The organism is Arthrobacter sp. K4-10C (assembly GCF_059090085.1).
In genome coordinates, this window is record NZ_JBNHFI010000001.1 from 512,970 (window position 1) to 570,640 (window position 57,671).

49 protein-coding genes and 3 pseudogenes (2 of these 52 cut by a window edge) are annotated in these 57,671 nt (G+C 60.1%); 29 read left to right on the forward strand and 23 right to left on the reverse strand.

The annotated features are described in order from the left end of the window. Positions 1–236, forward strand: the 3' portion of a protein-coding gene (locus tag AC5RUU_RS02390) for a hypothetical protein (RefSeq protein WP_493973600.1). It extends 49 nt beyond the left edge of the window; only the last 236 of its 285 coding nucleotides appear in the window; its start codon lies beyond the left edge, outside the window; the stop codon is at positions 234–236. Positions 237–305: 69 nt separating this feature from the next. On the opposite strand, the gene AC5RUU_RS02395 is transcribed toward AC5RUU_RS02390, so the two are convergent. From AC5RUU_RS02395 to AC5RUU_RS02405, 3 genes are all read right to left on the reverse strand, one after another. Then, a complete protein-coding gene (locus AC5RUU_RS02395) occupies positions 306–1,121 on the reverse strand; it encodes an MBL fold metallo-hydrolase (RefSeq protein WP_493973601.1) in 816 nt (271 codons plus the stop codon). A 114-nt stretch (positions 1,122–1,235) separates the two neighbouring features. Further along, positions 1,236–2,303 (reverse strand): hypothetical protein, encoded by a 1,068-nt coding sequence (locus tag AC5RUU_RS02400; RefSeq protein ID WP_493973602.1) that lies wholly within the window; start codon positions 2,301–2,303, stop codon positions 1,236–1,238. 77 nt (positions 2,304–2,380) lie between these two features. Continuing rightward, positions 2,381–2,725: a hypothetical protein gene (locus AC5RUU_RS02405; RefSeq protein ID WP_493973603.1), complete on the reverse strand. Its 345-nt coding sequence runs from the start codon at positions 2,723–2,725 to the stop codon at positions 2,381–2,383. 260 nt (positions 2,726–2,985) lie between these two features. Here AC5RUU_RS02405 and AC5RUU_RS02410 point away from each other — a divergent pair, with 260 nt between their 5' ends. The 8 genes from AC5RUU_RS02410 to AC5RUU_RS02445 all read left to right on the forward strand — a co-directional run bounded on the left by AC5RUU_RS02410 (position 2,986) and on the right by AC5RUU_RS02445 (position 10,377). After that, positions 2,986–3,657 carry a LuxR C-terminal-related transcriptional regulator gene (locus AC5RUU_RS02410; protein ID WP_493973604.1) on the forward strand — a complete coding sequence of 224 codons (672 nt, stop codon included), beginning with the start codon at positions 2,986–2,988 and terminating at the stop codon, positions 3,655–3,657. Between the two features lie 54 nt (positions 3,658–3,711). Beyond that, positions 3,712–4,857 carry a sensor histidine kinase gene (locus AC5RUU_RS02415; protein WP_493973605.1) on the forward strand — a complete coding sequence of 382 codons (1,146 nt, stop codon included), beginning with the start codon at positions 3,712–3,714 and terminating at the stop codon, positions 4,855–4,857. Then, positions 4,854–5,861: a DUF8320 family protein gene (locus tag AC5RUU_RS02420; RefSeq protein ID WP_493973606.1), complete on the forward strand. Its 1,008-nt coding sequence runs from the start codon at positions 4,854–4,856 to the stop codon at positions 5,859–5,861. The genes AC5RUU_RS02415 and AC5RUU_RS02420 overlap by 4 nt, the downstream gene beginning before the upstream one ends. A 193-nt stretch (positions 5,862–6,054) precedes the next feature. Continuing rightward, entirely contained in the window at positions 6,055–6,534 is a 480-nt protein-coding gene (locus tag AC5RUU_RS02425) for a hypothetical protein (protein WP_493973607.1), read from the forward strand. Further along, positions 6,531–7,994 carry an esterase/lipase family protein gene (locus AC5RUU_RS02430; protein WP_493973608.1) on the forward strand — a complete coding sequence of 488 codons (1,464 nt, stop codon included), beginning with the start codon at positions 6,531–6,533 and terminating at the stop codon, positions 7,992–7,994. Before AC5RUU_RS02425 ends, AC5RUU_RS02430 begins: the two co-directional genes overlap by 4 nt. A gap of 42 nt (positions 7,995–8,036) precedes the next feature. Beyond that, positions 8,037–8,780, forward strand: a complete 744-nt coding sequence (locus AC5RUU_RS02435) for a hypothetical protein (RefSeq protein WP_493973609.1) — start codon at positions 8,037–8,039, stop codon at positions 8,778–8,780. Positions 8,781–8,819: 39 nt separating this feature from the next. Further along, positions 8,820–9,293 (forward strand): DUF4870 domain-containing protein, encoded by a 474-nt coding sequence (locus AC5RUU_RS02440; RefSeq protein ID WP_493973610.1) that lies wholly within the window; start codon positions 8,820–8,822, stop codon positions 9,291–9,293. A 262-nt stretch (positions 9,294–9,555) separates the two neighbouring features. Then, complete coding sequence (locus AC5RUU_RS02445; protein ID WP_493973611.1) at positions 9,556–10,377, forward strand: SGNH/GDSL hydrolase family protein; 822 nt, start codon at positions 9,556–9,558, stop codon at positions 10,375–10,377. A gap of 51 nt (positions 10,378–10,428) precedes the next feature. On the opposite strand, the gene AC5RUU_RS02450 is transcribed toward AC5RUU_RS02445, so the two are convergent. After that, complete coding sequence (locus AC5RUU_RS02450) at positions 10,429–10,878, reverse strand: MarR family winged helix-turn-helix transcriptional regulator (protein WP_493973612.1); 450 nt, start codon at positions 10,876–10,878, stop codon at positions 10,429–10,431. Between the two features lie 143 nt (positions 10,879–11,021). Between AC5RUU_RS02450 and AC5RUU_RS02455 the strand changes: the two genes are divergently transcribed. Together AC5RUU_RS02455 and AC5RUU_RS02460 are read left to right on the forward strand one after the other, a co-directional pair. Continuing rightward, positions 11,022–11,837 carry an alpha/beta fold hydrolase gene (locus tag AC5RUU_RS02455; RefSeq protein ID WP_493973613.1) on the forward strand — a complete coding sequence of 272 codons (816 nt, stop codon included), beginning with the start codon at positions 11,022–11,024 and terminating at the stop codon, positions 11,835–11,837. 2 nt (positions 11,838–11,839) lie between these two features. Further along, on the forward strand, positions 11,840–12,250 hold the full coding sequence (locus AC5RUU_RS02460; RefSeq protein WP_493973614.1) for a hypothetical protein: 411 nt from the start codon (positions 11,840–11,842) through the stop codon (positions 12,248–12,250). 6 nt (positions 12,251–12,256) lie between these two features. On the opposite strand, the gene AC5RUU_RS02465 is transcribed toward AC5RUU_RS02460, so the two are convergent. The 3 genes from AC5RUU_RS02465 to pdhA are packed head-to-tail and all read right to left on the reverse strand — an operon-like array spanning position 12,257 to position 16,136. Continuing rightward, positions 12,257–13,732 carry a dihydrolipoamide acetyltransferase family protein gene (locus tag AC5RUU_RS02465; RefSeq protein WP_493973615.1) on the reverse strand — a complete coding sequence of 492 codons (1,476 nt, stop codon included), beginning with the start codon at positions 13,730–13,732 and terminating at the stop codon, positions 12,257–12,259. 2 nt (positions 13,733–13,734) lie between these two features. After that, positions 13,735–14,847, reverse strand: a complete 1,113-nt coding sequence (locus tag AC5RUU_RS02470; RefSeq protein WP_493973616.1) for an alpha-ketoacid dehydrogenase subunit beta — start codon at positions 14,845–14,847, stop codon at positions 13,735–13,737. Continuing rightward, on the reverse strand, positions 14,844–16,136 hold the full coding sequence (pdhA, locus tag AC5RUU_RS02475) for a pyruvate dehydrogenase (acetyl-transferring) E1 component subunit alpha (protein ID WP_493973617.1): 1,293 nt from the start codon (positions 16,134–16,136) through the stop codon (positions 14,844–14,846). Before pdhA ends, AC5RUU_RS02470 begins: the two co-directional genes overlap by 4 nt. Positions 16,137–16,606: 470 nt before the next feature. Here pdhA and AC5RUU_RS02480 point away from each other — a divergent pair, with 470 nt between their 5' ends. Beyond that, positions 16,607–16,828 (forward strand): hypothetical protein, encoded by a 222-nt coding sequence (locus tag AC5RUU_RS02480; RefSeq protein ID WP_493973618.1) that lies wholly within the window; start codon positions 16,607–16,609, stop codon positions 16,826–16,828. Positions 16,829–16,955: 127 nt separating this feature from the next. Beyond that, positions 16,956–17,420, forward strand: a complete 465-nt coding sequence (locus AC5RUU_RS02485; RefSeq protein WP_493973684.1) for an Lrp/AsnC family transcriptional regulator — start codon at positions 16,956–16,958, stop codon at positions 17,418–17,420. Between the two features lie 102 nt (positions 17,421–17,522). On the opposite strand, the gene AC5RUU_RS02490 is transcribed toward AC5RUU_RS02485, so the two are convergent. Next, positions 17,523–20,273 carry a DUF7035 domain-containing protein gene (locus tag AC5RUU_RS02490; protein WP_493973619.1) on the reverse strand — a complete coding sequence of 917 codons (2,751 nt, stop codon included), beginning with the start codon at positions 20,271–20,273 and terminating at the stop codon, positions 17,523–17,525. Between the two features lie 77 nt (positions 20,274–20,350). On the opposite strand from AC5RUU_RS02490, the gene AC5RUU_RS02495 reads away from it, so the two are divergent. From AC5RUU_RS02495 to AC5RUU_RS02515, 5 genes are all read left to right on the forward strand, one after another. Further along, positions 20,351–21,082 (forward strand): DUF7793 family protein, encoded by a 732-nt coding sequence (locus tag AC5RUU_RS02495; protein ID WP_493973620.1) that lies wholly within the window; start codon positions 20,351–20,353, stop codon positions 21,080–21,082. A 330-nt stretch (positions 21,083–21,412) separates the two neighbouring features. Then, positions 21,413–21,871, forward strand: coding sequence for a hypothetical protein (locus tag AC5RUU_RS02500; RefSeq protein WP_493973621.1), 459 nt, complete (start codon positions 21,413–21,415; stop codon positions 21,869–21,871). Positions 21,872–21,947: 76 nt separating this feature from the next. Continuing rightward, positions 21,948–23,087: a COG1470 family protein gene (locus AC5RUU_RS02505; RefSeq protein WP_493973622.1), complete on the forward strand. Its 1,140-nt coding sequence runs from the start codon at positions 21,948–21,950 to the stop codon at positions 23,085–23,087. Position 23,088: 1 nt separating this feature from the next. Next, the gene (locus AC5RUU_RS02510; protein WP_493973623.1) at positions 23,089–23,589 is read left to right on the forward strand and encodes a hypothetical protein; all 501 of its coding nucleotides are present in this window, start codon (positions 23,089–23,091) and stop codon (positions 23,587–23,589) included. Then, a complete protein-coding gene (locus AC5RUU_RS02515; protein WP_493973624.1) occupies positions 23,586–25,727 on the forward strand; it encodes a beta strand repeat-containing protein in 2,142 nt (713 codons plus the stop codon). The genes AC5RUU_RS02510 and AC5RUU_RS02515 overlap by 4 nt, the downstream gene beginning before the upstream one ends. Before the next feature lie 310 nt (positions 25,728–26,037). Here AC5RUU_RS02515 and AC5RUU_RS02520 read toward each other — a convergent pair whose 3' ends face one another. Continuing rightward, positions 26,038–26,337, reverse strand: coding sequence for a hypothetical protein (locus AC5RUU_RS02520; protein WP_493973690.1), 300 nt, complete (start codon positions 26,335–26,337; stop codon positions 26,038–26,040). Between AC5RUU_RS02520 and AC5RUU_RS02525 the strand changes: the two are divergent. Then, a pseudogene (locus tag AC5RUU_RS02525) lies at positions 26,246–26,615 on the forward strand (Lrp/AsnC family transcriptional regulator); the annotation flags it as partial. The gene AC5RUU_RS02520 and the pseudogene AC5RUU_RS02525 sit on opposite strands and share 92 nt — an antisense overlap. Positions 26,616–26,701: 86 nt before the next feature. Here the strand turns inward: AC5RUU_RS02525 and AC5RUU_RS02530 are convergent. From AC5RUU_RS02530 to AC5RUU_RS02540, 3 genes are all read right to left on the reverse strand, one after another. Further along, entirely contained in the window at positions 26,702–26,908 is a 207-nt protein-coding gene (locus tag AC5RUU_RS02530; RefSeq protein ID WP_493973625.1) for a hypothetical protein, read from the reverse strand. A gap of 142 nt (positions 26,909–27,050) precedes the next feature. Continuing rightward, positions 27,051–28,262 (reverse strand): MinD/ParA family ATP-binding protein, encoded by a 1,212-nt coding sequence (locus tag AC5RUU_RS02535; RefSeq protein WP_493973626.1) that lies wholly within the window; start codon positions 28,260–28,262, stop codon positions 27,051–27,053. 328 nt (positions 28,263–28,590) lie between these two features. Then, the gene (locus AC5RUU_RS02540; RefSeq protein ID WP_493973627.1) at positions 28,591–28,737 is read right to left on the reverse strand and encodes a hypothetical protein; all 147 of its coding nucleotides are present in this window, start codon (positions 28,735–28,737) and stop codon (positions 28,591–28,593) included. A 1,433-nt stretch (positions 28,738–30,170) separates the two neighbouring features. Here AC5RUU_RS02540 and AC5RUU_RS02545 point away from each other — a divergent pair. Together AC5RUU_RS02545 and AC5RUU_RS02550 are read left to right on the forward strand one after the other, a co-directional pair. Beyond that, a complete protein-coding gene (locus AC5RUU_RS02545) occupies positions 30,171–31,793 on the forward strand; it encodes a hypothetical protein (RefSeq protein ID WP_493973628.1) in 1,623 nt (540 codons plus the stop codon). A 593-nt stretch (positions 31,794–32,386) separates the two neighbouring features. Continuing rightward, positions 32,387–33,901 (forward strand): tyrosine-protein kinase domain-containing protein, encoded by a 1,515-nt coding sequence (locus AC5RUU_RS02550; RefSeq protein WP_493973685.1) that lies wholly within the window; start codon positions 32,387–32,389, stop codon positions 33,899–33,901. A 631-nt stretch (positions 33,902–34,532) separates the two neighbouring features. Here the strand turns inward: AC5RUU_RS02550 and AC5RUU_RS02555 are convergent. Further along, entirely contained in the window at positions 34,533–35,513 is a 981-nt protein-coding gene (locus tag AC5RUU_RS02555) for a nitroreductase family protein (RefSeq protein ID WP_493973629.1), read from the reverse strand. 372 nt (positions 35,514–35,885) lie between these two features. Between AC5RUU_RS02555 and AC5RUU_RS02560 the strand changes: the two genes are divergently transcribed. Together AC5RUU_RS02560 and AC5RUU_RS02565 are read left to right on the forward strand one after the other, a co-directional pair. Next, complete coding sequence (locus AC5RUU_RS02560; RefSeq protein ID WP_493973630.1) at positions 35,886–37,346, forward strand: lipopolysaccharide biosynthesis protein; 1,461 nt, start codon at positions 35,886–35,888, stop codon at positions 37,344–37,346. 86 nt (positions 37,347–37,432) lie between these two features. After that, the gene (locus tag AC5RUU_RS02565) at positions 37,433–38,593 is read left to right on the forward strand and encodes a polysaccharide pyruvyl transferase family protein (protein WP_493973631.1); all 1,161 of its coding nucleotides are present in this window, start codon (positions 37,433–37,435) and stop codon (positions 38,591–38,593) included. A gap of 648 nt (positions 38,594–39,241) precedes the next feature. Here the strand turns inward: AC5RUU_RS02565 and AC5RUU_RS02570 are convergent. Next, positions 39,242–39,823, reverse strand: coding sequence for a dihydrofolate reductase family protein (locus AC5RUU_RS02570; protein WP_493973686.1), 582 nt, complete (start codon positions 39,821–39,823; stop codon positions 39,242–39,244). 143 nt (positions 39,824–39,966) lie between these two features. On the opposite strand from AC5RUU_RS02570, the pseudogene AC5RUU_RS02575 reads away from it, so the two are divergent. Then, positions 39,967–40,425 (forward strand): annotated as a pseudogene (locus AC5RUU_RS02575) (ISL3 family transposase); the annotation flags it as partial. A gap of 512 nt (positions 40,426–40,937) precedes the next feature. Here the strand turns inward: AC5RUU_RS02575 and AC5RUU_RS02580 are convergent. The 5 genes from AC5RUU_RS02580 to AC5RUU_RS02600 form a co-directional block, all read right to left on the reverse strand. Then, positions 40,938–42,065, reverse strand: a complete 1,128-nt coding sequence (locus AC5RUU_RS02580; RefSeq protein WP_493973632.1) for an O-antigen ligase family protein — start codon at positions 42,063–42,065, stop codon at positions 40,938–40,940. A 252-nt stretch (positions 42,066–42,317) separates the two neighbouring features. Next, positions 42,318–42,788 carry a glycosyltransferase family 4 protein gene (locus tag AC5RUU_RS02585; protein ID WP_493973633.1) on the reverse strand — a complete coding sequence of 157 codons (471 nt, stop codon included), beginning with the start codon at positions 42,786–42,788 and terminating at the stop codon, positions 42,318–42,320. A gap of 571 nt (positions 42,789–43,359) precedes the next feature. Continuing rightward, positions 43,360–44,502, reverse strand: coding sequence for a glycosyltransferase family 4 protein (locus AC5RUU_RS02590; protein WP_493973634.1), 1,143 nt, complete (start codon positions 44,500–44,502; stop codon positions 43,360–43,362). After that, on the reverse strand, positions 44,499–45,164 hold the full coding sequence (locus AC5RUU_RS02595) for an acyltransferase (RefSeq protein ID WP_493973635.1): 666 nt from the start codon (positions 45,162–45,164) through the stop codon (positions 44,499–44,501). The genes AC5RUU_RS02590 and AC5RUU_RS02595 overlap by 4 nt, the downstream gene beginning before the upstream one ends. Continuing rightward, entirely contained in the window at positions 45,161–46,282 is a 1,122-nt protein-coding gene (locus tag AC5RUU_RS02600) for a glycosyltransferase (RefSeq protein WP_493973636.1), read from the reverse strand. The genes AC5RUU_RS02595 and AC5RUU_RS02600 overlap by 4 nt, the downstream gene beginning before the upstream one ends. A gap of 345 nt (positions 46,283–46,627) precedes the next feature. On the opposite strand from AC5RUU_RS02600, the gene AC5RUU_RS02605 reads away from it, so the two are divergent. From AC5RUU_RS02605 to AC5RUU_RS02620, 4 genes are all read left to right on the forward strand, one after another. Beyond that, positions 46,628–48,052, forward strand: a complete 1,425-nt coding sequence (locus AC5RUU_RS02605) for a sugar transferase (RefSeq protein ID WP_493973637.1) — start codon at positions 46,628–46,630, stop codon at positions 48,050–48,052. A gap of 729 nt (positions 48,053–48,781) precedes the next feature. Beyond that, positions 48,782–49,966 carry a DUF4012 domain-containing protein gene (locus AC5RUU_RS02610; protein WP_493973638.1) on the forward strand — a complete coding sequence of 395 codons (1,185 nt, stop codon included), beginning with the start codon at positions 48,782–48,784 and terminating at the stop codon, positions 49,964–49,966. 181 nt (positions 49,967–50,147) lie between these two features. Next, positions 50,148–50,753, forward strand: coding sequence for an LPXTG cell wall anchor domain-containing protein (locus AC5RUU_RS02615; protein WP_493973639.1), 606 nt, complete (start codon positions 50,148–50,150; stop codon positions 50,751–50,753). A gap of 285 nt (positions 50,754–51,038) precedes the next feature. Next, positions 51,039–51,488, forward strand: coding sequence for a VanZ family protein (locus AC5RUU_RS02620; RefSeq protein WP_493973640.1), 450 nt, complete (start codon positions 51,039–51,041; stop codon positions 51,486–51,488). An 18-nt stretch (positions 51,489–51,506) separates the two neighbouring features. On the opposite strand, the gene galU is transcribed toward AC5RUU_RS02620, so the two are convergent. The 3 genes and pseudogenes from galU to AC5RUU_RS02635 all read right to left on the reverse strand — a co-directional run. Then, positions 51,507–52,397: a UTP--glucose-1-phosphate uridylyltransferase GalU gene (gene galU, locus AC5RUU_RS02625; RefSeq protein ID WP_493973641.1), complete on the reverse strand. Its 891-nt coding sequence runs from the start codon at positions 52,395–52,397 to the stop codon at positions 51,507–51,509. A gap of 546 nt (positions 52,398–52,943) precedes the next feature. After that, positions 52,944–53,723, reverse strand: a complete 780-nt coding sequence (locus AC5RUU_RS02630; RefSeq protein ID WP_493973642.1) for an enoyl-CoA hydratase/isomerase family protein — start codon at positions 53,721–53,723, stop codon at positions 52,944–52,946. A gap of 28 nt (positions 53,724–53,751) precedes the next feature. Next, positions 53,752–54,488: pseudogene (locus AC5RUU_RS02635) on the reverse strand (2Fe-2S iron-sulfur cluster-binding protein); the annotation flags it as partial. Between the two features lie 798 nt (positions 54,489–55,286). On the opposite strand from AC5RUU_RS02635, the gene AC5RUU_RS02640 reads away from it, so the two are divergent. Then, positions 55,287–57,314 (forward strand): hypothetical protein, encoded by a 2,028-nt coding sequence (locus AC5RUU_RS02640; RefSeq protein ID WP_493973643.1) that lies wholly within the window; start codon positions 55,287–55,289, stop codon positions 57,312–57,314. A gap of 3 nt (positions 57,315–57,317) precedes the next feature. On the opposite strand, the gene AC5RUU_RS02645 is transcribed toward AC5RUU_RS02640, so the two are convergent. After that, positions 57,318–57,671, reverse strand: partial view of an enoyl-CoA hydratase/isomerase family protein gene (locus AC5RUU_RS02645; RefSeq protein ID WP_493973642.1) — the end only. Its footprint extends 426 nt past the window's final position; the window shows 354 of its 780 coding nt (coding positions 427–780); the start codon falls outside the window, past its right edge; the stop codon is at positions 57,318–57,320.

Here is a 57,671-nt window from a genome sequence, read left to right on the forward strand (position 1 = left end):
CGCATTTTGCAGCCCAGGCGGCAGCAATCACCTCAGCGATGCAGGAGGTCCGGGAACTCCACCCGGCGTACAGCTGGGTGTGGACGGACGAGATCCGCTGCCGTGGTTGCAATGCCAGCCTCGACATACCGATCCTTGCCAGCACCAACGCCAACGCGGACAAGGCTTTTGCAGCACATCAGTCCGCCCAACTGGACGCGTTGCTGGCTGCCGACGGCCGGACCGCCGGCGCATAGCGCCAACGTGCGACGGCGGCGCGCGGCCGCCGTCGTACGTTGTTTAAGTCTTTCGAAACCCCGGTGCCCCTAGTGCTCCCGGCGGGTCTCCTGGAGCCGCTTGATGAACCAGCGCGACTGTTCCGGCCCGTAGGGCAGGACCGGGATGGCCTTGGTGGCATCATTCGGGGTGTCGCGGATGGACTGCCGTGCCTGGCGGACCGCGGTGGTCATGGTGTCCGCCATGGTCTTGACGAACTGGTCGCTGCACGGCTTCCCGTGCCCGGGGATCAGGAACTCGTAGCGGTGGCGCAGAGCCGAGATATGCCGGAGCGCATCCGCCCATTCCTCAGGGTAGGAGTCCTCGAAGGAGGGGTGCGCGCCCTGCTCCACGAGGTCGCCCACGAACAGGGTGGTGGTTGTGCCGACCAGCAGGTCACCGTCGGTGTGGCCCCGGCCCAGGTAAAAGAGGGTGGCGGTCAGGCCGCCGAGGTCCACCAGGACGGGCTGGTCCTTCACGATGGCGTTGGGCACCACGAGTTCCACGTTCTCGCCTTCACCGGCGGACATCTCCGGTTCCAGCGTCCCGACGAAGCGGCGCTGGAGGTCCCCGCGCTCATCGATTTCGGTGGCGCAGTTCTGGTGCGCCCAGAATTCGGTGGCACCGGCTTCCGCGAACACCGCGTTGCCGAAGAAGTGGTCGTAATGGGCGTGGGTGTTGACGACGACGAGCGGCAGCTGGGTCTTCTCCCGGACCGCGTCCAGGATCTCCCTGCCCTGCCGGGGCCCGCAGCCGGTGTCGATCACCATGGCCCGTTCGGATCCCACGATCAGTCCTGTGTTCAGCAGCGATCCTTCGGTAACCAGCACATAGTTTTCCGCGCCGACTTCGAGCCATTCCGACATTGTTTCTCCGTACCTCCGGCAAAGCAGTGTTCGTTCGTCCAGCCGTTCGATTCTACCCAGCCCTTCCGGAAGTTGCCGTGAGGCAGTGGCTGACCCAGACGTTGTACCGGAACGTCATTGCTCTTCCAGGTAGCCGATAAAGACCGGGTTCTCTTTGGGATTGAGCGGGTTGTGACGGGTTGGTGCGGCTGAACCGTCGGACGGTACGGTGAAAAAGAACCGTTCAGCCCCTCGCGTTGCCGTGAAAAACACTCTTTCCAGCGTGGGATCAGAGATGTAGCTGCGGATCTCGAAGTCCGATTCGGGCGTGATGGGTAGGAAGTCGGCTCCCCCTTCGTGATTCACGTCATCCGGTAACGGGCTCAGCAGACCGAGGCGATCGTCTACCACCGCCAACGCCCGATGAGAGTCGAACCAGTTATTCACCTGGGTGTCGTTGAAGAGGTTGATGACGAGGTTGGGATCCGCCGTGCTGATCTCCTTCGCGTAGCCCATGCCGGTCATGTTGTAGGTTGATTCCGGTACCCCGTTGAGGCCGATCCACCAGGAAGTGCCATTGCCTTGGACAGCAGCCGTTTGCAACTCTTTTGTTTGCAGATCAATCCAATTGTGCGTTTTTGCCTTGAGATCGTGGAAAAAGAAGCGACCATCAGGCGCGAACAATGCGTTGGCGTGCTGTGGGACTGCAGCAAAATCACCACCATCAGACAGAAGTGACGTTACATCCACCGTCTTGCCCGAGGTGCCGTCGACATAGCCGACGCGCTTGGAGCCGGTAGTAATATCGGTCCAGTTCACGGCTAAAAGTCCGAAGTCTTCCGAGAAGATCTGGCGGTAGCGGGGTCCCGCCAATTGCCCACCGTCATGGGAACCGTTCTCGCAATTGAACGTAGGCTTTCCTTCAGGAACGAAGCTGAGCAGGGTGGAGCTGACAATTGTTTCCGCATTCATCACATTGATGTTGTAGCTTGTCTCGTCACAGAATAAGAGGACAGGCCCAGATTTCGGACCTGCATACGTTTCTGCAGGCCCAGATTCCGCTGATGTTGCGGTTGGCGCAGAAGTCACCGGGTCGCTGGCGGTTTGAGGAACTTTCGACGATGAATCGGGGTCGTGCGAGTTTCCACATGCTGGCAACACGCAAATTGCCGACAAAGCAAGAATTGACAGTTTCTTTTTCACTGCTGCCCCCGTCCGGCACGGTTGGAGTTCCCGCGTCCGCCGATTAGTTCCATCACGCCCTGCTAGCTTTGCCATATCTACAAACGGGAGATTGAGTACAACTTCGTTCCTTTGCTGTCGTAGACAGTGGCGACGTCGTTGCCCTCAAAATCGACTTGATAGGACGCTTCATTGGGCGGCTGAGTCACAACCAGTGAGTAGCGGCCGTTCGTTCCTTCTTTCTCCGAGAGGGAGCAGGACATGCCCCCGCCGATATCCAAGGGTTTACCGCCTGAATAGAACATCCCGCGACATGCACCGGAATCGTTGATGACCTTCGTTCCGCTGCCGTCATCGGCGGACCAGTTGCCAGTCAGGCTTGGAGCGCTAGAGCATGCGGCGAGCGATGCACTGATGCCGAGCAAAACACCGAGAGTTGCCATTGACTTTGCGATTTTCTGTGACCTTGCCACGAGCTGCCTTTCGCTAAATTCCCCGTGTTGGTGGATTGGCTTGACACTAGCGCCCCCTGGACTAGACGAAACCGCTCCGGCGTAGCGAAGCCTTTTGGTGTCACCGAAAGTGGGGACACCGCTGCGCTCTATGTCGCACTCAGGCTGCTGGCCGCGTCACAATTGGAACATTCCGGTTGAAACCCCAAACTGAACTTCTTCAAAGGCTGTCAGGAATACAGGGGGCAACGGTGGAAACGGTACGCGCAGGGATTATCGACGACCACGAAGCTGTCCGGCTCGGGTTTGCCGCCTCGGCTACCCGCGAAGCCGAAAGCAAAACGCCCTATGTCCGGGTGATTGGGGGCGCTCCCACTGTTGATGCCTTCCTTGGCGCCGGGCGGGGCATCTGCGATGTGGTTGCCCTTGACCTTTCCCTTGCTGACGGCTCCCAGCCTGGCGCCAATGTTTCACAGCTGGTGGCAGCCGGCTACAAAATCCTTGTCTTCACGCTTGGGGACAATGTCGGGCAGATTCAGGACGCCATCGCGAACGGGGCTATGGGAGTGTCCCTGAAGTCCGAGCCAATTTCCGAGACGTTTGCCAAAATCCGCCGTATCGCCGTCGGAGAAACGATAGACAGCCAGGAACTGGCTGCAGCCATTGAAACCGACACAGACTTTGTCGAAGCGAACCTGTCGGATCGCGAACGTGAGTGCATCGCCTTGTACGCGGCAGGTCTTGGCCAGTTTCAGGTAGCACGGCGCATGGGTATCGCTGAGAGCACTGTGAAAAAGAACATCGACCGGATCCGCGAAAAGTATGAGGCTGCAGGTCGTCCCGCTACCACGAAGATTGACCTTTACCGGCGTGCCGTCGAAGACGGCATCCTCCCCCCGCTACTTCCCCTGCGGAAGCGCTGACTCGTGTCCGTGCCCTCCCCAACTGGTATTTCGGCCAGAGACACGCACCTCTTAATGGCTCGCGGCATCGCAGCCTTCGCGCTTCTGCTCTTGCTTCAGGCTGCCGGTTCCGTAGTTAGCCAAACGCCCCACGCCGCCACCTGGTGGAATATTGTGTTCCTTTGGCTGTTCCTGGCCCTGGTGCTTCTTTTCGCATTGGCCTCCGTGCGCGGCCGCGGGTTGCCCCACATAGCCGGGACACTGGCAGTACTTGTCCTTGCCGGTTTGGCACTTTGGCCCTTGGCTGTGCCGCCGTCTGTGCCGGAGAGCTTCGGGACGCCGTGGCTGTGGTCCATGATCAACGTAGGTGCAGCATGGGCTGCGTACAGCTTCGGAGCCCGCCAAGGGTGCCTCTATGCACTGCTTATTGGCGGCGTGTTCAGCGGGGTAAGAATAACGCCGCAGGGCGGATCCGGATCGTGGCTCATAGCCCTTGAGGACGCTACATTCGCAACCGTGCTGGGGCTCATTATCTGCGTCACGATCGGAATACTCCGCCGGGCAGCAGAGCGTGCCGATACAGCCGCGGACAAGGCTATCGAACAGTATAAGGAAGCTGCGTCAGCAACTGCCCTCAGCAACGAGCGACTACGTCTTGACGGTCTGCTGCATGACAGTGTGATGACCGCCCTTTTGACGGCGGCCCGCGCCGGCTCCGCGGAAGAACGCCTGGCCAGTGCCAGGCTGGCGCAAAGCGCGTTGGAGAGGCTGGACCGGCAAGCCACAGAAGCTCCAGAATCAGCCCCTGCCACTGTTGCCGAGATTGCTGCCCGAATCCGTTTTACCGTTGGGCCGGGTACACCAGGACCTGTCGTGGGCGTCACCTGCGAATCCCCGGAGCACCTGCTGCTCCCGGCCGACGTGGTCAGGGCTGTCTTCGAGGCGACAACGGAAGCGGTGCAGAATGCAGTACGGCATTCAGGGGCCAAGCATTGCGAAGTCAGCATCACCGCAATCCGTACGGATGGGCGCGCGAAACTGCGGGTATCCATCAAAGACACCGGTTCCGGTTTTGACCCGGGCTCGGTTTCTGACCGACGCCTCGGGATAAAGGTTTCAATCGTCGGGCGAATGGAAGCCGTCGGCGGCTCAGCGGAAATCACCACCGCTCCCCGCTCCGGGACTGAGGTCCGGCTTGGCTGGGAAGGAGTTGAGCCATGATCCGCGCCATCTCCACCAAAGTGATGGCAGCCTTGTGTGCAGCGTTCGTCGCCGTGCACATAGCGCTGGGGTTGCTTTCCTTGGACATGGTGTCTTCGGTGTGGCCCGTGCTGATGGCCATGGCAATCTACCTGACTGCCGTCGTCGTCGTCCTCAGGCCCTCTCCGGGGCGGCTACCACTGCCTGCCACTGTCTTTGTGCTTCTGGCAGTCACCGCACTCACCTTGCTGGTCACCAGTGTCCTGCCCACGGACAGGTGGCCGGGGTATGCTTCCTGGCACCTGGCTGCGACTTACACCTTGCTGGTGGCTACCGTTATCCGTGGGCAAGTGCTGCTGTCATGGGTCGGTGTGCTGCTCTCCGTCATCCTGAACACATTGTGGGCCTCGCAAACCACAATGGGGTTCGTTGGCGGCCTCATGCTGAACATCGCCACGGTCGGGTGGGTAACCGTCAGTACTGGTATTGGGCATCTGCTGCGCACCAATGACCGGAAGGTAGGCCAGTACAGGGCCGATGCCGAAGCCGCCGCCGATTGGTTCGCGGCCGAACAGGCACTGCACGTGGCACGAACAAAATGGCTGCAGCACGTCCGCCAGGTCGCCGGGCCGGCCCTCAGCCAAATCGCAGATCCAAACCACGACATCACGGACACCGACCGGCTGGAGTTCCAACTCTCGGAGGCGCAGTTCCGTGATGAAATCCGCGGCCGCGTCCTGGCTACCGCAGAAGTGGTTGAAGCAGCCCGAAGCGCCCGCCAACGTGGGGTCACGGTTCAACTCCTTGATGACCGGCGCCAGAACCTCACGCCACGGATGCTGGCTTCTGTTTCTGAACACGTGGTCAGGATCCTCAACCAAGCGCGCACCGGCACTGTCACCGCCCGGGCCAGGCCCCAAGGGGGAGACCTCGCCGTCACCATCTACGCCGCTCCCGATAACCCGGACCAGAACCCGGACGAGGCCACTTTCGTGGAGTTCACAGACCGGTCACCGGAACACTAAGCCGGGCTGGCGAGTTTCCCTCCCCCAGTGCCCGGCAAGCGGTGGCGGGTTCGGCTGCCGGCTGCAAACCGATTGCTGATGTCCCCTCTTCAGGGGACATCTGCTGCCAGGGGCAGCCCGCGGCACGCCAGAGATCGCCTCCGCTCACTAGGTTTATGACGACCGCGGACATAGACCAGGACAAGGGGGCCACGTGAGTCGACGCAGATCCGGTTGGGTCATCCTCGCGGCGGGGTTGCTGCTGGTGGCTGGGGTCGCGCTGTGGATGGTCGGATCAACCGCAGGGCGGCTCCCAGCACCGGCAGCGCCTACCCAGGAGCCGGCCGCAGCTACCCAATCCGCGGCCCCGTCATCCTCGGCCACCGCAGGCGACATGGACGAACGGGTGCCTTCGGATAAGGAGCTTGGCGACCTGGAAGCGGCCATGGCCTCTTCAGACCTCCCAGAGTTGGTCCCCTACCTGCCCATCAGCGCAAGCCAAAGCGCTGACCCTGGCTTCGCTTCCCGCCTCGCAACAATGGGCCTCAAGGTAGAGCCCTCCTCCTTGCAGCTCATTGAGCCCGGCCTGTGGTCAGTGGCGGCAGCAGACTCGGCTGGCCAGAAATGGTCCATCGGGTTGGTCCGCACCCACGGACAACTGCGCATGTTTTCCGCTGAGAAGGCAGCGGAATGAAGAAGTTGCTTCATCTGATGCTGGCCATCGCGCTAACCATGACGCTGCCGGTATCCAGCGCCCAGGCGGAAGACGGCGCACCCGGCCAAACTGAATGCCGTCACCCCCAGCCGTCCCCACTTCCGGCACGAATAACAGCCCGCCCCGTCGTCTACGTTCACGGGTGGCTGGGATCGTCGTCAGGCCATGGAGCCGGCCCAACACTACTGAAAGAGGGCCTGGAGCCCGAATATAAGGTGTTGGCCTTCGATTATTCCTTCGCGAACACGGTATGGGGTGCAACTGGAGAGGCGGCGTCCTGCCTTGCCGATTTCATTCGCCAGGTGTCGGCAGCGATGCCGGACGGCGACCGGAAGGTCCTTGTGGTCGGGCACTCCATGGGCGGCATCGTCATCCGTGCAGCCGGTGGCATCTTGGCAAGATCGGGCCAGGGCAGCATTCTGGGAGGGGCGGTAAGCCTGGGGACGCCGTACTCCGGTTCGCCTTGGGGAGGAACCGTCTACGCCGACATGCTCCAGGGGATGCGCAGCGCCGGCCTTGATCCTGTGCTGGCCGGCATGCCGGGGGCAGAAACGTCTGCGGCGGCTTGTCTGGCCATTCCCCTCCCCCGTGACTGTGCGAGCTTTCCTTACCTTCCTGCAAGTACGAAATACGCGATGGTCGGCTCGCAAGTCATCATTGAAAGACGGCTTTTCGGACTCAAATTCATGTCAGCCGATATTCCCCTGTTCGGGGACGTTATTGTTCCAAAACTGTCGGCGACCGGATACATCAATACGTCCTCGGATACCCGGCCATCGGGAAAGTTCTGGGGAGAAACAATCATCGAATGTAAGCATACGGCCGGGTATCTGTCGCATCGTTTGATACGAAGCCGATCCGTTGCAGGGACAGCTGCCGCGTTGATCGGAACTACGGTCGAAGCGTTGGGCGACCAGCGCGCCTTGGACATGATGATGGAAGGCAAGGCCGATGTGTCCCAAATTCCTCTGCTCGTTCCCGGCCTCTTCTCGGATTGCTTCCATAATGCGCTTCCTGACAACCAGAAGGCCATTAATGCCGTTATTGGCTATTTGAAGAAGATGGAGCCTCCTATCTCCGCCACGGACGGTCCAGGTCCTGACGAGGGACAGGACCTGGGTGACCTCGCCGTCCTTACCGGACGGTGGCAGGGGCCGGTCTACGGTGCTCAGAAGGGGTATGACCTGGTCCTTGATCTAAGCCACCGCAACGGAACACTGTCCGGGCTTGTTGACTATCCGCAGCTGACCTGCAGCGGAACCTGGACCCAGACGGATCGAACCGGGACGCGGGCGCGGTTTGAAGAACGTATAGATAAAGACCTAAACAACCGCTGCGTGAAACGAGTGGACGTAACTCTCAGCAGAACCGAGGCCGGGCTGCATGTCCGTCTCAAAGGCTTCGTGGGCTTCATTGAGGCCGACCTGGTCAGGCCTTGAACCCAAGCCCACTACCGACGGGAATACAACATGAAGAGGCAAATGACCGCAGCCATCCTGGGTGCCGCATTGGGACTCACGGGCTGCACAAGCCAGATACCGGAAACCGGGCACACTGCCGGGGCCGCCGCAACCGGGGAAGCTCCTGCCCAGAAGCCGCCAGTTCCACTGCGAAATTACACCGCCGACCAAATACTTCAGGTACTTGAAGGCTTGCGGGATTCGGAAGGTGCTAAACCCGCCCAGCTGCTTAGCCACGAGGCCATGGTGGCACAGTCCGAAGCGAATGCGAACATGACGCGGCCGTCCGCGTTCACACCGGAAATCACACCTGAGGGCTGCAAGCCCTTCGTCAATCTGGCACCCACTCTTGAGGACGGATTAACCACAGGGGTTGCCATGTTTTCGTCCGCTACGGGCAAGACGACCATGATCATGGCTGCCGTGGACCCCATCAACGGCCATGGCAAACGAGCCGAAACGAATGCCTCCGTAGTGAAGGAATGCGGGAACATCACCATGAAAATAGCCGGCCAGGAGGCCAAGCTCACCATGACTGAGGTGGAACTGGAGACCGAAGCGGAAAACTCGTTGGCAGTCCGCGCAGCTGGAACGCTGGTTGGAACGGAGCTGAACATGGTGAGCTTCACTGCCAACACAGGCAGTGTCCTGCTCAGCGGGGCGGCAATCTCAAGCTCAAACTTCGATGAACCGGCCGTGCTTCAGGACCTGTCCGAGATCATTCAGGACGCCCTGGACGGTTTCGCTGAACTCCCGGGCGCTTGACGTCCTTCCCCGAAAAATCACGTAGAACAGGAATACACAATGAGCCAACCCGAGGCCAGCAGCCCCTACCCGCAACAGCCCACCGACCCTCCCGCCGTGAACCACGCGCCACTTGAAAGCTCTTCCCCAGCGGGCAGCCCAACGCTTTATCGGCCGCCGGTGCCTCCATCGGAGTACCAGCTGAACCCCTATGACGACAAACAGTGGGGGACGATAGCGCACTTCGGCGGCCTCACAGGTTTCATCCCCGCCCTCGTCATCTACCTTGTCTTCAAGGATCGAGGACGTTTTGCACGCCAGGAGTCCGGAGAAGCCCTCAACTTCCATGTCAACGTTGTTGCCGCGAATATCGTGTGCCTAGTCTTTTCCCTTATCCCATTTGTCGGCTTGCTGTTTAGCCTCGCGCTTTTTGGGCTATGGATCGCGATCATCGTCTTGTCCATTCTGGCTGGAATGTCCGCCTCTAAGGGCCAGCCCTATCGCTATCCCATTCCACTGCGCATCGTTTCCTGACAAATTCCGGAAGCCGGTGGAGCCGGCAGCGGCATATGGCTCAACAACGCTGGAGTAACGCCGAAGGAGGTGTTCTTAAACCGTCGTTTCACCCAGGCGCCAGATGCCTGCCGCCACGACTGGCACGATTTGAAGACAAGGGAGCATGATGAAACCACCATCTCGGGAACCAGGAACTGCACGTGGTGAATCAGCCCCACGCCCCGCCCGTGTTCGCTATACCCGGCGTTTCGGAGCACTCGCCGTTGTTGTCGCCGGACTGTTGGCTGGCTCGGCAGCCACCCCGGCTGCCGCACATGATTCCGAACCTTTGGATTACGTGGCCCTGGGGGATTCCTACACGTCGGGCATCGGTGCCCCGAACGTCAGAGTCTCCCCGCTGTATTTTGTAAATCCAGCGGACCCAACGGATCCGAGGCAATGCTTCCAGGCATCGCCGGGCTATGCGGATGTGCTGGACAAATGGGGTGTCGTCGAGCTCGATGGCAACGCCGCCTGCTCGGGGTGGACCGCCGCCATGGTGCCCGTCCAGGTCAAAGTGGCAGCGGATGCCGGGCTGCTGAACGAAAAAACGGACTTGGTCACCATTACGGTTGGCGGCAATGACGTCAGTTTCCTGGAGATCCTCGGTAAGTGCATGGCCCCCAGCCCCCTGGACGCCTGCAAAACGGCAGTCAAGTCCGCGGAAGCCTTTGCTAAGTCAGAGCTCCGGACAGCCCTGACCAATGCCTACGCTGCCGTCCGCGCCAAGGCACCCAAGGCCACCATCGTCGCGCTGGGGTATCCGCACCTGTTCTCCCCGGAATTCGGTGACAAGCCCTACATCACGGTCGAAGCGGCCAAGGTGTTCAACGACGGCACGGACACGTTGAACAAGGTCATCAGGAAGGCGGCCAAGCAGCTCCGCGGAACGGTGTATGTCGATGTCACTGACGAGTTCAACGGGCATGGCATCGGTTCGCCCGCATCCTGGTTCGTATTCGACGGAAGTATGGCCAGCTTCCACCCGAATGAGGCCGGCTATGGCAAAGGCTACGCTGCGGCCATCGCCCGCGAAGCGGTTGTCCCCGCGCTCCGCGACTGACGCCATGGTGATTTACGACGGCGGCTGGGCAGCGATGCCGACGCTGACTCCTTACTGAAACCGCTTGGGCGGCCCGTGGTCCTGCCTGCCGGGTTTGCGGGTGGCGTCCAGTACGTCCTGCAGGGTTTGTAGGGCTGCTTCGAAGCGCTGCTCTCCCGCATATGAGCCCCACAGTTGTTCCAGCTCCCGAACTTTGGCCGATGCCTCCCGCAGCATCTGCAGCCCGCGGGTGGACGGGAAGATGAGTTTCGCCCGGGCATCAGATGGGTCAGGCCTGCGTTCCAGGTACCCCAGCGCCTGCAACTCATTTACCAGCTCGGAGGTGGCAGCAAGGCTTAGCTGCGCGCGCTCAGCCAAGGCGGTCAGGCGGATTCCCTTGGTGCCGAGGTTGCCGGTGATCTGCAGATGAGCCAGGCGGATGTCCCCGTAGCCGTGGGATTCCGCTTCGTCCAGGAGCTCGCGGCGGAACTCAGCCAGCAGGCGCACCAGCAACTGTCCCACGGGAAGCCTCGGGCGCTCGGAATCTCTTGACGGCGGCAGGGGCACGGAGGAAACTTTATCCCATAAGCTTCGGAAACCGAAGTAAATTCTTTCCTCACTGCTGCACTTGGAGGCCGGAGATGCCCTCGGATTCTTCGTCGACAATGATTGGGACAACACTGGGTCCCCTTGCGGTCCGTCGCATCGGCGCCGGCCCGCCGGCGTTCCTATGGCACAGTCTGTTTGTTGATTCCGGAACCTTTGACGGCGTCGTGGAGGATCTGGGACGGCAACGTGAACTTTTCCTGGTGGACGGGCCCGGGCACGGCGGCAGCCCGGGGATCCGCAGGCGCTATTCACTGGAGGACTGCGCCGCCGCTGCCGCCCAGATCCTGGATGCGTTGGATATTTCTGCCCCCGTGGACTGGGTAGGCAACGCTTGGGGCGGGCATGTGGGCATCGTCTTTGCGCACAGGTTCCCTGACCGGTGCCGAACGCTGGCCACCATCGGCACGCCCCCGTATCCGTTGACCCCTGCCGAACGCCGGCAGGCAGCCCTGCTGGTCTACCTTTACCGGGTCCTGGGGCCGGCCCCCTTCAGCGGGAGCCTGGTAGAGGCGCTGGCCGGGCATGGTGCGGCGAAAACAGCACCGGCGGCCGCCGCGGCGGTGAGCGATGCGTTCCGCCGCGGTAACAGGCACGGTAAGTACTGGGCAATGCAGTCGGTGATGCTGCACCGCCCCGATCTCCGCCCGGTCCTACCTCTCGTGCAGGCGCCCACCCTTATGCTGGTGGGCCGGGACGATCCCATGAATGACCCGGCGGAAGCCGAACGGGCGGCACGCAGCGTTCCGGACTGGCGGTTTGCGCGTGTGACAGGCGGCGGCCACGTGGCTCCGCTCCTGTTAGCACCGCGCGAAGTCACCCGGCACGTCCTTGCCTTCTGGTCTGAGAAGCAGAACCGGCAAGCGGCGGCCTGAGCATGTCACCGGCGCGGGAACTGGCTGTACCAATCGGGGCATTGATTGGTTGGGCCGGCCTTTTCGCCCACAATCTCGCCGAGTTGCCCGGACAGGGCTTCCTCAGCCCTGAATCGCTCGTCCCGTTCCTGGCCACTGCCCTGCTGGTGGCCGGATGGTTCACTCCGGCCCGGAGGGCGGCGACGATAGCCTTGCTGTGCTGGGGCCTGCTGGGTTTCTTTGGCGGAGGCGTACTCAGCGTCCTGCCCCTGCCGTTCCTCCCGTTCGCGCCGGCGCAAACTGTCAGCCATTACCTCGTCCACGGCGTTTACGCCCTGGCCCAGGTGCCGCTCATTCTTGCCACGGCGGCATGGCTCCGCGCGCACCATGGACCGGCCGGCGGCGCCCCTCGCGGGGTACCGCCCGGCCGATGAGGACACTCAGATGTCCGCCAGGAGGGTGGTTGGGTTTTCGATGGCGTCGGCCACGAAGCGGAGGAAGCCGGCGGCGGTTCCGCCGTCGCAGACGCGGTGGTCGAAGGTCAGCGTCAGCTCGGTGACCTTGCGGACGGCCAGTTCGCCGTTGACCACCCAGGGCTTGTCGATGATCCGGCCCACGCCGAGGATGGCCACCTCAGGGTGGTTGATGATCGCCGCGGACCCGTCCACGCCGAAAACTCCGTAGTTGTTCAGCGTGAAGGTTCCGCTGCCGAGTTCGGTGGGGGTGGCCTTGCCCTGGCGGGCGACGTCGGCCAGCCGGCGGATCTCCGTGTCCAGTTCCCGGGCACTCATCTTCTCAGCGCCGCGGACAGACGGCACCACCAGGCCCCGGTCCGTCTGGGCGGCGATGCCCAGGTTGATCCCGTCGAACGAGACGATCTCCTGGGATGCGTCGGACGCGGTTTCGATGCGCGTGTTCAGCTCCGGGTACTTTTTTAGCCCAGCTGTGACAAAACGCGCGATGAACGCCAGCAGACCCGGCACGTCCGAGCCACCAGCCTTGAGACCCTCGCGCAGTTCCAGCAAAGCTGTAGCATCCACGTCCACCCAGACGGTCGCCTCGGGAATTTCCGAGCGGCTGCGGGCCATGTTCGCGGCAACGGCCTTGCGCACTCCCCTCACCGGCGTGCGCGAGGAGATGGGCAGGCCCGTGCGGGCGTCGGTGGTTGTCCTGTCGGTGGTTGAGGATTCCACGAGCCGGGTTTCAACCGGTTTGGTTTCCACCGGATGGATGGCAGCCTCGACGTCGCGGCGCATGATCAGTCCGCTCTCGCCGGAGCCCTGGAGCTCACCCAGATCTACCCCGTGCTCGCGGGCCATGCGGCGGACCAGCGGGGAGATCACAGCGCCGAGCTTGCCGGGAACGCGCGTGCGGAGCAGGGAAAGATCGTCCGCCCCGCTGGCCGACGTCGAAACCGCAGGCTCAACCACTGCAACCGAGCCCTTCCGGGCGCGGGCTCGCCGGGCGGTGCCGTGACCTCCCGGAGTGCCGTAGCCGATCAGCACGTTCCCGGACCCGGCCTTTTCCTCCTCGCGGTACGCCTCGGCTTCCACGTTGGCAGGCTCACCTTCACCAGACCCAGCCACCGGCTCGCCCAGTTCAGTTTCGACGGGCGCAGCCTCTGGTTCGGCAGGGGCGGGGGCCTCAGCCGCCGGCGCAGGCCCGCCCACCGAAACAGGCGTCACCGAGATCAGCGGCTTCCCCACGTCGATGGTCTCCCCCGGCTGCCCGTGCAGCTCAGCCACAACGCCGGCATACGGGGAAGGCACCTCAACAGTTGATTTGGCCGTCTCCACCTCGGCGATCGGCTGGTCCACGGAGATCGAGTCGCCCACGGCAACGTGCCAGGACACCAGTTCGGCTTCCGTGAGCCCCTCGCCCAGGTCAGGCAATAAAAACACTTTGGTTTCACTCATGGTCAGTCCTCCCACTGAAGGTCGTCGACGGCGTCGAGGATGCGGTCCACGCCGGGCAGGTAGTACTTTTCGAGTTTCGGTGCCGGGTACGGGATGTCGAACCCGGTGACGCGGCGTATGGGCGCGGCCAGGTAGTGGAAGCAGCGCTCCTGCACCCGGGCCACGATCTCCGAGGACACGGACGCGAAGCCGTGGGCCTCGGCGATCACCACGGCCCGGCCGGTCTTCCGGACGGACTCGCAAACAGTGGAGTCGTCGAACGGGACGATGGTGCGCACGTCGATGACCTCCAGCGAGCGCCCTTCCAGCGCGGCAGCCTCGGCGGCGGCGAGCGCCGTGGGGACGGACGGCCCGTACGCAATCAGCGTCGCGTCCGTGCCGGGACGCGCGACGGCGGCGCGCCCCTCGGTGGTTTGGCCCGCCGTCGTGCCTTGCCCATGAAGGCGCCGCAGCTCACCCAGGTCCACCAGGTCCTTGGACCAGTACAGCTTCTTGGGTTCCATGAACATCACGGGGTCGTCCGAGTCGATGGCCTCGCGGAGCATCCGGTACCCGTCCGCCACGGTGGCCGGGGTGAACACCTTCAGGCCGGCGGTGTGGGCGTAGTAGGACTCGGAGGAGTCGCAGTGGTGCTCCACTCCCCCGATGCCGCCGCCGTAGGGAACCCGGATCACCATGGGCAGCTTCACGGCACTGCGGGTCCGGTTGTGCATCTTGGCCACGTGGCTGACGATCTGCTCGAACGCCGGGTAGGCGAACGCGTCGAACTGCATCTCGATCACCGGGCGCATCCCGTTGATCGCCATGCCCACGGCCATGCCCACAATGCCGGACTCGGCCAGCGGGGTATCGAAGCAGCGCTGCTCCCCGAATGTCGCGGTCAGCCCGTCGGTGATGCGGAAGACCCCGCCCAGCGTGCCCACGTCCTCGCCGAACACCAGGACGGAGGAATCGGCCTGCATGGCGTCCACCAGCGCCGTGTTCAGCGCCTTTGCCATGGTGACCGGCTGCGGGCCCGCGGCATCCGCGGTGGCTGCGGCGGAGGCCGCGGCGCGCGCGGTGGCGGCGCTGACGTTGCCGTTGGCCTCGGACGAGGTGGTGACGGTGGGGCTCACTTGGCGGCCTCCTGTGCTGCTGCATTCTGTGCTGGGGAGTTCTGCGCTGGGGAGTTCTGCGCTGGGGAGTTCTGGGAGGCGGCGTCGCGGGCAATCTCGTCGGCGAGCATGGCGGACTGTTCCTGCAGTTGCGGCGTGGGTGTTGCGAAGACGTGGCGGAAGAGTTCCTGCGGGTCCACGGGGACGTCCTCGCTGAGGCCTTCGCGCAGCTGGGTGGCAACCGCTTCCGCCTTCTCGGAGATCCGCGCCTCGGCGTCGTCGTCCAGCAGGCCGCGGTCGGTCAGGTAGGTCCGCATCCGGTTGACGGGGTCCTTGGCCCGCCATTCGGCAACTTCGGCGCTTTCCCGGTAGCGGGTGTCGTCGTCGGCGTTGGTATGGGCCTGCATGCGGTAGGTGTTGGCTTCCACCAGCAGGGGGCCGGAGCCTTCCCGGGCCAGCTTCACGGCGCGGTCCAGGACGGCGAGGAGGGCCACGACGTCGTTCCCGTCCACGCGTTCGCCCGCCATGCCGTAGCCCACGGCCTTGTGCGCGAGCGACGGCGCCACGGACTGGTGTGCCAGCGGCACCGAGATGGCGTACTTGTTGTTCTGGACGAAGAAGATGACGGGCAGGTGGAAGACGGCGGCGAAGTTGAGGGCCTCGTGGAAGTCGCCTTCACTGGTGGCGCCGTCGCCGCACATGGCAAGCACCACGGTGTCCTCGCCGCGGAGCTTGGCGGCGTGGGCGACGCCGACGGCGTGCAGCAGCTGCGTGGTCAGCGGGGTGCACTGGATGCCCACGTGGTGCTGGAGGGGATCGAACCCGCCGTGCCAGTCGCCGCGGAAGATGGTCATCACCTGGACGGGGTCCACGCCGCGGGTCATGACGGCGACGGCGTCGCGGTAGGTGGGGAACATCCAGTCGCCGTCCGAGAGGCACAGGGCGGCCGCCACCTGGCAGGCCTCCTGGCCGTGGCTTGACGGATACACGGCCATGCGGCCCTGCCTGACCAGGGCGGAGTTCTGGTCGTTGACGCGGCGTCCGACGACGAGCTTCTCGTACGCGGCAAGCAGTTCGTCGTCGCCGGGCAGGGGGTATTCGTGGCCGGGTTCGGTGCCCTGCTCGCTTTCCGGCAGGAGCCGGCCGGCCGGGTCCACCATCTGGATCTGGTGCCGGGCGGGGAGCATGTAGTCCTCGGCCGTGATGCCGAACTTCTTCACCGCCTCGGTGAGGGCGTCCTCATGAGGCGCCGTGCCGGCCTTGTTGGCGTCGGCGGTGTCCGGTGCGGTGTGGTCTGCGGAGATCGTCATTGGTCCGTTCCTTCTGTTGCCACTATTCCTTCCCAGTATTGACCTGCGGGAGGTTTCGTATCCAGCATCTGCGGAAACCGTGGAGAAGCTGCCTGAATCTGCCTGCACCCGGAGACGAATTGTAAGTGTGACCCAGCTTACGGGCAGGGGCCGTGGACAAAATGGAGACGGGAATCGTGTTCTCCACCTTTTCCTGGATAGGTAACACGTTCCAAGCGGGGGCCAGCGAGGCCTTGACCTCTCCATGTGTGTGGGACCAGACTTCTATGACCGCGGTTGACAAACAATGTTGATTGGTCAGTGTTCGGACGATTCTTTTCCGCTCATCCCAGGGAAAGGACTCCGCACCAGGGGGCAGGAATTTCCTTGAGGGGGCTCCGGGTGCGGCGACAGGCGCGGAGGGGACAGTGCGCTCCCTTCCGTCTCCGGATGATATCGCACAGGAAAATTACAAAGGGTGGGGAACTGTAATGGACATTGACAAGTTGTGGGACCGGCTCGAGCCAGATACGCGGCGCTGGTTGGTGGACAATCCGGGGTGCAGGATCCTTCCCCGCACCATTGCGGCAGAGATCAAGAAGGCCACCGGAGCCGAGTTCGAACAGGACCGGCACGGCGAAAGCATCCTCTCCCCCAGCGACTGCGACTTCATCCGCGCCGCAGCGGAACTCCATGGTGCCCGGCGGCACTGAGTCTGCGTATCCGCGCCCCGGGGAGATGCCTATCCAGTCCCTGCCCTGTCCAGGGAGAAATGTGTCCGCTTACACCTACACTGGAAGACAAATTGTAAGCGTGATGTAGACAGGGGCCGTGGACAAGATGGCGACCAGGGACGCCCGGACGGAACCCGTCCCGCTGGACGACATCGACCGCAGGATCATCGCCGAACTGACCCGGGACGGCCGCATGTCCGTCACGCAGGTGGCCGAGAACGTCCACATCTCCCGGGCGCATGCGTACACCAGGATTGCCAGGCTCACCGGCGAAGGAGTGCTGTCCAGGTTCACTGCGCTCGTCGATCCAATCAAGGCCGGCCTCCGGTCATCGGCTTACGTGACCCTGAAGCTGAAGCAGGACTCCTGGCGCGAACTGCGCGAACGGCTCGGCGCCATCCCCGAGGTGCACCACATCGCCCTGGTGGGCGGCGACTTCGACGTGATCCTGCTGGTCCGCGCAGTGGACAACATCGACCTGCGCCGGGTCATCTTCGACCAGCTGCAGTCCATGCCCGGGGTGCTGGATACCCAGACCTTCCTGGTGTTCGAGGACGTGGATACGCGGTGACGGATGGGGGCAGGGGCCGCGGAACCCGAAAGGGGAACAGCTCGTGGCTTCGAGCCACGAGCTGTTCCCCTTTCAGTAGTGTCTGCCTAACGGTTGCCGGGCCTACTTGGCGTGAATGACGATGCTGCCTCCAGTCAGTACCTGGGCATTCGACGAATCGTCTGCTGCTCCCAGCAAGTTGTCATAGACGACGTTCCCGTCCTTGGTGATCTTGATGCGGAACTTGTCCGTCCCCCCGCCGCCGTTGACTGCACCGTCGGTTGCCGAGAGCAGGAACTTGTACCCCGCCACCCCGTTGACGGTGCCGCTGCCTTTGTACTGCGCCTTCGCCCCTGAGATCACCAGCCATTCATAGCTGGTACTGGAGAAGTTCAGGCCACCGGCGTGGAACTGGAACTCCGTGTTGCCGGTAGGTGTGGCGGCACCTTTTTGGTACTTGGACACGAAACCGAACGTAGCCCGGCCGCTTGCCCCCGGGTCTGCTGTCCAGGCACCGGCCGGGGAAGCGATGTGGCCGCCACCGGTGACAAAACCACCGTTGGGATCGTAAACGACCAGCATCTCGGTGGAGGTCGCGCTCCAGTTCCCCGCCACATCCACGGAACGGACGCCCACTGTGTACACTCCCGGCGCCAGCGTGGTCCCGAACGTGTGGGTCAGCTTGGTTTTGTCTGCGCTGACCGTCAGCGGGGTGCCGTTGCCGGTCCCGGGGTCAGAATCCAGGAAGAACTCCCCGCCGGCTACCCCTGAGAGATTGTCGCTGACGGTGGTGGAGAGGGCGGAGGTCTGGCTCGTGGCCTTGGGGTTGGCTGACAGGGACAGTGCTCCGACGGTGGGTGCCGTCTTATCGATGTTCACCGCAGGTGCACTGGTCGCCGTCGCGGTGTTTCCTGCCAGGTCTGCAACCGAGGCTGTCCTGGTTTGGCCGGCCCCTTCCATGGCTACGGTGTCGTCGCCCGGAACCGTGGCCGGATCGAGCCCGACGCCGGTGTCCCCTGCTGTCCAGTGGATGGTGACGTCGCCGCGGTACCACCCGGCGGCATTCGGTGCGGTTGTGGGTGCTCCGCTGAGGGTGGGAAGCCCGGTATCAACCACTGTGTAACTCACGCTCCGGGTTGCAGTCAGCCCGCCGCCGTCGGTGTAGTTGCAGGTGACCGTCCGGGTCCCCAGTCCGTGGGCGCCCCCGGCGGGACCGATGACTGGCACGGCAGCTTCTCCGGTGTCCTCTGCGTCCGTGACGGTGCAGCCCGGCCTCGGCTCGGACCCTATTTCGTAGGTCGTCTCAGACACCCCGGTCACGTCAACGGTAGGAGGCGTATTGACTGGTCCTTCAACCGTGTAGGTGACGGTGGCTGAACCCGTCTTTCCGCCCCTGTCCGTGTACGAGCAAGAGACGGTGTACTTGCCGCTGGCATCGGGACCGGTGATGGCAGGCTGGACGTTGCCCACCACGCCGTCCTCCCGGTCACGTACGTCGCAGGCTGCGGCCGGGACGGAACCTGCCTGGTACGTGGCCCCATCCTGCACACCGGTCACGGTGACAGCCGGAGGTTCGTTGGCAATGACCACCAGCCCTGCCGGGCCCAGCGGGGCGAGGGCCGCACCGCTACGGCAGACCACATGCTTGACACGGTCCACGACGCATACCTGGTCAACCGTCCAGTTCCCGCTGCGGTCATACGTGGGAAAGGTAACTGCGGCTGATAAGGTCCCGCCCACGATGCGGGGCTGAGTCAGCATCTGGTGGAAGGAGGCCGTCCTGGTAAGGAACTGGGGAGATGCTGTGGCAATGGACGGGCTCTTGAAGGTAACCCATCCAGCCTGCACCCCGGAGAGCTCATCACTGACGTCGATCTCCACGTTGACCGTCCTGGGTGAGGTGGAGACGTCGATGCTTCCGGGGCTGAACCGGTAGGCAGTGATGACGGGATCAGTTGTGTCAGTGGGGTTCGCGGCCACAACGAACGGCCCCTGCAGAATGGCCGCCAGCGCCGCGCCCTGGTATGTGGTCATGTTGTTGGCCCGGTCCAGGACCTGCACAGAATTCACGGTCCAGGTTCCCGGCTCTGAATACTGGGGAACTCCGTTTTCGTGCATTGTCCCGGCACCTGTCGGGGTACCCATCGTTCCTATGCCGGTGAACGTGTGCGCGTTCCGGACGGTGGAGCTGAAATCCACGGCCTGGCCGCTGATGCGCTGCCGGAAAGACGGTGACGTGACGCTGATATTGACGTAGTAGACTCCCGAGCCGCCTTCATCTGTGGCGTCCCATTCGAAGACCGGCATCCCGTCGCCACCGGAAACATCCAGCGGTGAGGGGGACCAACGCACGGCACTGACGGCCGGTTTCGTGGCATCCCTGTTTGACGTCACGGTGAAATCCGCAGCGCCAAAGGCTCGCGCTTCAGCCTCGGAGTAGGAGCGGATGTTTCCCACGGCGTCCGTGGTGGAAGCACCGGATACTTTCCAGACGCCAGACTCCTGCTGGGTGTCAATGGAAATCGAGTGGGAGTAGCTGCCGTTCAGTGCATCTCCGGAGGTCCGGTTCGAGGCTGAGAAAACGAACGTCTGGCCCTGGATCCCGGAGGGGCTGCGGTAGAAGACCCTGGCAACATTCAGGCCCGAAAGATCGTCAGTGATCTGGGCAGTTGCCGTTATGGTGGCAGCGGCCACCCGGACATCCACCGCCGCTGGCGTGGATGAGAAGGCAGCGATTTGCGGTCCGGCGGTGTCCTGCTCGGACCCGACATCCACGGCGAACGCTGGTGGTGACTGCAGGCAGAAGGCGGCTAACACAAGGACTGCTACCACCACGGAAACAAGTCTGTGCGGCTTTGCACTGGTACTGGACATCTGCGCTCCTATGATTCTTGGGCAATTGGGACCCTGCGGCCACGGAGTGCAAGGATGCCGAACGAGCCTCCTGGGCCATGTCGTTCGGCGTCGTGAAAGGAAGATTACGTACAAACCTGGTGCAGCAGGTCAGCAATGTGTTCTTTCAGCGGCTATCCCGCCCCGCTTTGTGGATACCCGCATTCGGCAGGAGCCGGACGGCCGGTGTCCACCATCTGGATCGGGTGCCGGTCCTGCGGGATGGGCTCGGATTATGGGCAGGGGTTGTGGTCGAGTATGCAGCAAAGGACAATCGCCTACAGCAAGCGCTCGCGCACCATGCGTCGAGCTTCATCAACCAACTCACCTGCGGGTTCGGACAAAACCAGGCTATGGGGAAACAGGTAATGGCGTCTGTTAGGTCAGGTATGGCTGAACTGTTTGTGGATGAACACGGGATTCTTCAGCTGACGTGGGCGCGCAACGCTGCTATCCGTGCGCATGATGCCGAGGCGGCCATCCATATGGTCGACAAGCTATGCGGGCAAACTGAACGCCCGCTGCTGGTGGATATGGCCACAACGTCATCGGTCAGCCGCGGGGCCCGCGCCGCCTTCGCGGGGACCTGCCAAGCTTCACAGATCGCGTTGCTGGGGGCTTCACCGGTGGACAAAGTCATCGCCAACTTCGTCTTGGCGATGAACAAGGCATCCCGCCCCAAACGCTTTTTCACCTCGCGAACAGAAGCCATGGAATGGCTGGTGGCAACCACCACTGCCCGGCCTGAACGCCAGATGGAGTCGGATCATAGTAGCGAGCCGGCTGCCTGATTCAAGACCTCATCCTCCTCGACTGGAGAAAAGGCACCCTTGAGAGCGTGCGTGTGCCCCACCTAGGGCACTACTTGCTTGGCGGCCTCCACCCTGGTTTTCCGGGCCTGGAGTAGGTGCCCGGACGTCAGGGCCCGGCAGCCTCGACAGAGTAATGGCAGTGCCAACCAAGTAGTACTTCCTTCAACAATCTGGGAAATCGGGTACCGGTACGTGTTGTTGCGCCCGCCCGCAGCCGAAAATATTGGGTCATCGATCCACCGAAAGGCACCTGGATGGGGCCGCTCATGGGGGAACGGGTTCTCAATCACACTTTCAAGGAGTCTTTCCATGCGTCCAATGACCAAGAAGAACAAGATCGCCGCCGTTGCCGCTTCCGCAGCGCTGCTCGCAGCCGGCGGCGGCGCGGCCTACGCCTACTGGAGCACCACAGGCTCGGGCAGCGGAAGCGCCGCGGCGTCCTCCGGCACCCAGGCCGTGAAAATCAACGTGTCCTTCGAGCAGGGCATCACTCCCGGCGGGGACCCTAAGACCATCACGTACACGGCAGTCAACCCCAACTCGAGCAGCACGCCGGTGACGCTGGTGAACCCGGTGGTGACAACCAGCGACGCAGGCTGCCTGCCCGCATGGTTCAACGCCACGGTCCCGTCCGGCACCACCACGGTCCCCAAATTCGTGACCTCGCATCCTCTGGGCACCGGCGCCCTCACCTTCACCGATGACCCGGAAGTCAACCAGGATGCCTGCAAGGGCGCCACCATCACGGTGAGCGTCAGCAGCAACTAACAAGCGAGCGGGCCGGGGGCGGTGAAAATCCACCCCCGGCTTGCCGTCATTTGCACCACATGGGAAGGGGCACGGGGTGCACCATCAGGACGGACATCCGCGGCGCGGCACGCGGAGGGCCATCAGGGCATCGCTGATCGGGCTGGTGCTGATGCTGGCCGGTGCCAGCGCACTGATCGCTGCAGCGAACAATCCAAAACCGGGCATCACGGTGCAGGTCTCCCCTGCCAGCCAGTCCGTCCAGCAGGGCCAGCAGGCCTCATTCACGGTTACCCTCACGTCCACCGGAGGCTTCAGCGGCACCGTCAACCTCTCCGCCGCAGGGCTCCCCGCCGGGGCGGCAGGCACCTTCACGCCGTCCCCTGTCACCCTCAGCTCCGGGACCCGCACAGCAACGAGCACCCTGAACGTCACCACCGCCGCGGGCACGCCGGCCGGAACCAGCTCCCTGACCATCGCCGCCACCAGCGGCAAGGTTTCCGGCAGCACCGCCGCCAGCCTCACCGTGAACTACAAGATGACCACCGCTTTCTCGGTGGCCGCGACTCCGGATTCGGTGACTGTTCCGCCCGGCGCCACCGCCGTCTACACGCTGCAGCTGACCCGCAACAACTTCAGCGGGCCCGTTTCCTTCAGCATCCTGGGCGGACTGCCTTCCGGGGCCACGGCGTCATTCTCGCCCAACCCCGCCACCGGCAGTTCCACAACCCTCCAGGTAGCCACAACCGCTGCCTCACCCACGGGAACGTCCAGCCTGTACCTGGTGGGGAGCGGCAAGGACTCCGCCGGGAAGACCCAGTACGCCTACGCGAACGTGAAGCTGGTGCTCGATTCGACCATCAAGCAGTTCGCCCTCTCAGGAAACGTGCCGGGAACCCTGTCCCCCGGAACGTCGGCGGGCCTGGACCTGCAGATCAACAACCCCAATAACAAGGCGCTCTCCCTGAACAACATCTCGGTGGCCGTCGCGGGCGTCGCCCGGAGCGCGGACGCCCTGGCCAGGAACCTCCCCTGCACTGCGGCGGACTTTGCCGTCACGCAGTACGGCGGGCCGTACCCGCTGGCAGTTCCCACCGGCACCAAGTCGCTTTCCGGGCTGGGCGTCGCGGCCGCGGCCCTGCCCCATGTGAGGATGCTCGACACCTCCGCCAACCAGGACGGCTGCAAGGGCGCCACCCTCCAGCTCACGTACTCGGGATCAGGACAGGGGAACTGAGATGACCAGCATCACCAGGGCCCGCAACGTCCGGGGCATCAAAGCTGCGGCACTGGCCGGCCTCCTGATAACTGCGGGCGCCGCAACCGCCTACGCCTACTGGACAGGGGCAGGAGCCGGGGAAGGGTCCGCGGCGGCGGGCACCATGCAGGCCGTCACCGTGGACGCCCTCGTAGCCGGCGACGACCCGCAGGCAGCCCTCATCCCGGGCGGCAGCGCCGACGTCGTACTCCGCCTGACCAACCCGAACCCCTACCCGGTGCAGGTCTACAGCGTTACCGCCAACGGTCCGGCGACGGCGGACGCCGCGCACCCCGGCTGCACCACCACCGGTGTCAGCTTCACCGGGACCGCCGCCCCGCTCGAGCCCGCAACGTACGTTGCCGCGAACACGTCACTCCTGCTCACCCTTCCCGGAATGGCCGTCATGGATACCACTTCACTCGCAGCCTGCCAGGGCGCAACCTTCAGCCTCCCCGTGACGGCCGAGGTGCGCAAATGAGCAGGGCCGCATCGACCATGCCGAAGCTGCTGCTGGGCGGGGGCGCGTCCGGCCGGCTCCCCTGGATCGTCACCGTGTTCCTGCTCCTGCTGGGCACGGGCACCACCGCCTACGCGTTCTGGGCATCCACCACCAGCAGCAGCAACGCGGCCGCTGCCGCTGACTCCCTGCAGGCCGGGTCAAGGCCGGCCGTCACCGCCAACGGCGCAGCCTTAACGGTCAGCTGGGCCGGTGGGACCACTGTCAACGGCCGGGCCGCTACCGGATACACCATCACCAGGTACGCCGCAGCCACAGGTGGCACCGGAACACCGGCCACGGGCGGCTGCGGCGGGACGGTCGGCACGCTCACCTGCACCGAACAGAACGTGCCCGGCGGCGTCTGGTACTACACCGTCACCCCCGCCATCGCTTTGTGGACGGGCGCCGAGAGCCCGCGCAGCACCGGCACCAGCAGTGACTCCGCAGCCCCCGCGGCAACAGTGCAGGCCATCTCGCCCACCCCCAACGCCGCCGGGTGGAACAACTCCAGCCCCGTCACCGTGACCCTCACGGCGGACGACGGTCCGGACGGCTCCGGCGTGGCCTCCATCACCTACGCGGTCGACGGCGGCGCGAAGCAGACGGTGACCGGGTCCGCCGCCACCGTAGCGGTCAGCGGCGACGGAACGCACGCCGTGTCCTACTTTGCCACCGACAACGCAGGCAACTCCGGCGCAGCACAGTCCCAGACAATAAGGATCGACACCACGGCGCCGGCCGCGCCGGGACTGAGCGTCCCGGCGTACGTGAACTCCGCCAACGTTGCCGCCGTGCCGGTGACGGGCACGTCGGAGGCGGGGGCCACAATCTCGCTGACCGCCAGTGACGCCGGTGCCGCCCATTCCGTCACTGTCACGGTTACCGCCTCCGGCACGGGAACCTGGTCCGCCAGTCCAGACCTGAGCAGCCTCAACCAGGGAACGGTCACGTATTCGGCTTCCGCAGCAGATGCCGCGGGCAACACCGGTCCCGGCAAGACGGCCACCAGCACCAAGGACACCGCGGCGCCTGCCCCGGCTCAGTCCCTGGCTGTCCCGGCCTACGTCAACATCAATAACGTTTCCGCAGTGCCGGTTTCCGGAACTGCGGAGGCCGGCGCAACCGTGACCGTTTCGGCCGCCGACGGCGTGACCGCGAACACGGCTACAGGCACGGCAACGGCTTCCGGCACCGGCGGTGCATGGTCGCTCAACCTCAACCTCGGCACCCTGAACGACGGACCCGTCACCTACACCGTGACGGCCAGGGACGCGGCGGGCAATGCCAGCACGGCCGTCACCACCTCGGATACGAAAGACACGGTGGCGCCAGTCCTGAGCATCACCGCGCCCATGTACGTCAACCGCGGCAGCAACGTCGGCGCGGTCCCGGTCAGCGGAAGCACCGAGGCAGGAACGGCAGTGAACGTCACCGTCCGGAACGGCCTCTCCCAGAGCGTCACCAAGCAGATCACGCCCACCGGCACCACGTGGTCCACAACCATGGACCTCTCCACCCTGAGCGACGGCACCCTGACCTATACGGCATCAACCACCGACCTGGCCGGCAATAGCGGCACCGCCACTGCTGCAGGCGCCACCAGCAAGGACACCCTGGCGCCGACCGTAACAAGGATCAGGCTCGCCAACGGCGGCTCCACCAACCTCTCCAAGCCGTCCGCCGACACCGGGGATACAGTCACTGTGTGGTACTCGGAAACCATGGACCTGACGAAGTTCTGTGCCAACTGGACAGGTTCGAGGTTGACGGGCACGGTGCGGATCTCCGACGCCGGGAGCAACGATTCGCTCAGCGTCGCCTTCACCGGTTGCACCCTTGGCACGGTCTCCCTGGGTGGCAACTACCTCAGCGGTAACGACGCCGTTTTCGGAGCCAATGGCACAGCATCCGGTGCCACCTGGGACGCTGCGAACAACGCCCTTGTGGTCACGCTTGGGAATGCACCCAACGGCAGTGCAGGTGCCGGCACCCTTGCGCCGGGGGTCCCGGCCGGGACACCCGCCTACACGCCCCCGCAAACCCTCTCCGACGTGGCGGGCAATCCAATCGGGACCGTCTCGTTTACCGCACCCACCACTGACAAGTCGGGTTTCTAGGTCCTCCCCCAGGCGGCTCCCCCTCGACGACGCCGTCGGGGAGCTGCCGGCCCGGCTACCGCCCGTGGGAAGGACTGTGGTCCATGGACTGATAGCTGTCATAGCAGTCGCGGGAACAAAACACCGCTGAGGGATCTCCGGTCATCGGCAGACCGCAAAATCGGCATTTTGGCGCAGATTTAAGCATTCGCATCACGGTTCTCAACATGCGTGCAGACTACGCGGGCCAGTGGCCTGCGGGATCCGTACGGCGTACCTGAATCTGGGTCCGTCCAATACCTGCCCCGCAGACCGCGGGTGCGCAGATGGATCACCACGCGTCCAGGCTCTGGCTGCGCCGGGCCAGCGCCCTACGCCCTGTCTTACCAGGGCGGAGTTCCTTGGTTGACGCGGCGTCCGACGACGAGCTGCTCGTAGGCAGCCAGCAGTTCTTTATCGCCGGGCATGGGGTATTCGTGGCCGGGTCGGAGAGGGCGTCCCCGTCGGGTGCCGTGCCGGCCTGGATGGCCGGAGAATTCACGGAGGTGGCCGCAAATGTGCACATCTCGCGGGCGCACGCCTCTACGCGCATCGCGCGGCTGACGGGTGAGTGGGTGCTGTCCCGGTTCACGGCCCCTGGTGGATGCGATCAAGGCTGGGCTCAAGTCTTCCGCCTATGTGACCCTGAAACTGAAGCAGGACTCCTGGCGGGAACTGCGCGACCGGCTGGGCGCCATCCCCGAGGTGCACCACATCGCCCTGGTGGGCGGCACCTTCGACGTGATCCTGCTGGTCCGCGCCGTGGACAACATCGACCTGCGCCGGGTCATCTTCAACCAGCTGCAGTCCAGGCCGGGGGTGCTGGATAGGCAGACGTTCCTGGTGTTTGAGGACGTGGATACGCGGTAGTCGCGCAACATCACCTGCTCAACTCACACCGAGGCAAGCTGCACACTTCAGCGGGTTCTGCCCGTGAGCGACCAGCCGCAAGGATGCTAGTTAATGAGGTAGTGCTCCTTGGGCTCGCGCCCGCTACCGACCTTCCTCGCGAACGGAAGTGCGCTGGCAAGGGTCTTCAGCCCGATTACAGGCAGCAGGATGAGCGCGCCGGTTACGGATAGGGCGGTAAGGCCCACCATCTCCAGGTTTTCCCGCCGGGGCAGCCGGCTGCGCCGGCGCCCGCCATCCATCAGATTCATCATGGTCTGAGGCTAAGGCGCGGCGGTGTCCGCTTGCCCCAGTATCGTGTACCTGTTTTCCTGGCAATCTAACACTCGTGGTCGCTTATGCGACTTGGCCAGAGCTTGGCGAGCCGAGGCCCAAAGCTGACCGAAAAAGCTGGGCTTACCGGTATCCGTCCACGATGGCCGCCGCGATCTCTTTGTATGCCCTGCGCGTCTCCGGTTTCAGCACGTCCAGTGTCACTAGGTCGCCGTCCGCAACGCCCCGGTCATGCGGTACGGCGATAAGCTCGCGACAGATGCCAGACAGGTGGTCCTCAATAGCGTCCTTATCGACGCGTGAGGAAACTTCGTCCTTGTCGGTAATTACCACGATCGCGTTCCGCGCCAGGTCCTCGTACCCGTGGCTTGCGAGCCAGTGCAACGTGCTGCGGGCCCGCTTCGCACCGCTTACGGCGTAGCCCGCGGCGATCACCAAGTTGTCAGCGGACTGCAGGATACCGCTCATGGCGTTGTGCGTCACGCCAGTACCGCAATCAGTCAGCGCGACTGAATAGTAACTGGAGACGAGTTTCCGAATGCGCAAGTACTCCGCGGCTGTAAGCGAGTCCGAAACCTCCGGATCCTGTTCACCCGCGATTAGGTGCAGCCGGCCGGCGTGGTGCATGTACCGGGCAAGGGCTGTGAGCGAATCGACTGACTCAATGTTCTCGAGCAGGTCGGTGATAGTCCGTGGGCTGGACTGCTGGTAAATGCCTTCGCCCAGCGCACGTTCGACAAGGTCGCCCGAATCCGGGTTGGCATCGATGGCGCAAGGAGCGTCGCCGCGGTATTCTGCGAGCGTGAGCCCCACACCCACAGTGGTTGAGGTCTTGCCGATACCACCTTTGAGGCTCAAAATAGCCGTGTTATAGCTGCCTTGGAGCTGCCTGGAAATACGTCGCACTAGTTCGTCTTCCTGACGCTGCCTAGCACCAGGACCCAAGTTCCATGCGCCTCCAGTCAGGTTGTACAACGCGCCACGGAACCCACCCACGGGGCGCGGTTTCTGTTCTTTAACGAACAGCCCTGGCGAGCTGATGAAGTCCGGCAGTGGGCTTTCAGCTATGGTTTCGGCGACCGTGGGCCGGGCCCGGCGGAAGACAGGAGTATCAGCAGGAACGGCAGCGGGCACCGACGCGGCTTCGGCGTCGCGGGCCCCAGAGAGGGAGGTAACGGGGCCTGAGGGTGTGGGCTGCGCAGATGCCGGGAGCCGCGTGGGGGCTTTAGGCTTTGCGGCATCAGCTGTGGCTGCTGCCTCGGCCCATGAGGTCCGACGCGCCAATGGGTTACCTGAATGGGGCTGGGTTGAAGGGCTTGGTGTTACAGCTGGCATGGTTCCTGTCCGGGCATCCGTCAACCCACCGTCGGCGCGACGAAGGTCACGGCGTCGGCGCAGTAGCGGCTGTCCTGCATCGTCTGCATCGGCGCGTGCGTTCTGATCCGCCGGATCGGGCATACATGTCCCCCCAGGACGTTCGGCAAAAGTTCTGCGGCACTGGTTCAACCAGTAAGTTTAGGGGCTTCGGCGGAGATGTCTGCTCATAACCGCGTGAGGGCAGCGCCCACCACAGCTGCGGTTAGGACAAGTAGGACGGCCAGGATTGCATAACCTTGCCACTTGGGACGGCCTTTATGGGGATTAATGTCGACGTATGGCATGGCTAGCGGCGGCTGCCCCGTGAGGCGGCGGAAGCGGTGACACGAAGGGCCCGACGCTTGCGCCGCAGCATTTGGTAAAAAACGAAGAAAGGGACCAGCAGGGTGCCCAGCAGCGCGCTCAACGCATAGGCAAAATCGAAAAAAGCCACAACAGACCTCCATTGGTAGGCGTGATCCCCACGTCAGATCCCTAGGGACGGTATCTGGTCCAGCGTTGGGTTGACAAGCCAGGACAAACCCGGAGGGACAAGCCCTTTCCGGCCCCCCCGACAGCGCTGAAGCATAATTCCGTGCTATCACTGGGAAGTAAGGATGCTTGTCACTTTGCTTGCATAGTCCGCAAGGTTGTTCAAGTCATGTCGGATATGACAAGACACCACGGCCTTTCAGCCTCAGTGGCCAAGAGCCACTAGCACACCAGCGGCGTTATCCAGGGCCACCAGCGTAGCGATATAGGACACCAGCCCCAGCCGGGGCTCGCGCCTAACTTTCGACGGAGCTGCCGCGCGTGAATTCTGCCCCCATACCCGCACATGAGGCTGTGCTACAAAACAACCCTAGAGGGTGGACTAAGTCATGCTCTCTATGACGCTACCCGTCTGAATGGACGGCCTTGGGGACTGCCAGTCGTCAGAAATTGGCCATAGTTTACGTGCCGATTACCACATGTTGCCTAGACGCAAGGTTTCCGCCCGCTTCTCAATGACAAGAGTCCTGGGAAGGACGGTACGCGCCCCGCTCCGCGCGGTCGCCCGGGTGAAGCGTGGCAAGCGTGCCCACAAGAAGGTCGCCGTCCGTTGTGCCCCGCCCTAGATATGAGCGTTGCTGTATGTTCACCGAATTCCACCAGAAGGGGATTTCTGGCGTCAGCGTTAAACGCAACGAGGTATACTTCTTCGTCTCCACCAATGGACACCTCCAGTCCGAGGGTTCGGGCTCAGCCACGTCGTGGAGCTGCCTGCGTTCCATAATCTCAGCAGCGCAGTTTCGTGGGCCCAGCACATTGTGACGCAGCCACGGCAAACCGGCGTTTTGCGAAAGTGATTGAGGTAGGACCGGAATTACGACGAAGAGCGACAGTTTGGACTTCTCGCCAGTGATGCCAATACCTCGCTTCCACTGATCGGGCAGCCCGAATTTGGGAACACGGCTCGATCGGAACGACAAAGCGACCGCTATTCGAGAGCGACCCCTGCGACCAGCACATAGTTGTCCACACCGATTTCGAGCCATTCCCGACAGTGTTTTCGGTAGATCGGGCAGGCATGGCCTGCTGGGTGACGGGTAGTCCGCATTAGAGGTGGATTCTTGACTAGCAAACAAGTAGTGCCTGGCGTCTTCCCCGCAGAATCTGCGTAGTACTCGGCGAACTACACGTACTCTGCCATCGAATTCAAGTACTTCCTACTGGCGTCAATTGGCTTCATTGCCCATATCGTTTCTGCCATGTCCAGCAATCTCTGCACGTCAAGGAAGTGGCAACGCATTTGCTTTCTGCCGATTGATGCTTGGACGGCAACTTCCACCACGAGCGCGCTAACGAGAAGTTTAGCTCAGCGCGCATCGGATAACGGGGGCAATCATGGGTGACGAACGCGTACTTAGCGAGCAAGATCAAAAAAAGCGGGACGGACTCAAGCGCCGGGGACTCCTTCGAATGGGCGCACTAGCAACTACTGCAACGGGGTTGTCTGGGCTCCTAGGCCTAGCCGATGATAATGCTTCAGCTGCTGCGGAAACAGCTGGGCTCAAGATGCCCCTAGGGCCTTCGAGTTCCGACAAGCAACTACCAGACACCATAGCGTCGGAGGTATCCATTGCCGGCAAAGCAGCTCGTACAGCTTTAGATGGCTTGTTCGAATCAAAGACCGCGCGAGTTTTTAGTTCAAAAAGTTACGCTTCTCTTCAAGATTTATTTAACGCGGTGAATTCCTATGGCGGTAATTGCGTTGTTCGAATTGAGCCCGGAAGTTACGTCACGCGGCCGCTGCGAATCGATCAATCCTTCGTCTCCATATCCGCCTGGGGTGCAACCATCACATTAGCGGATGGTTCGAACGACGATCTGATACGCATCGGGCCTAGTGCCATGAGTATAAATGGTTTCGGTGGCCGCTGGGACGGGAATAGGACGAACCAGCGCGGAACCTCTCACATTCTGAACTTCGAGGAATATACGGGAGTTTTCCGCGTTGCAGATCGTTCAAACTTCGACAAAATGGAAATGGTAAACAGCCTTACCGGCGGAGTGCGAATAAATCCGAAGCGGATCGAACTCCAGTTTGATCACTCGCCAATACGCGATTTTGGTAGCTACGGGATTTACTTTGGTGCAACCGACTGCCATTATAAAAACGGCGCCATCGGAATCGGCACTAACTGTGTAATAATCGCAGCAGGGGCCAATTGGGTCACAAAGAGTGGCTTGTATTCCGCATCGGATTATGCGATCAAATTAACGGAAAAGGCCGCCGACTGCTTTATAATGGCCAACCAGATTGATAACAATATGGGCGGTGGCCTGTGCGCGGTTGGGCGGGCAGGGGATACGCTCAATACACTTATCGAAGGTAATATTTTCCGTGGGAACAGCCGCGTCGCGGAAGGCGCGTTCCCAGATATTTATCTAGAGCAAGTCCGTAATGTTCTGTTAGTAGGAAATGTCTCGGGAGTGCAGCAGGGTAGCACTGCACGAACCAGTCATGCTGTGAAGACTGGTGCCGGCGTAGGCTTCATAAATGCGTCAGCCAATATGTGGGATCCCGCTTATCACACTGTCGACGCCTACTCCGACTACAGCGCTATTTACTCAAGACAACAGCGCTCTGACTACTCCAGCCCTAACACGTCCAATGCTATCTTGCGGTCCCGGGTCGGTTCCGATGCTTACGAGCGACTCGAGCTTCAGGCAAACGGGACTTTGCGACTCGGGTCGGGCACGGCACCACTCGACGCAAGCATTTATAGGGAATCGGCCGGGACAATCCGTACCGACGGTGCCTGGAAAGCACCTAAATTCACTCTCACAACTAGTGGAGGCACCTTCCCAAATCCCTTCATATACTTCGAAGGCAAAGCGTCCCGCACCCCGACCACCGGTCCTAACACCGCATATATCATGCACCGAGACAATGGAAGCGGAAAGGGTGAGTTGATCGCCGTTTTCCCATCTGGGCAGGTGCAGGTAATCGCCAGGGAACAGTAGGGTGGATCGCGTGCGGTAGTCGTGAAAGATCTGCATCGCCGACTAAGCCAATCAGGCGCACCCACTAAGTTGGCGTCCGCCATATTTCGTGGCTACACCGCTCGCATTTTCGATGGACTAGAACGAAGCTCACTAAGTGTGCAAACGGCTGGACATGTCGGCAGGCGGCGGGACAGAACGTCACGAGCCCTCGTGGCCAACCACTATCGCCAGACATACTGAGTGACCAGTCTTGCATGTGGGCTGGCTGAGGTTTTCCAGCAGCAAGACATGTGAGTCGCCTCCAGTAAGTGGTAATGATCCACCTGCAGCAGCGGTTGCTCGCAGGCCACCTCTGCTTAGCACCCGCCGAAGTGTACGATGCCCAGCGCTTGGTACGAACGCCTGGGTCCATACGACGGGATACTGTTCCCCGGCAACCCACTTTGTACATTTTGGCCCTCACCTGGAAACATTAGTCCCCGGCAGGCCTGTTTAATAGTCGGTGCCACCGCACTTGTGATCCTAGGTAGTATAGGGACGACCGCATGAATACGGCCGTTCTGGTGGCAAGCCGTTTAGGGCGCCCCAGCGACACACAGGGGGACCCCGGTTTGGACTTACGTGACTACCTGCGCTTGGTAAGGCGTCATTGGCTGCTCATAGTTAGCGCGACGCTGCTGGGTCTCTTAGCCAGCGCTGCAATCTCCGTGCTTGCCAAACCCACATACAACGCAGAGACTCAGCTTTTCGTAGCCATTCAGAGTTCTGGGTCCGTACAAGAGTTGCAGTTGGGCAACAACTTCAGTCAAGCCCGGGTTCAGTCCTATGTGAAGACAGTTGATTCTCCAGCCGTACTTCAACCCGCGATAGATGCATTAGGGCTTTCAGAAACGGCTGAAGAACTGGCGTCTCGGGTCAAGGCAAGTACCGAAGCCAGCACCGTGCTAATAAATATTTCGGTCGCCGACAATTCGGCTGTTCAGGCAGCGGCCATTTCACAAGCAGTCGCAGATAGTCTGATCCGAGTTGTAGATACTTTGGAAAAGCCTCGAACAGGGGGACTTTCTCCTGTCAGTCTTTCAGTAATCAAACCTGCTACGGCACCTGTCGCGCCCTCATCGCCGAATACTCAACTGAACTTGGTCTTGGGTCTTCTCATTGGTCTCACTGCGGGTCTTGTTGCCGCCGTTACAAGGTCGACGATGGATAGCCGTATACGAGGGGAAGCGGACCTTCGAATGGTGACAGATTCCCCACTACTAGGCGGTATTTCCTTCGACCAAGACGCTACCAAGAAGCCGCTGCTCTCCCAGGCAGCTCCGCAAAGTCCCCGAGCAGAGTCGTTTCGCCAACTCCGGACAAATCTCCAATTCGCTAACGTGTCGGGCCACGCAAAGACGGTGCTGCTGACGTCGTCAGTACCCGGCGAGGGAAAGAGTACAACGGCGACAAACCTGGCGATTGCTCTCGCGCAAGCGGGGCAGTCTGTTTGCCTTGTTGATGCAGACTTGCGACGACCTATGGTCAATGAATACCTGGGCCTTGACAGAAACGCTGGTCTGACGACTGCACTAGTCGGATCAGCCGATCTGGATGACTTGCTTCAACCTTGGGGGACTGACAATCTTTTCGTCCTCACATCTGGACAGATTCCCCCCAACCCGAGCGAGCTGCTTGGATCCGCAGAAATGAAAGATCTCATTCGTAGCCTTGAGGCGACATTCGACATCGTCGTGGTGGACGCGCCACCTTTACTACCCGTAACCGACGCGGCCGTCTTGTCGCAGCACGTCGGAGGAGTAGTGCTAGTAGTGGGTTCACAGAAGTTGAAGCGCCAGGATCTTGAGAAGTCCTTGAACGCTCTGAAGATGGTGGGAGCTAATCTGCTGGGTGTCGTCCTGAACCGTCTTCCCTCAAAGGGTCCCGACGCCTACGCCTACTCATATTACAGCTCGGAAGAAAACCCTGCGAAAGCGGAACATGCGTCACCAAGCGCCATGCAAAGAATCCAGGCTAGCGCCGGCGCATCGTCCGAACGCATAGACCAGGACTTTGAACATACCATTTTTGGCGGTGCCAGCGGCTCTGAGCCCAAGGTCTTCCCGTCAAGCCGTATCCGCGATTAGCTTGAGGATAACTACTACCGATGCTGCAGTTATAGCGGGCTCCTCATCGATGTTCACGGCCGTTTCGAATTCATTCAACTGCAACACGCGAGGGTATAGCCCAACGCACAGTAGATAGTCGGCTCATGGGGCCAGCTGTTCGCGATTCCTAGTCCAACACACTGGAGGTGTGGTAAGGCCAACTGTTTCAACGGCTTCTGGGTGCCAGGCCATCGTCCAATTCGGTGGCAGCGCTACAGATGCGGTTGCAGGAAGGCAGGCCGCGCCGATTCGGGACCGGCGATGAGATCCCCGCTCGACGATGCTGTCCACCTACGGCGTGCAGTTGTCACACAGCTGCCCCTACGTCTCGAACGACAACCCATTCTCGGCCTCGAGGTTCCGGACGATGAATTATTACCGGCCCGTCTACCACTGCGTGTTCAAAGAGCTGCACGCCGGGACGGCGTACTCTACCGCTACGTGCCCTGATACAACACCCAACACAAACACTCAGGCGTCGTACTTCTCTGACGTTTTGAGGTCCACTACAAAGCACAGTCGGACGAAAACCCGAGCGGTTAGCGCAAGCTGCCCCATGATGTGGCGGAACGAGAGCTTCTCTTTATGCCGAGCCTAATAGCGGGTCTAACTAGTGGGCATTCAGCACTGTGTCGATCGCCCGCCGTGGTGACCTGGCGACCCGGAATTTTGTTTCAGTGTGCCCTACGGCCACCAGCATGACAACGTCCTCATGATCGTCAATGGAAGCGCTTGACCTGAGCTCTGTAGATGCGCCGTTCTTCATCGACCAATTCAGCATGCACGACGCTAACCCTACAGAATGAAGACCATATGCAAAGCTCATGGCGAAAAGCCCCCCGTCAATCCATCTCTGATGACGTTCCCCAGGCCCAGTGAACAAACGAGTATCCACAGTTATGACCGCCAAAGCGGGCACAGCATTACCGAAGCCAGAGTTGCCGTTTTGGTGCCTGATAACACGAGAAACGTCGTCCGGATCCGAATAGAAATGTACGCGCCATGCCTGCCGATTACAGACGGATGGTGTAGAAAGGGCTATTTCAACGGCACGTCTAACGTCTTCCAGCCGAACACTTCTAGTCGGATCAAACGCTCGAACGCTTCGACGAGTGGAAAAGAAATGCTCCAGCAAGTCTTGCCCACCGTTCTCGAGGATTGGGTCCCATACATGAGGACTAGCGACGGTCGGACTAATCTCGGCGGCAATGTCCTCTTCGTCGTTCCAATTTTTTAGTGCCTTCAATGCAGTGTGAGCATGGGCAGAAACCTCCTGCAGATTTTCTTCGACTGCCGCGTTGCTCAATCCTGCTTCCAGCCGCCGCCTCACTGCGTCCCCAAACGGGCGCTTCGGCGATTTGAGTGCCAACCCCTTTTCGATGCGGTGATAGTCCTTGGTGAGTTGACACTCAATGTTCCTCAGGTTTCCACTACCGGAAAAGAGGTCATCCTCCTCCGCACCATATCGGATGTGCCGAAGAGCATCGATGGTCGTTTCACGAAGCACGATGGAGTGCCTATAGCTCTGTTTGAGACGGCGGAAGATCGCCTCCGGCAATACCCGCTTAACCGATTGCTTGATAAGACCCATTTGCTCCCCCTTAGCTGCTACAGCTACCATCGACGCCGCACTCTATTCTAGTCGATAAACAGGATCTCCTCCGCGATGCTTGGGTCGTAATACTCACGCCCGGATGCTCCCAGTTATCCTGAGGCGGTATACTGCTCCTCGTGAGCCGAAGGGGGCCTTTGTGGGGATTCGGCATCAGCATGGGTGTCACGTTTGCCAAATCGAAGTAGCTCCATGTCTTTGGACGAATCGAATCGTGACGTTTATCAGTAACGGTCTTTCATCAGCGTAGTTGCTGTTGTGGCTTGCTGCAGTTGTGCCGGAGTCGCAAGTTTGCACACGCCACTCATCAGAATGACTGCTACTGGGACTACAGAAAGTGACCTGAGGGCCATGTCCACTTCTACGGCACGTACTGCAGCGAGGGGCAGCCTAATAACAATCGCTGGCCAGGCGGTCAAAATGCTCCTGCTGCTAGCCAACTTGGTCATCCTGGGAAGACTGCTAACGCCCTTAGATTTCGGGCTGGTAGCAATGGTCACAGCCGTAGTCGGGGTTGCGGAACTTGTCCGCGACTTCGGCATCACAACAGCTAGCATTCAGGCTCCCAGCCTTTCAAAACTGCAAAAGAACAATCTCTTCTGGATCAATGTGGGCTTAGGCATAGCTCTGGCCGCGTTAACCGCCTCCCTAAGCCAACCGTTAGTCACGCTCTATAATGACCCGCGTTTGGGACCTATAACTCTGGCGACTGCCGGCCTTTTCGTATTGAATGGCATTCAGGCTCAATATCAGGTTGAACTCACAAGGCAGCTGCGATTTAAATCTTTAGCAGTGACTGATATAGCGGCAAATACATTGGGCCTCGGAACCGCTATAGTTCTTGCCCTTATGGGCGCTGGCTACTGGTCTCTCGTCGCTATGCAACTAGCATCCGGGCTCTTGCTGCTTTTAGGCCGTGTTTTCACGACCGGCTGGCGTCCCGGATTACCAGGACGCGAAGGCTCAATCCGGTCGTTCTTGAGATACGGCGGTAATCTCGGCGTCGCTCAATTCGTTAACTACGGCAGTGCCAATGCCCCCAGTATCCTAATTGGGATTATTGGCGGACCAGTCGTTCTTGGCGCCTATACTCGTGCCGCCCAATTGGCTTCCATTCCTGTCAACCAAATCTTTGGTCCGCTGACTAATGTTGCCCTCACGACTCTCGTTCGAATCAGCGGGGAGAGGAAGTTCAGCCGAACGGTGAGCGTGATGCAACTGCTCCTTGGTTATACTGCTGCGATTGGATTCTCCTTTGCCATCATTTTCGCCCCTGACATTGTTCGAATAGTTCTTGGTAAACAGTGGTCGTCCGTTGCTGTAATACTGCAGATTCTGGCAATAGGGGCGGCCTTTCAGGCTGCTACGTTCGTCTCATATTGGGTTTTCCTCGCTAAGGATGAGACTGCCGAATTGCTTAAGTACAACCTCCTAACTAAGGGGCTTGTACTGGCACTGACCGTTTTGGGTGTGTTGGGATCGGTCCAGGGCATGGTATGGGGTTACGTTGCCGGCATGGTCCTTGCGTGGCCTATATCTCTAGTGTGGATGCGCAAAGTTAAGTTGCCTGTTCGCAACCTATTTCTAGGCGGACTACGTTTCATAAGTTGCGGAGTGCTCACGGCCACGTGCGGCCTCTTAGCTCCTGTACTGCCGGTTGATTTGGAGCCGTTGGCTGCTTCTGCAATAGGTGGATTAGCAGGCCTATCTTTGGCGTTCCTAATACCGCTAGTTCGGCGCGACCTAGGCGATATACTAACCGCAATCAGAAGAATCAAGAAACGGGAAATCGATATGGGGATTGCTCAGTGAATATAATCTTGGTAACAAAGTCAAAGGTTCGTCGATTCGCATCAGAACTCTTGGAACGTCCGGGCACTCTCCGCCTACTTATGTTCTTGGACAGCCTGATTCTCCGAGCAGCATTGTATGGAAAACGCTCCGAAAGTAACCAGCATGTGATTCTTAACTCTCCTGGTGAGGGAAACATAGGCGATCAAGCCATGTTCGAAAGCTTTGCGGCCAATGTACAAGGTCCAGTTGTTGCTATCGTAAAATCTTTGACAGCGTACTCGGTTCCTCGCCAGAAACGCTTCTCTAACATCAAATTTTTGGTGTTACCCAGCCTCGTCTACTCAAAGTTCTTGTCTCATTATCGTGACTTGTGGCTCCTCGGCCGCAGCGTTCGCGGGGCTCGGAGTTTTTCTGTAATGGGCGCCGACATAATGGATGGCGGCTATGGAAAACATTCTTCGATGGTTGAATGGAACATTGCAGCGGCGATTCAGCGTTCAGGAGTAACTTCCCGGATTCTCGGGTTTAGCTGGAATGGAAAAGCCCCGGATGAGATTGTTCGGCTCGCTCGCGCAGCGGGAAAGGCTGGTGTGCTCATCCTGCCTCGCGACCCCGATTCCCTTCGGCGCCTGCTGTCCGATGGAGTATCGAATGTCCAGCAAGCTTCGGACATGGTGTTTGCATGGACCGCGGGTTCAGAGAGCGCTGCAAGCAAACTACCGGAAGAATTGGCGCAGAAAAAGCTAGCCGTGGTAAATGTTAGTGGCCTCATCGGTCTGCGTGTGGAGCAGGAAGTTGAATATGAGTACTTCCTGGAAACACTAGATAGTTTGGGCTACACGATCGCCTTTATCCCCCACGTTAGTCATTCCAACGTAGATGATATTAAGGCCACGCGTCGTCTCAGAGAATTTTGTGCAGTCGCGCGTCGAGCATATTTTGTCGAGGAACTGGTCTCGCCATCAGAGGTGCAAGCGCTCGTCAAGAAAGCCCACGTGGTCGTGACAGGGCGGATGCACCTTTCGATCCTGGCTCTTTCGGCAGAGACCCCTGTTATCGTACTCGCCACACAAGGAAAAGTTTCCGGTCTGATGAAGTCATTCGGGATGCCTCACCATTGTGTTGAACCGGTCGAGGGGTTCGGCGCTGTAGTCGCCAAACTTCTCCTTGACCTCGAAGACGATCGCGACAATGTTGTAGATCGTATTCGGTCTAGCCTCCCCGCAGTAAGAGAACTGGCCAACGTTAATTTCCCGAAGGATTAGTCGCCCAGTAGAGGAAGCACTTGTCCTGCCTGTTATGCCGATTATCTTGCTGGCAGATTGGGCAGTTGCCAGTAAGAATGAGACCTAGTCTTAGTTTTCGCTAACTCCAAATGGTGCGTCTGCTGCTATCCAGAATATGAAACACACCGTGCGGCTACCGCAACGCCGGCCATCTACAAATCGGCTATTCTCTTGAGAGCTGCCGCCGAACGGCGGCACCATCTACAAATCGGCTATTCTCTTGAGAGCTGCCGCCGGACGGCGGCAGCAGCATACCCCAGGGATCCATTTCCCCAAAAAACCTAAAGACCGAGTTGTTCGATGGGCCAGCTCTGGCGGGTCGTCCGCGACGGTCAGGGGCGTGATGGGAACGGACGCACGGGATCATGTCCCATGCGTTGGCCAGCGTATTCACGTAGTTGGGATTCGGCTGGCTCGTTGAAGCGACGAGCCCGCTGTCGGCAAGAACCGCAGCAGGGTCGCGACCTACTGCTTTCAACAACGTGGACGTCTCCCTAATGCTCGATGATGTCACCACCCCGTATACGGAGGCGAGAAGGAAGTCGGGTAGGGAGCCATTTCCGAACCGGAGGCCCGAACGTGTGTCACCGTTCGCAGTGGACTTCTTCCCGTACCCGCTCAGATCGGTCAACGGCGCACTCGAAAGCGCAGGTGAAGTACCCGGTTGCCCTGAACCACCACGTCGGGATCCTCCAACAGGTGCTGTTCGTCGACCGACCCGAAGTAGCGCCAGCAGGACCCTAACACGACGGGTACGACGTCCATGCGCACCTCGTCGACCAGGCCCGCGGCAAGCACCTGGCCACCGACGTCGCCAGCGGCGACCTCGACGATGTCGTCACCCGCGAGCTCCTGCGCCTTGGCCACGGCTGCCTCGACGCCGTCCACGAAGTGAAACGGTACCTCGGGGTCCCAGCCCTCGGGCTTCTGCCGGTGCGTCACGATGACCACGTGGTCGACCTCGCCCGGAGGCTTCCCGTCCCAGCCGTCCGTCAGGTCGAAAACGTGGCGGCCAACGATTGTCGCCCCGATCTGGTACCAGTACGGGCGGGTGTAGTCGTAGGACGTCTGCGACACCTTCACCTCGCCGCTCTCGTCCAACGGAACGTCACAGCTGGACAACCAGTCGAACAGCGGTCCGGGCTGGTCGTTCTCGTCCGCGACGAAGCCGTCCACCGACACCGAGCTGTACATGACCACCTTGCCCACGGGACTCTCCTTGGCTTTGGTGTGCCCCATATTAGCGAGTCGTGAGTAGCGGGCGTGTCGCGTCATCGGCGGCAGTGCCCGGGTAGGGGTTTGGGTCTCCCGAGGATGGACGTTCTCACAGTGCCTATCCGGAGAACCTCGAAGTGCCTGACGCTAACCCCCGTGCTTTTGCCTGCCGTGATCGACCCTGTTCTGCCGACTCGACGAGGTCCGTCTCGACGTGACCGGGCAGCGGTTCGAGCCGGACCATGCTGTCTTGGCCTGTCGCGTCGTCGAGCCCGACGGATCAGATGAGAGGTGGTGTCGTCGCTGCGGATGCGAGGGATCGCCGGCGCCACAGTGACGAGGGCGTCTTGCGCACGAGCCGCTGGGTTGGCGGCCGACCACGCTGGTGGTCAGGATCCGTCGCTATCGCCGCTCCGGCTGCGGGCATGTGTGGCGCCAGAACCCAGCCTGCTGTTGAACCGCGGGCGAAGCTCTCGCGGCGCGGTCTGCGGTTGGCGCTCGAAGGCACCGCGCACCAGCACCTGACCGTCGCCCGTGTCGCGGAAGGACGGGTCGCCTGGAACACCGTCAACTACGGCGTCCTGGCCGAGGTCAAGGGGTCGTGATCGACGAGGTGATTACGCTCGACCGAACGCTGAAGAAGCGCCGTCGACGTGCCTGCCTCCTCCAACCGGCCTGGCGCCAGCAACGGCCGAACCGAGGCGATCAACGGACGACTCGAACACCTCCCCGGGCTCCGCCCTCGGGTTCCGCGACCTCACCAAACTACATCGCGGGATCTCTACTAGAGACAGGCGGCCTCAGGCCGCTGCTACGCCCTGGATTATGAAGAGCCCTTTTTGGGCTTTGTAGGGCGTTGCCTTCGCCTCGCTGCCCCGGGACCGACACGCCAGCCAACATCCAGCCAGCGATTGCACCATCAAATGTGAAGAGCCCCAAAGCCGCGCGCTAACCAAATGAATTTCCGCCATACAGGCAGTTGAACAAAACGCTGAAGACATGGTTCCGGCAATAGACTAGGCCGATCCTAATCCAACTGGCGATGGACAGTTGTGAACGGTGCTGCCAAAGAAGCAACGACCTCAGGAGTGGAAAAGTACGTACATGTCTAAAAGCTGGCGTTGGCTCTGCCGTACTGCGGGGCCGCGGTCCTTACGACCCTAGTGCCACTCAGTCGTTGAAAACAGAAGCCAGCAAGAAATAGCCAAAGAGGGAGACTGTCGCTCATCATTCCCCATCCTGTGAGTGCGACTAAGGCTATGCCAGGTGTGGCCGCAACGTAAGCTCTGGCAAAGTTACCTGTCTCCGAATCGTGTCGCCGCTTTTTCCAAGCATTAGCCAAGGTGGCCAATAGCGGGAGGAAGAGCAGGGCAGCGCCCAAAACCCCTATTTCCACCGCAGCAAGGAGTGCCGAGTTATGAACAGGCCAGCCTTGGGCCGTCAAGATATCAGTTGGTCCTGCTGTAGTGATGTACGTATTCGGCCCGGTGCCTGCCACCGGGTTGTCTGGCACGAGCGCCATTGCAACTTCGTTGAAGTGCTGTCGTGTCGACCCTTCCGGGTCTTCCTCAAACCTGGCCACCCAAATGCCAGCCGAAGCAAAGCCTGCCGTAGCCACGATGAGTGGAATAGCCAGTTTGCTGCCTAGGGCACGGCCTTTAGGCAGCAAGAGGGTCCACAATAAGACCATGACAATCGCAGAGAAGAAATTTGCGCGCCCACCAGAGAGAATAAGCATGGGCAGCGAGGCTATTATCGCAACCCACGCACACGCCCTGGTGGTGCGCTGTGCGGCGCGCGTGAAGGGCAAGCACACCATTTGAAACAATAGTAAGACTTTACCCAAAGTAGTGGGGTGACCAAAAGTGCCATTGACTCTGCTACCGACTAGTTCCGAAGTCGAAGCATTAGTAGGAAAAAGGGGAACACCGCTGTATTGAAGGATTGAAATCGCCAACTGCAATATCACCACAGACAAGAGCCAAAGAATGAATATCCTTCCAGTCTTACCATCGGGGTCTACATTTGTGGCCAGATAGAGCCCGGCAATCCAAGCGGTTGCCGCGGTGAGAAAATGCACCATCCCTGCTTGGACTTCCCCCGTTTGCTCCCACACCAGCCCATAGTTGATAACAAGGAAGACAATAAGCGGGACGACCAGCACGGCCAGTCGCGAAAGCTTGAACGCAAATACCGCCATTGCAAATATGACGGCTAATGCAATTGTGTAAGTCATTAGTCGAGGTTCAGACCCTGATATGCCACTGCGGGTTACATCCGCGTCCGTGCCGCCGTATACGACCTTGGGCAAGAAACACATTGTCGACATAGCTAGGGCCATGATTGTATTGACTCGACCAGCTATGGTGTAAAAGAGGAAAAAAGCTAGCCCCGCAAGCAGCATTAGTGCAAAAGTCATGGGCTAACCTTCCAAAAATCTGGCAGAGACCAGGGCAAGTAAAGTCGAAGATCTAACGACGAACTAGCGTCACGATAAGTGAAACCCAGCTCGGGTCAGAAGGTCGCGAACAGTTGATTGAAAACGGACGTCGCTAAATTGGTCCTCAAGTAACTCCTGTGGTGCTGCATGCGCATCCTCCCTTCCGGTCTCCATCAAGGCATGCAAGTCGCCAATGTATGGCCAAAATTCTGGGGAGAAGCCTTCCCGCACATGTTGGGTTCCATATACAGGTACCCCATAGACCATAGATTCAACAGCCTTAACTTTTATCCCCCCACCATGATCAATGGGGACGATTACAGCGTCAACAGACGAATAAAAAGTCTCGAGTTCTGCGATCGGTCCCAAGATCGTGGCCCCGTTTGTCCAGTTTGCCACCTCGTCTGAACCGTAGCCGGCCACAACCAATTCGAGGCCAAGCCGCTCCAGTCGATGAGCATGAGCATCCAAGAACTTCCTGAGAGACATCGCGTTGGGCGGGTAATTCATGTTGCCCAAGAAGCCGATTCTGGAGGGCGAAGCTTCGCTGCTGGGCCGGGTAACGTTGGGCCAAGCGACGGGCGTGGGCAGCCAGGCAGACGGGGAGTCGGTCCGGTCTGATAGATGCCTAAAGTCTTTATATCCCGCGTAAGTGTTCACTGCGGCGCGCTTGGGAAGGCGAGCCTCCATGACCTTCCACCAGAGTGACTGAGCTACGCCCCCTGGCACCATGACGCGTGAAGATTGCGCCATCGTGCGAGCATTTACACTCCAAAGGTCCATCCAGTCGAAAATGAGACTGTCTGACGGAAGACTTTTAGACGCTGCTGAAAAAACTGAAGGAACCGTAATAACGTTTATGACCGCAGGTCTCATAGCAGGAAGCCGGCCTTGGAGAGGCATCGGAATAAGACTCTTCTTGATGCGTCTTGTCAGACCCAAGTCAGTTGTCCCTGCTCCAACTGCGCGCAGAGGGTAAACCTCCACATCATACCCAAGTGCGGTGAGCGAGTTGTACCACGCGAGGGCTCGCAAACCTCCGCCATCACGAGGCATATCGGACAGGCCATACCAGTAAACCAGGTTTGCTTTAGGCACTGGCGCGCTCACTATCTGCTGTTGTCCGGCGCCATAATTCTCGAAAGTTGCGCCTGTAGCCCTCGATCGAGAACTTTTGTTCGTAAGTTCGCCGGGCGTTATCACCCATTCTTTGGGCCGTCTCTCGGTCAACGGATGAGAGAACAGATGCGAGGGACACTGTGTCCGCCAGGGGATACAGGAGTCCATCGTATTCATGCGTCACGATGTCAAGAACACCGCCAGCACGGCTTGCTATCACTGCTCTGCCTCTGGCGAAAGCCTCCAATAGGACCAGGCCGAAGGGCTCCGGCTTCTCCGACGGGAGAATAAGGAAGTCAGCGCAGTCGATATACGGTGCTATGTCCTCTACTTCGCCCACTATCGAAACGGATTTCTTGTGCCTTAATTGACTTACTAATTTCGGCACATCTACAGCTTCTCCCAAGGCCGGAGGACCACCTAGGATGGTGAGCTCGCCAGGACACGGATCCTCATTCCATGCGGCGAGCAGTCCTTCATGACCTTTCCAAGAATTCCATCTACTGGCTACTACAAACTTGAGGGGACCAGTCAGGGGTTCTTGTAAGTCTTTCAGGCCGTTCTCTCTATGTGCATTCCGCAAGATGACCGCGCGTTGCCTTACATACTTAGGCAATGATTCGCGAGCAGCATCGGAAATGCAGAATATTTCGTGAGCGCCTCTGGCAAAAAGCCCGAGGACCAAAGCTTCACGAGGGGACCAAATCTCCTGCATATGTAGGATAACGCGTTTCGCACCGGCAAGGCGCGACAACATCAAGCACAGTATCACCGCGGAAGTCGTGCAGTATACAACTTCGACATCGCGCTTCAGAAGCTGTCGGAATGCTCTCCAAATCCTGGCGAACAGGGGGCCAATCCCCGAAGGTCTTAGGTATTTGCGTCGCAAGACGGGGACAGGGAACGGCGTGTTCCTTATCCCTTGGGAATCAAGGAACGAACCGAGTCGGTTTTCTTCAGTAGGTAAATCGTCAGGCAACCACACGGTGGCACGCTGCCTGTCGCTGAGTGGAAGTGAGTTTAGGACTTCGACGAGTATCTTGTCTGCGCCGTACATCTCGTTCGAGGAATGGACGAAAAGAACCTCAGCACTTGCGTTGGATGACAGCATCATCGATCCCTCATTATCTTGGCAGGGATACCGGCTGCGATAACATTATCCGGCAAGTTGCGCGTGACCACTGAACCAGCTGCAACGACAACCCCACTACCGATCGTTACTCCCGCTGTGATGGTGGCGCTACTACCTATCCAGACATTGTCACCGATAGTCAAAAAAGACCTATTGACCCCTTGGGACTTAATAGTCTTTGAGGTATCGCTGAAGACATGGTTCTCGGAGAAAAGCTTGACTCCCGGTCCCAACATGACGTCAGATCCAATGCGGATTTCACCTGAACATCCAATAAAACATCCGGCGCCAAAACTCGATCTCTCACCGACCCACAATCCGACCCCCACTTCGCCGCCGTAGTAGCTGCTGGGTCGAACTTGCGTCCCGCGACCAATCGAAACTTCAGCCCCAAAGTGGAGCCCACGCTGAGAAAGACCCTGCACCTCTGCAAAATCTTCAATAACCAGTCGTCCCTCATGGGAGATATGCTGCGGATTCATTATTCGGGCCCCCCGCCCTAGATAAAGAGCACCCTTTGAATGACGAAGAAATGGCTTAACAACAGCTCCACGAGCAATCATCGGAAGAACTTTGGCTAGCATCTGCCCTGAAGCCCGAAAGTTCTCACGGTCGTTCAGTCCTTCAAAACGAGCGAACTTCATGCTCCGGCTCGCACGGTCTTGGAAGTGGATAGTTGCCCACGCAATTCTTCCTCGTAAGCGGAGCATACGGCCGCCCACGTGTAACCCATCTGAACACGGGCCAGGGATAGATCTGTCAGGCGCTTTTGTTCGGCTGGGGACTCCAACACACTTCGGATGGCTTCCTCGATATGCCCGGCCTCCGGCTTGCAGAAAGCACCACCATCGCCGAGCACTTCACGGTTGTAAACAGTGTCACGAGCTACTACAGGTGCGCCGTTTGCCATAGCCTGAATTAGTGCCGGATTTGTCCCACCAACGCTGTGTCCATGGAAGTAGGCACCACAATTTCGCCAGAGTGCCAACAGCCTTTCATCATTAGCGACGTGTCCCAACCAGCGCACATTCGGGCTTTCTGCCTCTAGTCGTCTGACTTCATCCTCGAGAGGGCCACCGTAACCAGAAGAACCCACGATGACCACCTGGTGATCTCTTGCAAGGTTTCCTGCTGCTTCCAGGAATTCGCTTATCGTATTCTCAGGGACGAAACGAGCAACAACGAGCACATACTCTTTTGCTGGCAGGTCATCTTGTGCGTCACCGTAGCCTCCGACATCCCCGCCATAAGGAATAAATACGCATGAGCGACCGAACTCGTCCTGCCATCTACGGCCGATTTCTTTGGAGTCGGCCACGAGCACTGTTCCGAACATCGCTGTCATTCGCGCACCCAACTTGAAAACGAATTTAGCTAGCCTGCCCCACTTGGCTCGTTCCCATTCAATACCGTCAACGTTCACTACTGTTGGAACTCCGCGAAGGCGCAGCAGTGGCAACCAAAACCCATTTGCGACGTTCATTACCAAGGCAACGTCGGGTTTCTTCCAAGCAGAATGCAAACAAGCAGTCAAGCCATACGACAAAGTGCTAAGTGATTTATTTTCTATTCCACGAGTCTTGACTGCGGAGACACGAGGATCCCTTTCACCATCTGCGGAGTTCGCAGCTGAACGGCCATAGACAGTGACATCCCACTCATGATCGGCCAAGAAGGGTGCAAGCTTACGAACAGCAGTTTCAAAGCCGCCGTAGTAGCTGGGATAGCCCCTTGTTCCAACAATGGCAACAGTACGACCCACTCAAAAACCCCCTAGTTTATAAGGCCCCGAACAACGCGACAACCGAGGCGTGTCCCGGGAGCGCAGGCTTTCCCGGCGTATGGAGACTCCTCAACTGGGAGACGTCTCGAGACCTGAGGGGAAAAGTGACTGTGTCGGTGCCACAATGCACAGCTTCTCCCCAAATCATGGCAGAAAGTTGCGCGGACGTGCCACTCAATTACCCCTCCAGGTCCACCGACGGCATGGGGCGCAGGGAAGCAGAGCCATGTGGGAGTACACATTACGAGGACACCAGCTTCTAGCTGTACCCTGTCCTCGGGGATCTCGCGACTAGCGATATTCCATTGTACTGGGGGTTGTTTGATGGACTGGCGGATTCGAACTTCGCGGACTCTGCGTTTTGTCGACGCGTTCGTGATCATCTGGGCTGTGTCTGGGGCATACGTCATTCGTTTTGGTTTCGAATCGAGCGCGGGAGAGGCAGACTTCGAGGCCAGCTACCTTTGGCTTTCCGTGGCGCTTTGTGCCGCTTGGTGGCTAATGCTAGGGGCTTGGAACAGTCGCCAAAGCAGAGTCCTCGGGTCCGGCCCAGATGAATACAAGCGCGTAGCGGCAGCTTCCCTGTGGCTTTTTGGCCTTGTCGCCATTTTTTCCTATGTTTTTCGCATAGATACGGCACGTGGCTACGTGGGCATCGCTCTTCCAGTTGGCCTAGTCGGGTTGCTCCTTGCGAGGTGGCTTCTTAGGCAGCATCTGAGCATCAATCGACAGGGCGGCTCCAGTATGTCGCGATTGTTGGTTTTGGGCGGTCCGGGGGCTGTCGCTCACCTTGCCTCCACTCTTATCGAAGCCCGTCACGCTGGCTATCTTCCCGTGGCCGCCTACATGCCCGGGGCGGACGCTAACTTGACCCGAGAACCAGAATCTGGGTTAGACGTTTTAGGGCATAAAGCGGACACAGGATCGATTTTGGATGCTATTGATCATTGTCAGGCAGATGCAGTAGCAGTCTCAGCCGGTGTCCAATTGCACCCTCAAACTCTGCGACATTTGGGGTGGGCATTGGCTTCCCGCAACGTCGGCTTAATTATGGCGCCCGCTTTAACCGACATCGCGGGACCGCGAATCCACACTCAACAAGTCGCTGGCCTTCCGTTGATCCACGTGACGACTCCGACGCTCGAAGGTGGACAGCGCGTTGCCAAGAGGCTTTTTGACATCTTTGCCGCCGGACTTCTACTTCTTGTGGCAGGACCTGCCATGGTCCTCATTGCCGCAGTCGTGAAGGTTTCCAGCCCTGGGCCTGTCCTTTTCAAGCAGGAACGAGTGGGCATTGAGGGCAAGCACTTTTACATGCTGAAGTTTCGGTCTATGGTTGTCGACGCTGAAAAACGCTTGGCAGCCCTTGAGAGCCGAAATGAGGGCAACGGTGTTCTTTTCAAGATCAAAAATGATCCCCGCGTCACTCCCGTGGGAAAGTTTCTCCGCAAGTACAGTCTTGATGAGCTGCCACAACTCTTCAATGTCTTGGCTGGATCCATGGCCCTCGTTGGTCCGCGGCCGCCACTTCCTAAAGAAGTTGCAGGCTACGAAAAGGATGTCCGTAGACGATTACTGGTCAAGCCCGGTTTGACTGGGCTGTGGCAAGTCAGTGGACGGTCCAACCTGTCGTGGCAGGATTCAGTTCGCCTAGACCTTTACTACGTCGAAAACTGGTCGCTGGCTGGTGACGTCGTCATCCTCCTGAAAACTGCACGTGCTGTCTTTCGTAGCACCGGCGCTTACTAGCTGATAACTGACCTTCAAACAAATCTGCCCTGCGGAAGGACAACAAAGATGACCAGTTCGGCGAATGACGAGGCAGCAAGCAATGTTCACACCTCCGGTAGAACGTGCAGCAGCGCCCGCAGGAGCCGACGCCGCCTGGTAATTGCCACGTTCGCCACGGCGCTCACCGTATGTTTATTAGGCTGGGCAGCCTGGCTCGGTTTCACAGCTTTGCGGGTCAAATCGGAACTAGAATCAGCTACAGCTCTCATTCCAACCCTGAAGGCGGAAATCGCAGCAGCGGACCAAACTCAGGCTGCCGCTACGGTTCAGAAAATGCGCGCACACACAGCTGTGGCTAAAGAAGAGGCTGGTCATCCGTTGTGGAGCTTGGCGTCAGCTGTGCCCGGAGTTGGACCCAACCTATCTGCAGTAGCTGAAACTGCCCGGTCCGCCGACGACGTAGTAAGCCTTGGTCTTTTGCCTCTGGTCCAGACTTTCAGCTCACTCAATTGGGACACCCTGCTACCCAGCGCTTCGGGAACAGATTTGGAGCCACTTAGGGCGGCTTCACCTAGTGTGTCTTCCGCGGCGTACGCTGTCAGAGCGTCTGCGGACCGCCTGAACGCAATTGACGCCACAAGTTTGTTGCCGCAAGTTGCTGAGCCTCTTCAGACTGGACGAGACCAGCTGCAAGGAGTCACAGCCGCTCTCGATACAGCAGCTGACGCGTCGAGAATACTGCCGGCAATGCTTGGAGCAGAAAGCCCTCGTAGCTACCTCCTGATTATTCAGAACAATGCAGAAGCACGGTCTTCTGGTGGAATACCAGGAGCACTGGCTGTGCTTCACCTCGACAAGGGCAAGCTAACTCTCGGCATGCAGAGTAGCGCGAACGATGTCGGTGTGATGTCACCGCCAATTCCAGTCGATGCGGAAACGCAACAGATTTACTCCGCTCGATCGGGAAAGTTCATGCAAGATGTCAATCTCTCGCCAAACTTTCCTACTGCTGCAGCGACCGCACGCGCGATGTGGGAGAAAAAAACTGGGCATCGTGTTGACGGCGTCGTTTCCATTGATCCCGTAGCACTTGGTTACATTCTTGGGGCAACCGGCCCGGTCAACATCTCAGCTTCCGAGTTCGAACAAGTCATGGCGAGCGGTCTCCCCACTGAGCTAAGCGCCGACAACGTGGTCCAGACTCTGCTGTCGGACGTATACGCTAAAATTGAGCAGCCTAAGCTGCAGGACGCATATTTTGCCACTGTTGCTCAAGAAATATTTGCTGCGCTCTCTAACGGCAAGAGCGACTCCAAGAGTTTGATCTCCGGAATTACTCGGGCAACCACAGAGGGCCGGGTGTTGTTGTGGTCGGATTCCACCGAGGAGCAATCGCTCATCGTCAAGTACCCACTGGGTGGCTCCATCTCTGGACCCAGCGTGCTTCCAGCCCAGTTCGGTGTTTACTTCAACGACGGCACCGGTGCCAAAATGGACTACTACGTCAGACGCACCGTTCAGTTAGTAAGAGAATGCCCAAGGGACGGCTACGAAGAAACAACTGTTCGTGTCACCAGCACTAACACTGCGCCGCCCGATGCCGCTTTTTCGTTGCCGGCGTATGTCACCGGTGATGGGAACTTTGGTGTGCCGCCGGGGTCAGTACAGACGAACATAGTGGCCTACGGTCCAACCCAGGCCAACGTAGAATCAGCCACGTTGGATGGGCAGAAAACGGAATTTGCGCCCTACATACACAGCAATCGACCAGTCGGAGTCCTGGCCATCCGACTGGCACCCGGCGAAAGTAAAACTATCGAATTTAAGTTCGGTAAAATAGTGCAGCACAGCGAACCTAACGTGGTTGTCACACCGACCGTGCAGCCCGTAAAGGACGTGACTTTGCCCACGCAAAGCGCAACTTGCGGCTGACTCTGATGGACAAGCCGTTAACACTATGTAAACCGACTGGATTGAGATTGCTCACATGGAAGAGCAGATGGTACGGTCTTTTTTGGGATATCTATCCGTAGTTCTGCACAGGGTCTCGTGCGGAGGGGAATACTCCCCAAAAATCGGGTACATCAAAACTTAAACGTCTCCGGGGGGACACATGAAGAAAACACTCGCAGCACTCGCACTTGCCGGTTCTATCGCACTCGTAGGCGCAGCTCCTTCAATGGCAGCCACCTACCCTGCTCTTCCGCCGCAGGCTGCCGTTTCGGATGGCACTGTCGGCCCGGGTGAAACCTTTGTCTTCAGCGGCCAGGGCTTCCTTGCAGGCGAAACCCTCACCATCACCGTGACGCCGGGCAACCCGCCGGCCGCAAGCGGCGCCAACATCGCAGGCGGTACGTCATTCTCGGCAAAGATCCCCGTCTTCCAGGCTCCGCAGACGCTGTCCGCAGTTGCCGATTCGCAGGGTCGCTTCTCCCTTCCCATCTCCATCAGCGAAGCAGGCACCTACTCCATCACGGCTACCGGTAACACCTCCGGTGTTGTCGTTGGTCCTGTGACGGTCACCGTTGCTGCATCCCTGGCCAACACCGGTGGCAACGCCGGTGGCGCACCGCTGGCAAACACCGGTTCCGGCCTGGCCAACACCGGCGCTGACTCCGGTCTGGTCCTCTGGACCCTGGTTGGTGCCGGCGCACTGGCCGCCGGTGCAACCTCCGTAGTGGTTGTTCGCCGCCGCGCCAAGGCAGAAGCTGCTGCCTAACAGCTTTATCTAGCTAACACCGAAGAAGGTGGGTGCTCTCCGGAAACGGAGACCACCCACCTTCTTTGTTTAAGGATCGACAGAGTCCGGTTTAGACAAACCCAACCACCGGCTTGTGGTATCAATTAGGCATGGGGAGACATTGGCGCAGAACACCTTTGGAGTTCGACTTCTCCATGCCTCTCCCCCGCCCTCAGGTGCTCCGCTACGTGCTTCTAGGACTGCTGGCGGCCGCCGCCCTGGCAGTAGCTGCAATGGCCCTGCTGCGGACCTAATGAGGGCGATTTGAAGCCTCTCCATAATCAGCTGTTCTGGCGATCGATCCTCGCCATGATGCTGATCCCGCTTGCCTTTGTGGCTTTTTGGCCGAGCCCGATAGATCAACCTGTACAAGGGCAACTGGCCGGTATCCTGAACTTCCTTCACCGCCACGGAATTCCCCGTTGGTTCAACTACAAATTCGTGGAAGCATCCGCCAACGTTGCCCTGTTCGTTCCGCTGGGATTTGTAAGTTCCCTTGCATTCCAGGAAAAGCGCTGGTGGCAGATTGGCGCCCTGGGCCTGCTGGTTTCCGGTTGCATGGAACTCGGTCAGCTCCTGTTTCTTCACAACCGCTTTGCAAGCCCACTTGACCTCGTGACAAACACGTCAGGGGCTGTCATCGGCGCGCTGCTGGTGGCCGGCGCGATTAAACGGGTGGAGGCCCGCAGCCTTTTAGCAGCGGACCTCCAATAGTGCCTAAAGGGCTAAAGGCTAGTTGACGAAGGCCTTCATCCAGGTCTTCAGGTCCTCGCCGAACTCCACCCGCTCGGACGCGAGGGTGATCACGGCCTTGAGGTAGCTCAGCTTGTCTCCGGTGTCGAAGCGGCGGCCCTTGAAGACCACGCCATACACGCCGGAGCCTTCGCCTTCGCCGGCCGCCAGGGTCTGCAGTGCGTCGGTCAGCTGGATTTCGTTGCCACGGCCCGGCGCCGTGTTTTCCAGGACGCCGAACACGGACGGGTGTAGCACATACCGTCCGATGACGGCCAGGTTGGACGGAGCGTCACCCGCAGCCGGCTTTTCCACCAGGCTGTTGACGCGGACGTAATCCTCGCCCTCCACAGCCGTGATGTCTGCACAGCCGTACGCACTGATCTGCGAGGGATCCACCTCAATCAGGGCGATCACGGAACCGCCGGTCTTCTGCTGCACCTCCATCATGGTGCTCAGAAGGGTCTCAGCCTCATCGATGAGGTCATCGCCCAGCAGGACGGCGAACGGCTCGTTGCCCACGTGCTGCTTGGCACACAGCACCGCGTGGCCCAGGCCCTTGGCCTCGCCCTGGCGGACGTAATGGATGGGACCCAGCTCGGAGGCGTACTGGATGGACGCCAGCCGGCCCTTGTCGCCCTTCTCCTCCAATACGCGCTCTAGGCCCGGTGCGCGGTCGAAGTGGTCTTCAAGGGCGCGCTTGCTGCGGCCTGTGATCATCAGAATGTCGTCGAGGCCGGACTTCACGGCCTCCTCCACCACATACTGGATGGCCGGACGGTCAACCACCGGCAACATTTCCTTCGGCATTGCCTTGGTGGCGGGCAGGAAGCGAGTTCCCAATCCGGCAGCAGGAATGACGGCTTTGGTGATAGCTCTCCCCATAGTCATAGGTGAACCTTAGTAATCAGCAGCGGCCAAAGGCAATTCTCCGCCGGTGAACTTCGGCTCACCCTTCACCTTAAATCCCCTCGCTGGCCTGACCCGTTCCGCCACGGGTCAGGGAGCACCTATGTGCCCGGCTGCGGGCCGGATTCGGCCGAAAAGGTAGTTCCGCCTTCATCCGTCACCATCTGGTCAGATTCCTCCAGGCCTGTCGACGCGGAACAATCATCGCATCGGCCAACAAATTGGTGGGGGCAGGCTGCGAGGTTGGTGCCGTCCCCTGTGGATAATCTGATTCGCATGGGTTCCGCCGTTCCTGAGTCGATCCCGGCCCGCCGGGGACTCATTGTTTCAGCCGCCGCGATGGTGGTGCCGGCGAAGTTCTGGAGTGGGAGCCGTAGCCGCGAACGCCCTCTCCTCGCCGGCACCTCCAGTGAACAACCAACTGAAGCGCGAAACACGAGTATGTAATACCCGTTCCTGCAATCCGACCGTACCTACCTAAACCGGGGAGGCGGTACCTACCTATGCCCTATCGGGGTTTCGGTGGATTCAACCTCGAAATTGGGGCTCACGCTTTTCCTGGAATGCCCTGAATCCTTCGGCATAATCGTCGGTTTTGCAGAGCCTCGCCTGCTCCGTGTTTTCCTCCTGCATGGCTTCCCACAGGCCCAGGCGCTGGTCACGGATGTGCGCCACCAGCTCCTTGCTGGCCACAAACGCACCCGTCGCCCCCTGGGCCACCCGGCCCACAATCTGCCGGGTGCTCTCCAGCAACGAATCCGCCGGCATCGCCCGGCTGAACAACCCCTGCGCCACAGCCTCGGCCCCGCTCATCAGCTCGGCCGTGTAGATCAGGTCCAGCGTCCGGTGCATGCCCAGCCGCTCGGTGAAGTACCAGTGCCCGCCCGAATCCAGTGTTGCCCCCAGCTTGGCGAACGGCGACCCGAACTTCGCGTTCTCCGCCACGTACACCACGTCCGTGGCCAGCAGCAGCCCCAGCCCGACGCCCAGGCAGGCCCCCTGTGCGGCCGCGAAGGTGGGCGCCGGGAAGGACGCCATCTTCTTCAGCAGCGGCTCCACCAGCCCGCCCAGGTACGCGGCGGCGTCATCGCTCTCCGGCGTCACGCCCGAGATGTCCCGGCCCGCGCAGAAGGCGCGCCCCGTCCCCCTCAGCAGCAGCGCCCGCACCTCACCGCGCTCGGCGGCGGCAGCAGCGTCGTCGTACGCCTGCCTCAGCTCGTTCAGCGCCTGCTCGTCCAGCGAATTCAGCTTGTGCGGCGCATCCAGGACAACTTCGGCCACGCCGCTGCTGATGGAAAGGGAAATCATGGGGCTCCTTCGGTGGGACGGTCAAGACTTACACGTCGAAGTCGAGGGTGACTTCCTTGCTGGTGGGGTGGCTCTGGCACGTCAGCACGTACCCCTTGTCCAGCTCATCCTGCTCCAGCGCGTAGTTATCGTCCATGGTCACACTGCCGGTGACCACCTTGGCCCGGCAGGTGCCGCACACTCCCCCGGCGCACGCGAACGGCACGTCCGGCCGGACCCGCAGCGCCGCGTTGAGGATGGACTCGCGGGCGTGCGTGGGGCTGGCCACCTCGCCCTGCAGGCCGTCCAGCTTGAACGTGATCTTGTACGTCTCCTTGGACTCGTCCACCACCACGGGACGTCCGGCGTGCCCCTCCGGCCGGTCCGGCTTGCCGGACGTGAACAGCTCGAACCGGATATTCTCGGGCTTCACGCCGCGCTCTGCCAGGGTGTCCCGGCACAGCTGCACCAGCTCGAACGGCCCGCACAAAAACCACTCGTCCACGTCGTCCGCGTGGATGGCGGTGCCCAGCAGCTGCTGCAGCTTCTCCGCGTCGATCCTGCCGCTCAGCAACGGCGCGATCCGCTGCTCGCGGGACAGCACATGGTGGATGACCAGCCGCTGCGGGTACTTGTCCTTCAGGTCCGCCAGCTCCTCCAGGAACATCACGTCCATGGCGCCTTGTTGGCATAGATCAGGTCGAACCGGGACTCCGGGTTGGCGGCCAGCAGCGTCCGGGCAATCGCGATCACCGGGGTGATGCCGCTGCCGGCGGCGATGGCCACACGATAGGAGCGAACCACAAGGTAGCTCGAATGGATCAAAGGAAACGCGTTGCACCATGGCTGTAAATGGCGCCGGTTGTAAGCACCTTCACAAGGCTTTGAAACTGGACGAAGGGGGCAACGGTCTCTCTGTCTTCGAATTACTCCCGAGATGCGGCACATCGCTCCTGGGATAGTGGCTGGATTATTTTCCCGGCACGGCTGACGGGCAGCTACCTGCAGAGCCCTAACCATACGACTGCTAGCGCTGCGGCTGAATTGGCTGCGGGCATTGTTCTTCTGAAAGATTGCGCGCAAACTAGTCAGAATATCGCCGCAGGAACTATGAGGTCGGTAGCCGTGACTTGCATCGGGCGGGACATCAAACTTATCCGCAACACGGATGGGATCTGCCGAACCCAAAGGCACAAATGTAACAGTTGTCAGTTGGTACTTGTACTATTCCTGCTCGTATGGGGCGTGACAGCATGTGACTTGAGTGAGTCGGCATCCACCGCTCCCAGGACTAGCACTATTCCTATAGACCAGCAATCCGTGTGCGCTGTTGCCGCGGAACTAACAGCATCTGGAAAACCCGATCAAGCTTTGGAGTTGATCAAGAGTCTCCGGGAGAACGGGCCGGCAAAGCCTCCCTCATCATCTCCGACCAGCACACCGACAGTTGAAGCGACACGCACTCCTGTCCCAACTTCGACCGACGGGCAACAGGTAGTGACTGCCCCAGCGTTAGCTCCGCAACAACCGACGACGTCTGACATGCCGACTCCCCTGGTCCAAGCCACCGCATGTCAAAAGGAAATGGTAGCCGCAATTCGGGCCAAGGGAATTGGGCAAAAGCCCCTCCAAACACGGGTAGACACAATTAAGGGGTTTCCAGACGACTGGATTGCCAATTGGACTGCCCCATTCACTAGTCATGCCACCATTTTCTTCGGGATGCTGTTCGGAAGTGTGCTGCTGGCACGCCTGCTGGCAGGAACCGCAATTGTTTCCAGAACAAGGTTTGGTTTCGTTTATCCGCCTTTTCGGATCCTTTTGGGCTTCCTTGGAATCGCGTTGGCGGTGGCCGGGTCATACTTTTTTGTCGCCGAATGGGCAAACACCCTCGACCCCGTGGATGTCTCGACCACTCAAGCACCTCACGTCGGTGCCATCGCAACATGGCTCGGGTTGGCTTTGACCGCAACTGTCATAGGGTCAGTCCTCCTCGCTTACCTCCTGGCAAGCAGACTGCGGGTCTCTGTAACCATCCGGGATAAGTCGGGCACTCCTAATGACACCGCGGTAGATACGGCAGTGGCTTACATGACAGATCTTGGGGCATCTCGCCCCCGGGGCTTACAAATCCCTCGTGCGTCCGACGTCACAGCACTGTCAGGTGAAGTCCTTGTCGGCACACCGACAAACAAGATCCTTGCAGCCCTCGACAAAGTCGTTCGGGCAACCTTCCTTTTTGTGCCCTGGGCGGTCACCATTGACGAAACTGGTGAGGACGCCATTGCAGTGGTTATCACTAGGAATGGTTGGGTCAACAAGGCTGTGACCTTCAGTGAGAGCGAGCTCGGGATAGCTGATCCCAGTCTGACCTCATCAGCGTTATCGAAAGAAGGAACACGGCCCTCCTCTCCCTTCGAAGGACGACATAAAGTGGCAGCAGCCGTTGTCATTGCTACCCTCGCGACGAAGCATAGAGGCTTCGAAGGGCTATGCGGGGCTACGCAATGGCGCAGTATCGGTTTTCACTACATCGCTACTACAGACCTAGAGCAGAATCCGGAAAAAGCGGTGGCTTTGCTGACTAAAGCTGTAAATGCGGATCCTGGGAACTTGCCCGCCGAGCTGGCTCTACAGTATTACAGGTTCAGGAAAGCTACTACCGAGCAATCGTTGCTGGTGTTCATCGATTGGCTGGACACCGCAATCGCGCGATGCCTAGTGGCGGACGAGGAAACGAGGAAGGGGTACACGCATATCTACCGCCGGATGCTCCTGAATCATATCGTCGCCCTACTCAATCTGAACAGCCTTCAGAATCTGACTCCGGCTCAAAAAAGGAATGCGAAAAAGTCCTCGGTTCGACTGCTGACCAGTTTGGCTCACGAGCCGCAGGACAGTGACGATCCTCTTCTGCTCAGAATGCGTCAGAGCGCGGCGAGTGCTTACAAGTCAATTATGGATTTTGGGTGGACGGGGCCGACCGCTTGCGATGCGGAAGCATTTGAGTGGCTCAAGGATGCCAAAAAATCACTGGCGCCCATCGCTCGCTACAATGAAGCGTGCCGTCTGGCAACTATGAAGGTCAAGGATCTTGTTGCGCTGGAACGCTCGTTGGAGGTAGCTGTGATGGATCCGACGTTGCGCGAATGGGCCCCTCTGGACCCGAACCTTCGAGAACTTCACAACCACAACTGGTTCCGCAAACTTGTGGGAGCTGTCCCCCGATCCAGCTACTTGGATATAAAACCCTTCAGCGCATTCGGAACGCAACTGAAATCCGCAGGCCTAAGCACTCCCGCTCAAATCCTGGCAGTCGATTCTTGGCGACTGAAAGCGCTTTTGGGCGTACCCGACTTACAGGCACGAAGACTTCTCCGCCTTGCTGGAATGGCACGGGCGGTGCATGAGGCGCCATACCTCGACCTGCGCACTTACGGGTTGGAGGTACTGGAACTGCTGGTCGACGCGGGCGTCGGAAGCCCGGCCGACGTTAAAAGCGATAAGGATACCTTGTCGGCTCTAGTCAAAGACTTCGAGCGGCGGTGCCTGGTCAAAGTCTCACATATCGTGATGAAACGCTGGTTGAGTCACCTCGCACTTTCGGCCTGATGTTTATCCTCGAAATTGGGGCTCACGCTTTTCCTGGAATGCCCTGAATCCTTCGGCATAATCGTCGGTTTTGCAGAGCCTTGCCTGCTCCGTGTTTTCCTCCTGCATGGCTTCCCACAGGCCCAGGCGCTGGTCACGGATGTGCGCCACCAGCTCCTTGCTGGCCACAAACGCACCCGTCGCCCCCTGAGCCACCCGGCCCACAATCTGCCGGGTGCTCTCCAGCAACGAATCCGCCGGCATCGCCCGGCTGAACAGCCCCTGCGCCACAGCCTCGGCCCCGCTCATCAGCTCGGCCGTGTAGATCAGGTCCAGCGTCCGGTGCATGCCCAGCCGTTCCGTGAAGTACCAGTGCCC

Excerpts from the sequence above, each read along its gene's own strand:
- AC5RUU_RS02530 (WP_493973625.1), bottom strand. The coding sequence starts at position 26,908 with ATGATGAATCTGATGGATGGCGGGCGCCGGCGCAGCCGGCTGCCCCGG.
- AC5RUU_RS02500 (WP_493973621.1), top strand. The coding sequence starts at position 21,413 with ATGCGTCCAATGACCAAGAAGAACAAGATCGCCGCCGTTGCCGCTTCC.
- AC5RUU_RS02455 (WP_493973613.1), top strand. The coding sequence starts at position 11,022 with ATGATTGGGACAACACTGGGTCCCCTTGCGGTCCGTCGCATCGGCGCC.
- AC5RUU_RS02420 (WP_493973606.1), top strand. The coding sequence starts at position 4,854 with ATGATCCGCGCCATCTCCACCAAAGTGATGGCAGCCTTGTGTGCAGCG.
- AC5RUU_RS02555 (WP_493973629.1), bottom strand. The coding sequence starts at position 35,513 with ATGGGTCTTATCAAGCAATCGGTTAAGCGGGTATTGCCGGAGGCGATC.
- AC5RUU_RS02485 (WP_493973684.1), top strand. The coding sequence starts at position 16,956 with ATGGCGACCAGGGACGCCCGGACGGAACCCGTCCCGCTGGACGACATC.
- AC5RUU_RS02460 (WP_493973614.1), top strand. The coding sequence starts at position 11,840 with ATGTCACCGGCGCGGGAACTGGCTGTACCAATCGGGGCATTGATTGGT.
- AC5RUU_RS02580 (WP_493973632.1), bottom strand. The coding sequence starts at position 42,065 with ATGACTTACACAATTGCATTAGCCGTCATATTTGCAATGGCGGTATTT.
- AC5RUU_RS02560 (WP_493973630.1), top strand. The coding sequence starts at position 35,886 with ATGTCCACTTCTACGGCACGTACTGCAGCGAGGGGCAGCCTAATAACA.
- AC5RUU_RS02515 (WP_493973624.1), top strand. The coding sequence starts at position 23,586 with ATGAGCAGGGCCGCATCGACCATGCCGAAGCTGCTGCTGGGCGGGGGC.
- pdhA (WP_493973617.1), bottom strand. The coding sequence starts at position 16,136 with ATGACGATCTCCGCAGACCACACCGCACCGGACACCGCCGACGCCAAC.
- AC5RUU_RS02395 (WP_493973601.1), bottom strand. The coding sequence starts at position 1,121 with ATGTCGGAATGGCTCGAAGTCGGCGCGGAAAACTATGTGCTGGTTACC.
- AC5RUU_RS02630 (WP_493973642.1), bottom strand. The coding sequence starts at position 53,723 with ATGATTTCCCTTTCCATCAGCAGCGGCGTGGCCGAAGTTGTCCTGGAT.
- AC5RUU_RS02465 (WP_493973615.1), bottom strand. The coding sequence starts at position 13,732 with ATGAGTGAAACCAAAGTGTTTTTATTGCCTGACCTGGGCGAGGGGCTC.
- AC5RUU_RS02615 (WP_493973639.1), top strand. The coding sequence starts at position 50,148 with ATGAAGAAAACACTCGCAGCACTCGCACTTGCCGGTTCTATCGCACTC.
- AC5RUU_RS02640 (WP_493973643.1), top strand. The coding sequence starts at position 55,287 with ATGGTAGCCGCAATTCGGGCCAAGGGAATTGGGCAAAAGCCCCTCCAA.
- AC5RUU_RS02430 (WP_493973608.1), top strand. The coding sequence starts at position 6,531 with ATGAAGAAGTTGCTTCATCTGATGCTGGCCATCGCGCTAACCATGACG.
- AC5RUU_RS02595 (WP_493973635.1), bottom strand. The coding sequence starts at position 45,164 with ATGAAGTTCGCTCGTTTTGAAGGACTGAACGACCGTGAGAACTTTCGG.
- AC5RUU_RS02480 (WP_493973618.1), top strand. The coding sequence starts at position 16,607 with ATGGACATTGACAAGTTGTGGGACCGGCTCGAGCCAGATACGCGGCGC.
- AC5RUU_RS02405 (WP_493973603.1), bottom strand. The coding sequence starts at position 2,725 with ATGGCAACTCTCGGTGTTTTGCTCGGCATCAGTGCATCGCTCGCCGCA.
- AC5RUU_RS02545 (WP_493973628.1), top strand. The coding sequence starts at position 30,171 with ATGGGTGACGAACGCGTACTTAGCGAGCAAGATCAAAAAAAGCGGGAC.
- AC5RUU_RS02535 (WP_493973626.1), bottom strand. The coding sequence starts at position 28,262 with ATGCCAGCTGTAACACCAAGCCCTTCAACCCAGCCCCATTCAGGTAAC.
- AC5RUU_RS02415 (WP_493973605.1), top strand. The coding sequence starts at position 3,712 with ATGGCTCGCGGCATCGCAGCCTTCGCGCTTCTGCTCTTGCTTCAGGCT.
- AC5RUU_RS02610 (WP_493973638.1), top strand. The coding sequence starts at position 48,782 with ATGCTTGGAGCAGAAAGCCCTCGTAGCTACCTCCTGATTATTCAGAAC.
- AC5RUU_RS02510 (WP_493973623.1), top strand. The coding sequence starts at position 23,089 with ATGACCAGCATCACCAGGGCCCGCAACGTCCGGGGCATCAAAGCTGCG.
- AC5RUU_RS02490 (WP_493973619.1), bottom strand. The coding sequence starts at position 20,273 with ATGTCCAGTACCAGTGCAAAGCCGCACAGACTTGTTTCCGTGGTGGTA.
- AC5RUU_RS02605 (WP_493973637.1), top strand. The coding sequence starts at position 46,628 with ATGGACTGGCGGATTCGAACTTCGCGGACTCTGCGTTTTGTCGACGCG.
- AC5RUU_RS02435 (WP_493973609.1), top strand. The coding sequence starts at position 8,037 with ATGACCGCAGCCATCCTGGGTGCCGCATTGGGACTCACGGGCTGCACA.
- galU (WP_493973641.1), bottom strand. The coding sequence starts at position 52,397 with ATGACTATGGGGAGAGCTATCACCAAAGCCGTCATTCCTGCTGCCGGA.
- AC5RUU_RS02495 (WP_493973620.1), top strand. The coding sequence starts at position 20,351 with ATGTCGTTCGGCGTCGTGAAAGGAAGATTACGTACAAACCTGGTGCAG.
- AC5RUU_RS02440 (WP_493973610.1), top strand. The coding sequence starts at position 8,820 with ATGAGCCAACCCGAGGCCAGCAGCCCCTACCCGCAACAGCCCACCGAC.
- AC5RUU_RS02590 (WP_493973634.1), bottom strand. The coding sequence starts at position 44,502 with ATGATGCTGTCATCCAACGCAAGTGCTGAGGTTCTTTTCGTCCATTCC.